This is a genomic window from Agrobacterium sp. CGMCC 11546 (assembly GCF_013365515.1).
Classification (GTDB): Bacteria; Pseudomonadota; Alphaproteobacteria; order Rhizobiales; family Rhizobiaceae; genus Agrobacterium; species Agrobacterium fabrum.
The window spans coordinates 2834851-2892521 of record NZ_CP047387.1 but is presented as its reverse complement, the minus strand read 5'-3'; the positions used below and the strand labels follow the sequence as shown (position 1 = coordinate 2892521).

Sequence of the window (57671 nt, the reverse complement as noted above, 5' to 3'; positions counted from 1 at the left end):
CTCACCATTTCCGGCCTCGCTTTATTCATTGAAGAAACGCGCGGCGCGCCATTTACCGTTCATAGCTGGCACCCGCTTGGCCAGCAGCCAAAGAAAGATGCGAACCCATGACCGAGCACGCCCTGTCCAATGCCCGTATCGTCCTGGAAGACGATATTATTCTGGGATCCGTTCTGATCCGTGACGGCAAGATTGCCGATATCAGCGAAGGCGCTTCCAAAACCGGAGAAGACCTCGAAGGCGATTTCCTGATCCCCGGTCTGGTGGAACTGCATACCGACCATCTTGAACAGCACTACTCACCACGCCCCGGCGTGATCTGGGACAAGATCGCCGCCATTCAGGCCCATGATGCACAGGTTGCATCGTCCGGCATCACCACCGTGTTCGATTGCCTGCGGCTTGGCTCGGACGAGGATGGTGGTTTCAAAAAGGGCGAAATGCGGGAGATGGCTGATGCCATCGAAGCGGCGGCGGATCAGAACCGCCTGCGTGCGGACCACCTGCTGCATCTGCGCTGTGAGGTCGCTTCCGCCGATGTGCTGGAACATTTCGAGGACTTCGAAACCGATCCGCGCGTTCGGCTGATTTCGCTGATGGATCACTCTCCGGGCCAGCGCCAGTTCCAGTCGATGGACCAGTATATCTTCTATTATCAGAAGAAGCGCGGATTGAGCGACGAGGCTTTTGCCGAGTTTGTGCGCCGCCGGCAGGCTGCATCGGCCGAATATTCCGCCAAGCACCGCGATTATCTGGCGGCCAGCTGCGCCAAGCGCGGCATCACGGTCGCAAGCCATGACGACGCGACTGAAGCGCATGTGGGCGAAGCCATCGGTCACGGCGTTAAACTGGCGGAATTTCCCACCAGCGTCGAGGCTGCGAAAGCTTCGCACAGCGCCGGCATGAGCGTCCTGATGGGTGCGCCGAACATCGTTCGCGGCAAGTCCCATTCCGGCAATATCGCCGCCCGCGATCTGGCCGAGATCGGCGTGCTGGATGTTCTTTCTTCCGATTACGTGCCGTTCAGCCTGCTCTTCGCGCCGTTCCTGCTCGCCGATCAGGTGGAAGCTATCAGCCTGCCGGAAGCACTGCGCATGGTCACCGCCACGCCGGCACGCACGGTCGGCCTTGTCGACCGGGGCCGTATCGCGACCGGGTTGCGGGCGGATCTGGTGCGGGTTCATCGCGAGGACGGCGTGCCGGTCGCCCGTTCTGTCTGGCGCCAGGGCAAGCGCGTGGCATGACCACCGATGGAGACGATAGCCGGCGCACATTGTCGCCCGGCACGATGATCGTGATTGTCGGTCCGAGCGGGGCCGGCAAGGACACGCTGATGGACTATGCGGCGGCACAGCTGTCCGGCCGCCCGGGTTTCCATTTCACGCGCCGCGTCATTACCCGCAGCTGCGATGCGGGCGGTGAAAACCATGATGCCGTTTCGATGCACGAGTTCAACCAGCTGGAAGACGCAGGTGCCTTCGCGGTCTCCTGGCAGGCGCACGGTCTGAAATACGGCATTCCGGCCGCCGTCTATCGCCATCTCGAATCGGGAGACGTTGTCATCGCCAATGGTTCGCGCTCGGCGCTTCCCCATTTCGGTACCGCCTTTTCCCGTCTGAAGGTCGTGAACATCGTTGCGCGGCCGGATGTGCTGGCGAGGCGGCTGGAACAGCGCGGACGGGAAAGCCGGGACGATATCCTGCGCCGGCTGGAACGCAGCTCGCTGGCCGTTGCCGGGGACTTCGATGTCACGACGGTCGATAATAGCGGTGCAATCGAAGATGCCGGCAAGACAATCATGCAGGTGCTGCAGCAAAGCGCCGGTTCCAGCCACCCTTAAAATGCCGCAGCCGGGCTGCTCGACAAACACGTTTTCAAGGCTTACCATCAGGCGACAATTTCCAAACATGGTACGCCAAGGCGAGGGATGCCCGAAAAAAGGGTCAGTGACGAGATATCTGTGGTCGCCGGTCTGGCCGCTGGCGTCAGTAATTATGCCCGCTCACGGGGCATCGATATCGTTCCCATCTGCAAGGCCCTGGATATCGATCCCGCCACATTTAGCAGCCTGACGGAACGCATCAGCCTCGACAGATTTTCCCGTCTGCTCGAAACCTGCGCCTTGATTTCCGGCGATGACGCTTTCGGCCTGCAATGCGCCGCCACGTTTCCAGCCGGTGCATCCGGCGCGTTCGGTTATGGGCTGATCAGTGCTCCGACGGTTCGGTCGTTCCTGCGTTTTCTTCAGGACCATGTTTATTACGCCACCAATAATAGCAATTTTACCATGGTGACGGAGGCCGCGCAGGTGACCCTCTCATGGTCCTTCGCGCCTGGGATCGCCAAACGCGATCAATATGTAGATTTGTCACTTGCCGTTCTGGTGCAGCGGTTGCGCGATATTCTCGGAGAACGCGTAAACCAGATCGAAATCGGTCTGGAGCGACAGAAACCCAATAATATTCAGCTATTTAAAGAGAGACTGACCAGACGGGTCAGTTTTTCCCAGGCCATCCACACGATGCGACTTCCGGCATCGCTTCTGGATGTGGCCAATCCGAATGCGGATGAGCGCTTGTTCGAATTGATGAACTTGCAATGCCGGATGTTGCGGCCTGAAACATCGGTGGACCCGACCCATTTCATCGATCAGGTGAAACGCTACATGCAGATGCGGCTGTCGGACGCAGAACTTTCACTCGGAGAGATCGCGCCCTATTTCAACCTGTCGGAACGAAGTTTCCAAAGGCGGCTCGCCGAGCTTGGCACCAATCTCAACGAGATAAAGGACGCCATTCGCAAAACCGCCGGTTTCAAACTCCTTGTCGAAAGCGATCTTCCAGTATCCGACATCAGTTACAGGCTGGGTTATTCCACACCCGGCGCCTTTTCGCGCTCCGTTTCGCGCTGGTTCGGGGCAACACCGACGGATATTCGCAGGAAACACGCGCATCATTCCGCCGGCTGACAGATGTCACCGGCATCAATATTTCGAAAATACGCATAAAACTTGAGAAATATGTCGGCGTTTTTTGGAAGATGTGCCAAAACGTAACAATAGAAATGCAAAACTTGGCGCCCGATGTTATTTTATTGGCGCGGCACATCGCTTATGAGAGCGCCGCATATCCCGGGGATATGACGAAAACATTCCAGAGCTTTGAAACTGCATTCTGCGCAAGACCCGTGATTGTGATCTCGGCAATTGGCGTGGCAGTTCCTCCAATGCCCCGGAATAACGTCCCCATCGGGATCGGCTGGCTGCGAAAGCGGCTTTTTACTGCATAATTCCTGATGCGAGATGAAACCTATCGGCGAAATTCACGTTTCTGTTCGCGTGTAGGCAGAGCGGTTAACGCGCCAGTGTCGGAGGCGAGATCAACAGATGGTCGCGCACCCGGGACAGGTCCATCTCTTTTGAGGCTGAAAGAAAATGTCTTCAAAAACGCCGCATGAACATCATCAGACGCGCGATATCGTCCTTTCGGATCGTGAGCGACGTTATCTGGGGCTCGTTGCACGGGGTAAACATCCGTCCCACGTCGCCCTGATAACCGGTGCGGACGAAACGGAAGTGAAGGATACTCTGGAACGGGTGCGAAACAGGCTGGGTGCTGCCAATCTGCTGAACGCCGTCAGCATTGCCCTGCTGCGCGGCCTGATCGAACAGGACGCATGATCAACCCTCTGCTTTATCCAGGCTTACGCGAAACGTCCCCTCTCGTAAGCTGAAAACCGAATGAGCGGCTTTCTGCGTCAAATCCTTCCATGTCAATGGCGGGATGGCGGACCAAAAGCGGGCTGGACATGATGTCCGGCCCAATCGACGCAAATGCGAAGCAGCCACATCCGGTTTGCCCGGCGGATCATATTCGATCCGCCGGGTTTTCTTATCGGTTCAAAGCGATTGGATTTCGGCGAGAATATCGCTTTCGATCACAATGCCGCTTTCGAGCGCCTGCTTGCGGATGCCCTGGCTGCGGCGACCGGGCAGCCGCACATTTTCCTGCTTTTCGATCTCACCCGCGATGAGGGCCAGCCGCTCGGTAAAGGCCGCGCCGCCAGAGGATACCGGGTCGATGGCGATGATCGTATGGCCGAGGGAGGGCGGCGCACCCTTATCATCCAGAAGGGACGATGCCTGGAATGCGAAATTTCCACCAGTCACCGCAGCTGCCATGATCTCCACCATCAGCGCCAGAGCAGCGCCCTTGGCTTCACCCGCGGGGACCATGGTTCCGGCAATGGCCTCCTCTGGATCGGTCGTCGGCCGGCCGTTTCTATCGAGCGCCCAGTCGCCGGGAATGGTTTCACCCTTCTGTCGTGCCGCCATGATCTTGCCGCGCGCGACCTTTGACAGGGCCAGATCGATGACGAGCGGATCGGCGCCGCCGATGGGCGCCGCAAAGGCGATGGGGTTGGTGCCATAAAGCGGCGTGTGGCCGCCCCAGGGAGCCATGGAGGCTGGTGCATTGGCGAACATCAGCGCGACAAGGCCCATTTCCGCAAAACGCTCGACCGTCAGAGCCATGACACCTGCATGATGGGAGCGATGGATCGCTGCCAGCGCAATGCCCTGCTGTCGGGCCATTTCAGGCAATTCCTCAAGAGCGCAGTCGATCGCCGGATAGGCATAACCATGATTGGCGTCGATCGAGAGCACGCCCGGCTTCACGCGCCTCACCACGGGACGCGCCTGACCGTCCACCTTTCCAACCCGCGCCTGACGGACATAAACGGGAATACGGCGAAAACCATGGCCGCCCTGGCCAGCCGCCTCGGAGGCGACCAGCGCCTTTGCCACAGAACGGGCATTTTGCGGCAGAACGCCATTGCGCTCAAAGATAGAGGATACGAGATCCTCCGCCTCTGTGATTGAGAATTTCATGATTTTCGTGATTCCTGTTGGCTCGCATGCGATGGGATGTATGAGCACCACTTTGCGGTATAGGGTCGCTGCAAATCAACATGGAAAATGAACCGGCCACCCGTCCTCTTCAGAGTCGGGATGGTCTCATGCAATTCCAACCCTACTCGAAAAGAACAGGTAAGGTAAAACTCGGGTTTACGCCCGGTGGCGGCGGCGAGACGGATGTTTTTTGTATGACGGCCAGCAACTTCTGATCCATCGCGGAGTTACCAGTCGACGAAAGGATACTCACGCCGCCCACGGATCCACCGCTATCTATCTTAAATGACACCGTAATTGCCATTCCGGATTTTCCAGCCGCACGGGCCAGTCGCCGTTTTATGGCCGAACGTACTTTTGCGTCCCAATCGGCCTTGGACACGGACGACGACGAGAAGAAGCCGGCATTGCTGCGCGACGCCGCTGTCCGGTTCGACTGCTGGGCCTCTGCCTTTGCTGTTTCGCGGAATTCCGATGCCTGCTGCGGTTTGGGCCTCTGGCGCTCGACCTTCTTTTTCTCTTCCGGCTCTTTCTTTTCCACCTTCTTTTCGACGGGTGGTGGCGCCGGCCGCATGACGGGCAAGGGAACCTCGACATTTTCGAGTTCCGCCATCATCTGTTCCTGCACGGGATCGATCGGCTCTACCGGCTCGGGAATTTCCTGCGGTTCGACGATTTCCTCGACCGGCGGTTCGGGTGGCTGCACGGGCTCGGGCGGCGGCGTTTCCGCAACCGGTTCCGGCGGGGGTGGCTCTTCCGGAGCAGCTTCCTCCACAGGTTCGCTGCTGTCGCTCTTCACCTCCTGGGTGTCTTCGACATCCTGCGCCTGCGTCGTTTCCTCGGTTTTGACGGCTTCCGGTATCGCCGCCATTTCAATCATGATCGCGGCAGGCGGCTGCCCGCCGGCATCCTGTTCCTCGGGCTCCTGCATCAGATAGTAGGCAAAACCGGCATGAACGCTCAGCATGAGCAGCGCCGCGGCAGACCACAGCGTCACTTCCCCAAGACGGGAATTGCGGGCCTGCGGGTAGCCATTTTCAGTCATGGCGCCGTTCCCTGCCCTGCCGGCGCGGCGGGCCGGCCAGAGGGTTGGGCCACAGGCTGTGCGGAACCAGCAGGCTGAGACGCCGCAGCCGCGTTTTCCAAACCGACAAGGGCGATCTTCAGATAACCGGCATCCCGCAGGAGGTTCATGATTTCCATGAAGTGGCCGTAATCAACGGCCTTGTCCGCCCGCAGGAAGATGCGCGTGTCCTTCTTGCCACCCGTCTGGCGGTCGATCGCTGCCGCAAGAGCCTCGCGGGCAACCGCATCATTGCCGAGATTGAGCGAAAGATCGTCCTTGACCGTCAGATAAAGCGGCTCTTCCGGGCGCTCCGCCGGCTTCGCCGTAGATGCGGGCAGATCGACATTCACGTCGACGGTCGCCAGCGGTGCGGCCACCATGAAGATGATGAGCAGAACCAGCATCACGTCGATAAAGGGCGTGACGTTGATTTCGTGGTTCTCGGAGAGATCGTCTCCGCTATTTTCGCGAATACCGCCAGCCATGACCGATCACCGTCCAACCAGCGACACGGCCGGCTTGCTGGTGCTGCCCGGCGGAATGCGGCGGAAATCGAGGTCGCGGCTGACGAGGCGCTCCACGCCGGCTGCGGCATCCGCCAGCAGATGACGGTATCCGGTAATCGAGCGGGCGAAGACGTTGTAGATCACCACGGCCGGAATGGCCGCGACAAGGCCGATCGCGGTGGCGAGAAGCGCTTCCGCAATACCGGGTGCCACGACGGCGAGATTGGTGGTCTGCGATTCCGAAATGCTGATGAAGGAATTCATGATGCCCCAGACCGTGCCAAAGAGGCCGACGAAGGGCGCGGTGGAACCGATGGTCGCCAGAGCACCCGTTCCGCGTGACATACGGCGACCCGCATGGGTCTCGATCCGCGACAGCGCCGAGGAAACGCGTTCCTTGATGCCGCCACCATCGGTGTGTTCGACCACCGCATCGGAAAGCTGCATTTCGTGGGTTGCCATGCGCAGCATCAGGGCGGCAGGCCCACCCTTGTTTTCGACAGCATCAGTGGCCTCGGCAAGTGTTTTTGCCCGGCGAATGACCTTCAGCGTCGAGCCGGCACGCACCCGTGCACCTGCGAGCTCTATCGACTTCGCCACCCAGACCGTCCAGGTGACGAGCGAGGCGAAGGCGAGGCCGATCATGACGCCCTTGACGACCCAGTCCGCCGCCATGAACATGCCCCAAGGCGACAGGTTGTGCGGGATGTCCGTGCGACGTTCGGCACTGGCCGGCTCGGCGTTAACGGTTTCCACCGGAGTAGAGGTCTCACTCGGCGCGGGCGTCTGGTTCGTATGGGCGGGTTGCTCGAACTGCGCAGGCTGGGGCGATGAGGGCTGCGCGGTTGGGGAAGGCTCGGCGGTTGGTGCGCTCGGCGTTGCGGGAGCTACCGGCGCCTGTGAAGGCTGAACCGTTTCCGTCGGTGGCGCGGATTGAATCTGGGTTTCAGGGGCCTGCTGAGCAAACACCGCACCGGCACTCAGGCCCGTCAGCAAGGTGACAGCCATGGCAAGGGAGGCATGCCGTCTTGTGTTTGCCTTGGTGAAGGACGCGGAAGAAGTGAAGGTCTCAGCTGACATAATTTTTATCCCGGATTTCCGTCGATGAACTCATCCGCAGATTGACCGGTCCTGAAAACCGGGGCCATCAACGGACGCCGTCGTGTAAGCTTGACGTTCCGATAATAAACCTGAGTTCTTTTGACAACTATTATATTGTCAAAAGACGACCCGTAAACTCTTCTTTGCAAAAAATTGATCGTCCCAAGCAGTTTCAGCTGTTTTGGGAAGGTGAAAACTGCGCAACCAGCGCATGCCGGTCTCCGGGATAGGTAACCCGGACGCGGGTGATGTATTCCGCCCCATGCCAGGTGCGGCGATCGATGACCAGACAGGCCGCACCGGAGGCTATACCCAGTGCCGCGGCGTTTTTGCGATCTGCGGAAACAGCGCTGATGCGATGTTCGGCGGCGCTCCAGGGTACCATCTTCAGCAGCCAGGTTCCCGGCCCAACCTGCGAAAAATCAGTACCCTCCGCCTCGGGAACGGCGGCGATATTAACAATGCGTTCCTCAAGGCAAAAGGGAACGCCACCGGCAAAATGCGTGCAGGTGAGTTCCAGAACCGGGGCATCGGCGGCAAGCGCCATGGCCGCGCCATCTTCCTTGCCTGCAGGGCGCAGCCGTCGTTTATCAAGACGGTAGCCGTAAACGAGACCGATCGCCTGCACCTCCCGCTCGATATCGTGGATTTCCAACACGGCGGATTGCGCATGGGGCTGGCGAACGAAGGTGCCGAGACGCCGGCGTCTTTCAATCAGGCCACGCTGCACCAGTTCACCAAGCGCCTTGTTCACCGTCATACGCGAACAGCCATATTGCCGGGTCATCTCGTGTTCGAAGGGAATACGATATCCCGGCGGCCATTCGCCAGACATGATGTGGCGCTCGACATCGTTACGGATGCGCTGGTGCAGCGATTTTTCCTCAAGATCGGCGCCTGTGCTCCTCATCCCGATACGTCTCTCTTCCCCTTTGCCGGATCAGCTATCCATGGGCAGCGGCGGCGATCGCCTCGCTGCGTATTTCCTCCGTGAGTTTCGCCCGCAGCTCGGAAAACTCCGGACTGGCCTTGATGGTGTAGTGCCGCGGATGCGGCAGGTCGACCGGTGTGATCGACTTGATGCGGCCCGGCCTTGCGGACATGGTCACGACACGCGAGGCCATGAAGACTGCTTCCTCGATATCATGGGTGACGAAAATGACCGTCTTCTGCTCGCGTTCCCATATACCGAGGAGCAATTCCTGCATCAGGCCGCGCGTCTGGTTGTCGAGGGCGCCGAAAGGCTCGTCCAGCAACAGGATTTTTGGACCATTCGCCAAGGCACGGGCAATCGCCGTTCTCTGCTGCATGCCGCCGGACAGTTGCTTCGGCCAATGGTTTTCGAAACCGCGCAGGCCGACCTTGTCGATATAGCTGTCGACGATCTCCCATTTTTCCTTCTCGCCAACGCCGCGCTCGCGCAGGCCGAAGGCTACGTTTTCACGGATCGTCAGCCAGGGAAACAAGGTGTAGGACTGGAACACCATGCCGCGATCCGCACCCGGACCGGTCACCGCCTTGCCGGACAGCAGCACCTCGCCAGTCGTCGGGCGATCGAGGCCGGCGATGATGCGCAGCAAGGTCGATTTTCCGCATCCCGATGGCCCGAGGATGGTGACGAAATCATTGCGTGGGATTTCCAGATTGGTCGGCTGCAGAGCCAGCGTCGGCTGACCGCCCTGCACGCCCGGAAAAGTGCGGCTGACGCCCTTGATAACGAGTTCGCTCATCAGGCAAGCCTCCATGCGAAAAGCTTCCGGTTCAGCGATTTGAACGCGAAGTCAGAAATAAGTCCGATGACGCCGATGACGATAATGCCGAAGATGATCTGCCCGGTCGCCATCAGCGCCTGGCTGTTGATGATCATATAACCGATGCCAGAGGAAGCGCCGATCAGTTCAGCTACGATGACATAGGTCCAGGCCCAGCCAAGGACGAGGCGGAGGATTTCGGCAATGTCAGGCGCATTTGCGGGAATGAGGACACGGCGCACCACACCACGGTCCTTCGCGCCCAGCGTATAGGCGGCCTCCACCAGATCACGCCTTGTGCCGGCAACCGCTACGGCCACCATCAGGATGATCTGGAAGACGGCACCGATGAAGATCACCAGCAGCTTCTGCATTTCGCCGATGCCGGCCCAGAGAATTAGCAGCGGCACGAAAGCGGAAGCCGGAAGATAGCGCGCAAAGGACACGAAGGGCTCAAGCAGCGCCTCGATCGGCTTATAAGCCCCCATGGCGATACCAACAGGCACGGCAATCAGCGACGCCAGCACGAAACCGCCCACCACGCGCCAGATGGTCATGCCGATATCGCCGGCAAAACCCTGATCGGTCAGCAGATAGATGCCGTCCTTGAGCATGGTGATCGGATCGGCCAGAAAGGTCGGCGACACGAAACCGCCGAGCGTGGCAAAGCCCCAGGCCGAGAAAAACAGCACGAAGAACAGGATGCCGAGGATGATCCTCGTGCTGTTCTTGATGGGTTGAAGAGGTTGCATTCTACCGCCTGTCCGGAAAACCGGCGCGGCACTTTCGCCGCGCCATCAGAGCACCGCATGCCTTTCAGGGCACACAATCGGCGCTCTCAAATTATCACTGGTTGCGCATTCCCCGCAGGGCTGTCGCCGCCTTTTCTCTCACTTGATGAAAGACGTATCCGCGAGTGTCGAAAGATCGGGTTTCGACTTTATCACGCCAATTTCAAGCAGCAGATCCGCCGACTTTTCGGAGAACGTCTTGAATTCACCCTCGAAGAATTTCTGGTTGGCGGCCTTGTCCTGCCATTCGAGGAATTTTGCCGAAGCGGCGAAAGCCTCGCCCGCCTGTTTCACATCCGCGCCCATCGTCGCATAGGATTTTTCCGGGTCGGTCCTGATGAGTTCCAGTGCCTGGAAATAACTGTCCGCCAGCGCCTTGGCCGCCTGCGGATTGGCCTTCAGGAAGTCCGGTGTGCAACCGAAAGTATCCATGACCGCAGGATAATCCAGCGTCGTGGCGAGAATCTTGCCCTTGTCCGGTGCGGCACGCACGGTGGACAGATAAGGCTCATAGGTCATGGCCGCATCATTCTGGCCGGCGACGAAAGCCTGCGCGGCCGGTCCCGGCTCAAGGTTGACGACCTTCACATCCTTCAGCGTCAGGCCGTTTTCCTTGAGAATCCAGGCAAGGAAGAAATAAGGCGAGGTGCCCGGCGCGGAAGCGGCGACGGTCTTGCCCTTGAGGTCCGCGACCTTCGAGACATCGCTGCGCACCGCGATGCCATCGGCACCGTGCGATTTGTCCATCTGGAAAATCTGGGTGGATTTCACGCCATTGGCGTTCCAGGCGATCCATGTTTCCACCGTGGTGGCCGCGCACTGGATGTCACCGGAAGCGAGAGCGAGATGGCGGCTGGCCTGCGGTATCTTCTTGATATCGACCTTCAGGCCGTTCTTTTCGAAAATGCCGGCCTGCTTGGCAAGCGTCAGCGGTGCAAAGCCGGTCCAGCCGGACATGCCGATGGTCACGGCCGTTTCGGCATAGGCGGAAGCGGACGAAACGAGCGTCGCGATTGCGGCGATAACCCATGTTCTTTTCATGATCGGAACCCCTTTTTGATTTATTTTTGTGCGATATTTTTTTCGCTTTATTTGAGGCATGCTAGGCAGGGATTTTACATTTGTCTAGACAAAATAGAGGTACTGAAACACTTCCAGAAAGATTGCAAAGGGACCGCCCGGCATTCTAGACATAGGATAACACAGCCAGGCGCATCGGCCCGCTGTTTTCCATATCGAGTCTTTCCATGACCAGACAGAGACGCCGCAACATCATCAGGGCAAGGCGCACCGGCACCGGTATTGCGCTCGTCGCCGCCATTTCATTCATCGCCGGAATGACGGATGCGGTGGGCCTTCATCTGTCCGGCGATTTTGTTTCCTTCATGACCGGCAACACCACCCGTGCAGCCATCTCACTGGAAGCGGGCGTTTATTCCCATGCCGCGAAACTGCTTTTCGCGATCGTCGCTTTTGTGGCGGGCAATGCCGGGGGCATCGTGGTTGCGCATAAATTCGACCGGAGCATCCTTGCCGTTCTTGTGGGCGTGGGGTTGCTGGTGGCGATTGCCGCCTTGCTGCGCGGCGACGCTTTCGCTCTGACGCAGTTTTATCTTGTGGTTTTCGCCATGGGCATGGTCAACGCGGCCGTCGAGCATATTGAGGGCCTGCCAATCGGCCTCACTTATGTTACCGGCGCTCTTTCCCGTTTCGGCCGTGGCATCGGCCGCTTTCTTCTGGGGGAGCGAAGTCTCGATTGGGGCATTCAGATCGTGCCCTGGCTCGGCATGATCAGCGGGGCAATCTGCGGGGCCGTATTGGGCGCCACGCTGCAGTCCGGTGCCCTGTGGGTGGTTGCGGCAACCGTTTTTGCGGTCGCCATCGCTACCTTGGTCATTCCGCGTTCGCTGCGCCACCGCTATAATCAAAGGGTCCGGATCAGGCGCATCGCGCCTTGACGGACCGCACCGTCACTTTCGCGAAATCGTTACGAATTTCGTGCCGCGGACCCGCACCGTCATCAGGCAGGGTTCCTTATCGGTGCGCTCGCAATAACGCGGATGCATCTTCAGCACAAAAACCATGTTGCCGAACCGCTTGATGAAATCATAGCTGTAGATCCGGGCGGTGGCGATCATGAGATAACCGCCCTCTTTCACTTGGACGTAGAAATTATAGGGGCATCCTTCGTCGTCGCAGCTGCGGCCCTTTTCACCGTCGCAATCCAGAACGCCGTGATTGACGACGGCATCCATCAGGCCGTCATTGTTGATGTCCAGCCGCGTGACGAAATCATCGCCGAAGGCCGCCACCTTGCACTCATTGCGGAAATGATCCTTCTCGTAAATCTCCGGGTCGTTCACCAGCTGCTGCTGCGCCGAGAGCGCTACCGGAAACATCAAGAGGACCAGCGCCTGAAGAGCGGCAACGAGAGCGATTCGCACGGCATTTTCCTTTGCATCCGTTTCGGTTATGGATGTTGCGATCATCCGGGCGGTCAGCCTAGAGTTTAGTGCTTGCGCGACACTGACGTGTTTGCGGGCCGTCTTTCTGGGGGAACCTTTTCATGACGCTGCTGGGTTTTCTCGATTATGCCGGTGTCGCCGTCTTTGCCGCAACCGGCGCCTTGGCCGCCTCGCGCAAGCAGCTCGACCTGATCGGCTTCCTGTTCTTCGCGGCTGCGACCGGCATTGGCGGCGGCACGGTTCGCGATCTCGTGCTGGGCAGAACGCCGGTGTTCTGGGTAATAAACCCCACCTATATTCTCGTCTGTGTCTCGGTCGCGGTTCTGCTGTTTTTCACCGCGCATCTTTTCGAATCCCGTTATCGGGTATTGATCTGGCTCGATGCGCTCGGCCTTTCCGCCTATTGCGTGATGGGAGCAGCCAAAGGTCTCGCTGCAAGCGGCTCGGCAACCGTCGCCATCGTCACAGGTGTTCTGACGGCGACGTTCGGTGGTGTTTTGCGCGATATTATGGCCGGAGAGCCATCGGTTCTGCTGCGCCCGGAAATCTACATCACCTGCGCGCTTTTGGGCTCTTCCATCTTCATTGTCGTCTATTTCTTCGGCGCACCGCTCTATGCCGCATCAGCGGCGGGTTTCCTGACGGCCTTCTGCGTCCGATCCGGCGCGCTGATCTTCGGATGGACCTTCCCGCCCTATAAGGGCAAGCCCGGCAGACGGCCGGAAGACGTCATGAAGTGACATATAGAAATGATCGCTGAAAACAGAAATGGCGCCCATGGGCGCCATTTTCACATTCTATACCAGACAAAAACGTCAACCGCGCTTGCGACGAAGGCGGATGACCACGTCCACATGGGCGATTTCCATGCCCTCTGGCGCTTCAGGCAGATTGTCGATCTGGAGATTGTTGATGGGAATATCGAGAACCTCGTTCTCACCTTCCACGAAGAAGTGATGGTGATCCGAGACGTTCGTGTCGAAGTAGGTGCGGGCACCTTCCACGGCAAGAACGCGGATCAGGCCGGCTTCAGTGAACTGATGCAGCGTGTTGTAGACCGTGGCGAGAGAAACGGGCACGCCGGCGGTGACCGCCTCGTCATGCAGTTCCTCGACCGTCAGGTGGCGATCGCCCTTTGCGAAAAGAAGATCACCCAAAGCAACGCGCTGGCGCGTGGGCCGCAGCCCCGAGCGCCGCAGCCTCGTGCCGATATCCAATGTGGCGTCAAATGCCATGCAATCCCGTTCCAAACAGAGATATGAAACCCGTCAATTGCAATAGCATATATCTTTTGCAGGGAATGCTTTCAATAGTTTCAGCGTCGCCGAGTGTCGCAAATGGCTGTAAACCGGCTATTCCTGCAAATTTCCTCTGGTTCCAGCCGGATGGTTCCTGTATGCGGACGGCATATTGAGGTAATGACTTCTGCAAAGAAGGTTCTGAAGACAAAGAATGGGGCCGGAACAGCCTCTGCCCTTGCAGCGCTTCATTTTGAACCTAACTTGCTCTAGTGAAATCGTTCAACACCAGTGATTGGGGAAGTGAAAGCGGTATGGCAACCAGGCAATCAAGTTACAACTACGAGGAGATCCTGTCCTGCGGTCGCGGCGAATTGTTCGGCCCGGGAAATGCCCAGCTCCCATTGCCCCCCATGCTCATGGTTCACCGGATCACCGAAATTTCCGAAACCGGCGGCGCCTTCGACAAGGGTTTCATCCGCGCCGAATACGATGTCAGTCCCGATGACTGGTATTTCCCCTGCCACTTCCAGGGCAACCCGATCATGCCGGGTTGCCTCGGACTTGACGGCATGTGGCAGCTGACCGGTTTCTTCCTCGGCTGGCTGGGCGAAGAAGGCCGCGGCATGGCGCTTTCCACCGGCGAAGTGAAGTTCAAGGGCATGGTACGCCCTAACACCAAGCTGCTTCAGTATGGTATTGATTTCAAGCGCGTGATGCGTGGCCGGCTGGTGCTTGGCACTGCCGATGGCTGGCTGAAGGCGGATGGCGAAACCATATATCAGGCTTCGGACCTTCGGGTCGGCCTGTCCAAGGAAAAGGCTGCCTGAGGCAGACGGAATAGTTCAGACAAACGCCGGGCAGCTTCGGTCGTCCGGCCGAAATCTTAAGAAAAGGTCCCTTTCATGAGACGAGTTGTTGTCACCGGCCTCGGTATTGTTTCCTCCATCGGCGGTGATGCCGCTGAGGTCACCGCGTCGCTGCGCCAAGCCAAGTCCGGCATTTCATTTTCGCCGGATTTTGCCGAGCACGGTTTCAAATGCCACGTCTGGGGCAAGCCCTCGCTCGACCCGACTGATCTGGTCGACCGCCGCGCTATGCGCTTCCTGTCGCAGGGTGGCGCGTGGAACCATGTGGCCATGAAGCAGGCGATCGCCGATTCCGGTCTCGAAGAGAGCGATATCAGCGGCAATGAGCGCACCGGCATCATCATGGGTTCGGGCGGCCCTTCCACCCGCACCATCGTTGAAGCCGCCGATATTACGCTGAAGAACAACAGCCCGAAGCGCATCGGCCCCTTCGCCGTGCCAAAGGCCATGTCGTCGACCGCATCGGCCACGCTCGCGACTTGGTTCAAGATCCACGGCGTCAACTATTCGATCTCGTCGGCCTGCTCCACCTCGGCGCATTGCATCGGCAACGCCGCTGAGATGATCCAGTGGGGCAAACAGGACGTGATGTTTGCGGGCGGCCATGAGGATCTCGACTGGTCGATGTCCAACCTCTTCGACGCCATGGGCGCAATGTCGTCCAAATACAACGAAACACCCGGCGTCGCCTCGCGCGCCTATGATGTCAACCGCGATGGTTTCGTGATCGCCGGCGGTGCAGGCGTGCTGGTTCTCGAAGAACTGGAACATGCCAAGGCGCGCGGCGCCAAGATTTACGCCGAGATCGTCGGTTATGGCGCAACCTCTGATGGTTACGACATGGTGGCTCCTTCAGGCGAAGGCGCGATCCGCTGCATGCGTCAGGCGCTTGCCACCGTCAAGGGTGACATTGACTACATCAACACCCACGGCACCTCCACGCCGGTTGGCGACAGCAAGGAAATCGGCGCGATCCGCGAAGTCTTCGGCGATAAGATCCCGCATATCCAGTCGACCAAGTCGCTCACCGGCCATTCGCTTGGTGCTGCTGGCGTGCAGGAATCGATCTACGGCCTGTTGATGATGCAGGAACGTTTCATCGGCGAGAGCGCGCATATTTCCGAACTCGATCCGGAATTTGCGGGCGTTCCGATTGTTCGCAGCCGCATCGACGACGCCAAGATCGACACCATCCTTTCCAATTCCTTCGGCTTCGGCGGCACCAACGCCACGCTCGTCTTCCAGCGTCATAACGGATAATTGCCCATGAACGGCATCATGCAAGGTAAGCGCGGCCTCATCATGGGCGTCGCTAACAATCACTCGATCGCCTGGGGTATTTCCAAGGCACTTGCGGCACAGGGCGCGGAACTGGCCTTCACCTATCAGGGTGAAGCGCTTGGCAAGCGCGTGAAACCGCTTGCCGCGGAACTGGGCTCGGACTTCATCGTACCTTGCGATGTCGAGGATATCGCTTCGGTGGACGCGCTGTTTGCGACGATCCGCGAAAAATGGGGCGTGCTGGATTTCGTCGTGCACGCCATCGGCTTTTCCGACAAGAACGAGCTGAAGGGTCTCTACGCCAACACGACGCGCGAGAATTTCAGCCGCACCATGGTTATTTCCTGTTTCTCCTTCACGGAAATCGCCAAGCGCGCCGCTGAACTGATGACCAATGGCGGCTCCATGCTGACGCTGACCTATAATGGTTCGCAGCGCGTCATTCCAAACTACAACGTCATGGGCGTCGCCAAGGCGGCTCTCGAGGCATCCGTGCGTTATCTCGCCGCCGATTACGGCCCGCGCGATATCCGCGTCAACGCCATCTCGGCCGGCCCGGTCCGCACGCTGGCGGGTGCCGGCATTTCGGATGCGCGCGCAATTTACGCGTGGAACCAGAAAAACGCACCGTTGCGGCGAACGGCTGACATCGACGACATCGGCGGCTCCGCACTTTACCTGCTGTCCAGCCTGTCGCGCGGCGTGACCGGCGAATGTCATTACGTGGATTGCGGTTACAATATCACCTCGACGCCCACGCTTGAGGTTCTGTCCAAGGCAGACGCGGAATAAGCCGTCTTCTGATATTCGACAAAGCCCGGCCATGTGCCGGGCTTTTTTATGCGCCGTATCAATTTTGGAAATCACTAAAGTATAGTTTATCGAAGTAACTGAATTTAAACATGGGGTGGTTATGGTCCGCAACAAATTCAACGGTTGCGCTTGCCGCATATTCTTAGAGATCGACACCACCTCATGCGACTGGCCAGACTGAAGCCATTGCTGGAAAAATTCGGGTTCTCCCGCGACGGGACAGCAGCCATCGAATTCGCGATCCTGGCCATTCCTTATTTCCTCGTCGTTTTTGCGATCATCGAGACCTTCATCGCCCTCATGGCGGAACAGGTCGTCGCCAACGCCACCGAGACCATGTCGCGGCGTCTGCGCACCGGGCAGATCAGCAGCTCGATTACGAAAGAGGATTTTCGCAGGAGTTTCTGCAACGAAGTTTCTGTGATGATCGCCTGCTCGGAAGACGAGATCAAAAAAGAAGAGAAACTGTATGTCGACCTTCGCTCTTTTACCGCCTTCAAGGATATTCCGACCACGATACCCCTGAAAGCCTATGGCGACTATTACGATCTCGATACGGCCCAGTTCGGTTTCAAGCCAGGCGGACCGGAAACCATCAACATGTTGCGCGTCTATTATCGCTGGCGTGTGGTCGCCGATATCATCCGACCCTATCTCACCAAAATACGCCCCGCCGACGGATCGATGCCCTCCCATTTCCTCATCGTCGCGACGAGTGCGTTCATGAGCGAGAAATACATCACAGGCGGGGGGGCATGATGGAAAGGCTTGTCTTGGTTGCGGCAAGCGGCAGGCGGCGTCTGATCGCGCTCGTTTCACGCTTTGCCGGAGATAGCCGGGGCGTGGGCGCGGTGGAATTCGCCATCGTCTTCCCGATATTGCTCGCGCTTTATCTGACCTCTTTCGAGTTGACGATCGGCTACAATACCTACAAGCGGGCAAGCAGTGCGGCCGCCACCATCAACGACCTGATATCAAAAACAGGTTCCGTCGACAAAACCTACCTCACAGGCATGCAGGATGTCGCAGCCGCGGTTTTTGCGCCCTACAGTACCAAGGGCCTGAAACTGAAGATCAGCGGCATCAAGATCGACGCGCAAAAACAGGCAAAAATCACCTGGTCCTGGGATGAGAAGAATCTGAGACCCTATGCGGTGGGATCAGTGGTCACCGTTCCGACGCGCCTGCTGGTGCAAGACAGCTTCCTCATTCATGTGGAACTTTCCGTCCCACATGAATTGCTGATGTTCATGCCTGATGTCGCCTCATCCGGCACAAAGTCGATCACGATCGGCAGGGATTATTTCTTCAAGCAGCGTGACGCCGAGACCGCCTGCACCAATTGCTGAGGCAATCGGTGCTCCGGCGGCCCCTTTTACGGTTGGGTCTAATAGACGTCGCGCAGATAGCGTTTTTCACGCTTCAGCCGGTTGACATAGTCGCTTGCGGCCTCGGCGGAGATGCCGGCCTCATCGCTTATGATGCTGTGCAGGGCGTCATCGACATCCTTGGCCATACGGGTCGCATCGCCGCAGACGTAGAAATAGCCGCCCTCCTCCAACCATTGATAAAGCGCCTTGCCGTTCTGCCGCATGCGGGTCTGGACATAGATTTTCTCCGCCTGATCCCGTGAAAAAGCAAGGTCGAGGCGTGTCAGCACGCCATCGCGGCTCATGTCGCCAAGTTCGTTTTCGTAGATGAAATCCGACTGCCTGTGCTGGTCGCCAAAAAACAGCCAGTTCTTGCCCCTGGCGCCGCGCGCCTGCCGTTCCTGCAAAAACGCCCGGAACGGCGCAATACCCGTGCCCGGTCCCACCATGATAACAGGCGCGTTATCGTCCTGCGGGGCGCGGAATGCCTTGTTGGGCGAGACGAAAATACCGGCACTATGCCCGGCGTCTACCCGATCTGCGAGATAGGTGGAGCATATGCCGCCACGCTCCCGGCCTTCGGCGCGATACCGCACGCTGGCGATCGTCAGATGCAAGCTGTTTTTCGCAACCAGAGGGCTGGAGGAAATGGAATAGGCGCGGTGCTGCAAGGGTTTCAGGAAGGTGACGAATTCGGCTAGCTCGAAGAGTGGCTTTCCGCCTAGATTGAGCAGGTCGAGAATATCCTTGCTCCAGAGAAAGGCGGCAAGCTGCTCCTTGTCGCCATTCGCAAGGATATGGGAAAGTTCCTCATGCCCCGCGCGTTTGCCGATTTCAGCCACCAGTTCGCGTGACGGCGTTGAAATCTCGTACATGTTGAGAAGCGCATCGCCAACCGGCCGGTCCAGCCCGGCGACTTGGCTGTCTGCGCCCGCTCCGAAATGGGCGAGCAGCGCGCCGGCCAGTTTCGGATCGTTAAGCGGAACAACACCAAGCGCGTCACCCGCCTCATAGTCGAGCCCGCTTTCGCGAAGATCGAATTCGTAGTGACGGATTTCCTTGGACGAGCCGGGACCGGACAGGCGGCGATTAACGCTTACCTTCGCTGAATAGGGGTTCTTGCGGTTCCAGCCCGATTTTGCCCGCGTTGGCTGCGCGGCGATGTCGGGCATGGTGACAGCGGCTTCCTTGCCACCATCGACGGCCAGCGCAAGCGGCAGGGCCTCACCGATCCACGCAGCGGCTGCATCTTCAAAATCGATATCGCAGTCGATACGAGTCTTCATGCGCCTGCCGCCGAGCTGTTCAAAGCGCGTGTCGATGAGCTTGCCGGCCTGGCAGAAACCATCATAACCGGTATCACCCAAGGCAAGTACGGCGAAATTCATCTCGTCCAGCCGCGGCGCGCTGTCAGCAGCAAGCGCCTCCCAGAATAGCTGGGCATTGTCAGGCATCTCGCCTTCGCCATAGGTCGAAGTGACGACGATGACCCGCTTCATGGAGCCGAGGCTGTCCATGGAGACGTCATCCAGAGCCGTCACCACCGGTTGCATGCCCTGGGCGCGTGCAGCGGCGGCGATATCCATGGCAAGCGCTTCGGCATTGCCCGTCTGGGTGCCGACAAGGATGTTCAACACGCTGGCCGCCGATTTGGGGGCAGCGGCGGCAACGGAGGTCTCCAGACCGATGGCGGTGCGGGAGTGGAGCCCGGCCAGAAAGCCGGCGAGCCAGGCGCGCTGATCGCCGTTGAAGGGCGCATCCTGTGGAATGTAAGGTATCTTCATCATGCTGCCCTGCTATGACTGGATGCGGTGGCAAGGTCCGGAATGGCGCGCGCGGCGAAAAGCTCCTCGAAGCCAGGCAGGCGGCCGATCTTCTCGATGTTTTTCCGGTTCTGCTGAATGATCCAGCCATAGGTGCCGGGGCTGTCCACCGACCAGATATTCCGGCGCGCCAGCGCCTGCTTGTAATCATCGAGCCGCTTGGCGGCGATCATCACCGCAAGCTGCTCGTCGCTATGGTCGGACAACGCCTCGCGTGCATATTTCATGAGACGCTGCATCAGCGCGTGATCTTCCGTGAGGATGAGATTGCGCACGGCTTTTTCGATGGCGGGATCAGAAGGGCCCGATGCCATCGGCAACCGTTGCAGGGCGATGGCCTGCGCCATGCTCAACACGGTATAATTGTTGATGAGCGCGTACATGTCCTCCGTGTCCGTCTCACCATAACCCGGCACCGTTCCGTTGAGCACGGCTTTGCGGTCACGATAGGCAAGCTTGAACTTGCGTAGCTGATAGCCGGCAAGCGCAGAGGCCAGTTCCTCCAGCAGCTCCTTGCGGGGCTTGGCTTTCAGAATTTCATCACTGTCCTGATAAAGCAGCAGGGCGCGCGGCATGCCATAGACGAAATTGTGCTGCTCGCTTTCCCAGTTCTCCAGAAGCCACGCGGCCTTGGCCGAGCCGGTCTCCGCGACATGCAAGGTCAGAAGCTGATGGACGGCCTGATTGTGGATTGCGGCCTGTTCGTCCTCACCGGTGATCGAGCCGAGCAGGATCGAATCATGGCTGACCTTCTTCGGCAGATCGCCATAGGGATCGTATTGATAAACGAAGCCGCCGCTCATGCCGTTGCCAAAACCCTTACCGAAACTGCCAAGGTTGAGAACGGCGCCGTTTGTCATATATTCGCAGGCGAAATCGCCAACGCCTTCGACCACGGCGGTCGCGCCGGAGTTACGCACGGCGAACCGGTCGCCCGCCTGCCCTTCCACGAAGATACGGCCGCCGGTGGCGCCGAACAGCGCAAAATTGCCGACCAGCACATTGCCGCCAGCCTCTTCCGATCCGCCGCCGGGGGAGCGCACTACAATGGTGCCGCCGCAGGCGCTTTTGCCGACGCCGTCATTGCAGGTGCCGGTATGGACCATGATCATACCGTCATTGCAGAACGCGCCGAAGGACTGCCCCGCTGAACCTGATGTGTCGATGCGCACCGAACCCGCCTCCAGAAAACGGCGGCCGCGGCTATCCACCTTCACGGCCGGCAGCGCGCCCGCCTCTTCGTCAGAAAGTTCATGGTTCAGAATGCGCTCGATATCGATGGCGAGCTGGCCGCCAACGCTCTTGTTGCAATTGTTGAGGAAACGGTTGCCGCCAAGCTCGATGTTTTCCCGCTTGCCGTCGATCAGGGCCGAGCGAACAAGTTCGATGAAGGCGTCGTCCAGCGCAAAGTCCTTTTCCATATAGACCGGGCTGTCGATCTTCACCTCTTCGACCACGGCAAGCATTGCCCGGAGGTCAAGCTGGCCGACGCTCGCCGGATGATCGAGGAGGTGAAGAAGATCGGAGCGGCCCCTGGCTTCCCGCAAGGAGCGCAGGCCTAGACCTGCCAGAATCTCGCGCGTCTCATGGGCGATGTTCATGAGATATTGCGCCAGCGCCCTCGGGTCGCCGTTAAAGGCTTCCTGATTGGTGGTCAGGCCGGCCGGGCATTTGATGTTGCAGTTCTTCGCCATGACGCATTTCAGCATCATCAGCGCCGTTGTGCCGAATTCAAAGCTGTCGCCGCCTAGAAGGGCCGACTTCACCACGTCGCTCGCAGTCTGGTGGGCGCCGGAGCAGCGCAACAGCACTTTGGCGCGCAGGCCGGTGGCGCAGAGCGCCTGATGCACCTCGGCGATGCCGATTTCCGCCGCGCGGCCGGTATATTTCAAGCTGGTGACGGCTGCCGCGCCCGTGCCGCCGGTATTGCCTGCGACGTTGATGACATCTGCGCCCGCCTTGGCGACGCCGACCGCAATCGTGCCGATGCCTTCCGAAGAGACGAGCTTGACGATGACCCGCACGCGCGCTGCCTTGGCATCGTGGATGAGCTGGGCCAGATCTTCGATCGAATAGGTATCGTGATGCGGCGGCGGCGAAACGAGTTCGACGCCGGGCGTGCCACCGCGTGCGGCGGCGATTTCCACCGTCACCTTCGGCGATGGCAACTGTCCGCCTTCTCCGGGCTTTGCGCCCTGGCCGATCTTGATCTCGATTTCCTCCAGCATTGGATCGGCAAGATAACCGGCCCAGACACCGAAGCGGCCGGAGGCGAACTGCTTGATGCGCGAGGCGCGGATGGTGCCGTAACGGGAGATATGCTCGCCCCCCTCACCCGAATTGGACATGCCGCCAACCATGTTGGTGCCATGCGCCACCGCCTCATGGGCAGCGGCGACAAGCGCGCCGTGGCTCATGGCGCCCGATGCCAGCGTCTTGGTGATCTCGCTCGCCTTCTGCACCGTCTCAAGCGGAATGCTGTCCGGTGCGGTGCGGATAAGCGACATATAGGCGAAGGCCTCACCCTTTGCCTGAACCATGAGCGCGCCGCCTTCCAGCCAATGGCCGGCGATATCGTCATCAAAACGGTCGAGCAGCGACTGGCCGAGTGCGGCGAGGCGGGCAAGTTCATGACCGTGCGGGCCGATCAACTGTAGCCGGAACGAGCCGTCTGCCGCCTCTTCACAGCGCAAGCCGCGCACCATGAAGCTGTTATTTCCATGCCTGCAAAAACGGCCCATTTCCCGGCGGAACTCTTCGGCCGAACCGGCGAAGGTCACGTCGGCCGGTAGTTCCAGAACATCACGCAGGGCGGCAGGGCGGCGCGCTCTTTCTTCCGCCATCATGCGGGAAAAGGCGCGGTAACCGGGCGTTACCTCGAATGCGTCGATTGCGTCAGGGGTCAGCCTGTCGAAACTGTTGTGATAATAGGCAGCATCGTTGAGACCGAAGGCATCCTCCAGCCGGTTTAGCGGCAGTAGGCGCAATGCCTCCTCGTTCTCGGTCCCCTTGTCGAAACCGATCTTTTCCTCCGTCATATCAACGAAGCCGCGAACCGCCGTCGTGCCATAGGAGTGGCCGGCACCTTCGGCACGTTCTTTGAAGAGACCGAGCAGCGGAATGTCGTTTTCGCCTTTCACCGACAGCGCCTTGCGGTGCCAGTCGGCGACTGCCTGTGCGATGACGGCGAAGGTGACGCCACCGACCGGGGTCTTCACATTCGGGAAATAACGCTTCAGCACCGGATCGCTGGTATCGAGGAAATTCGGCTCGAAGAATTCGCCGCCGATATAACTTTCCGCGGTACACAGCCCGACCTTGCCCATGGTCTTCATCAGCGACTTTTCTGCCGCCTTGGCGAAGCGCTTGAAGGCCTTGTCGGCATCGGCGCCAAACTTCTCTTCAGCACGGAACTGCACGCCGAGCGGATAGACGGCTGAAGCTCCAAAGCCGAGGCCGGCTGCAATGTGATGCGAGGAGGAAAACTGCCCGCTTTCGACGATCAGGGAGATACGCAGCCGCAGGCCTTCCTCGATCAGCCGCTGATTGATGGCGGAAACGACCATGATCATCGGCAAGGCCGCGCGGCCGGCCGAAACGTGCCGGTCGGTGACAACGGCGATGCCGCCTTCCTCCGCCGCGAAAGCCACGACCTCGCCGCAAAGACCGTCGATGGCCTGTCGGAGAGCCGCTTCATTGGCATCCTCCGCATCGAAGACCGGCGTATAAAGCATTTCGAAACGACGAACGGGCGTCTCGGGCTGTTCGCGAATACGCAGCATGTCGAGGTGGGTCAGGATCGGGGAGCGCACGACGATCTGGCGGGCCTTCTTCGCGCCGCTGTTCGGCTTTGCGCCGAGAGCCACCCGCAGCGTCATCCCATCAGCCTCGCGAATGCTGTCGAGCGGCGGATTGGTGACCTGCGCGAAACGCTGCGAGAAATATTTGGCCACCCCGCCTTCCTGATCGGAAAGCGCATTGATGGCATTGCCATAACCCATGGCCGAGATTTTTTCCGCACCAGAGGCCAGCATCGGGTCCATCAGGAATTTGAAGCTTTCCTGATTGTGCGAATAGGCGACATAACGCTGGTGCCGTTCCAGATCGCCATTGTAGCGAAGCGGTGATCCTTGCTTGTCAGCGGGCACCTCCGGCAGATCACCAAGCATCACGCGCGCATCAGACAGCAGCGACGAGTAGTCCCGTCGCGAGGCCAGAAGCTCCAGCGCCTCGACGGTGGAAAAGGCGCGACGTTCGGCGTGGTCGTAATACAGCATGCCGCCCGCCTCGATGCGACCGCGACGGATGACGCTTTCCGCCGGAAAGGCGATCTGCCCCGCCTCCGACATGACACAGAGATACTCCTCCGTCTCGACCGTGCGCAGCGGACGCAGGCCAAGACGATCGAGACGGGCGCCGATGATGTTACCGTCACCAAAGATCAGCGCGGCCGGACCGTCATTCTTTTCCTCATATAGCGAGAAATATTCCAGCATCGCCTTCACGCCCGGTGACAGGGTGTCGTCGTTTTCCCAGGCCGGCGGCATCATCGAGACCACGGCGGTGACGAGGTCGAGGCCATCCTCCATCACCCGCGCCTGCAATGTCTGGTCCAGACGGCAGCTGTCCGACTGGCCTTTGGGCCTGACGATGCTGGCATTCTTCGCCAGCGCCACAGCCGCTTCCGAAAGACGGTTTTTCTTGTCGGTGTTGAGTTCGCCATTATGCGCCATCAGGCGGAAGGGCTGCGCCATGGAAGGGTGCGGATCGGTATTGGTGGAAAACCGCGTGTGGAAATACATCGTATGCACTTTATGACGCGGATCGGTGAGGTCGCAGAAGTAGGGCATGACCTCCTGAGAGTTCAGACGCCCCTTAAGGACCTGCGTGCGCGCGCTGAGCGACAGCGGGTAAAAACCGGCAAGATCCGGCACGGTATAGGCAAGCGCTTCGATGGCGAGCAGAGCCTTGTGGATACGCCAGTCGAATTCGGCAAGGGTTGCGCATTCCACCGAAGCTGAAAAGACCCATTGGCGGATCGGTAACTGGTAAGGGATTGCGGCGGGACGGATGGCCGCATCATTGACGGGCACATCACGGACCAGCAGGACCGAGAAGCCCTGCTCCTTCAGAGCGTTGCCGATGATGCCGACGGCCTCACCCTGGAAAGCCGGGTTCTGCGGCAGGAAAAAATTGCCGACGCCGAACCGCCCGGCCGGCAGGGCAGCGTCGCCTGTCAGCTCTCGGAAAAAGGAGAGCGAGAGGTCCAGCGACACGCCCGCACCATCACCCACGCCTTCGGCCGACATGCCACCGCGATGCGGCACGGCACAGAGCGCCTCGTGACCGCGCTTGAGCACATCATGTGTCTGCACGCCGTCCTTGCGGGTGATGAAACCGACACCACAGCTGCTTTTTTCAAAAGCCGCATCGTAAAGGCCGAATTTTTGCTCCGTCACACTCAAGGCACTCTCCCCTCGTTGCGCATTTCGCGCGGCATCGCCCTCTTTCCCGAAACCCGGCGCGTCAGCCGGCACTCTGCGGGCGGAGCCGCAGGCGACCTGGCTGCTCCTGTTTTTTTTGGCTATCGGCGTTTAATGGCGCGAACGGTCGTTTTGCGGCCGTCAAACGGCGTGGCGGCAATGGCCGCTTTCTCGCAAATAATGATCGTCGTCGTTCGCATCGCGTTCCCTGGTGACCGGCATTCCGGCAATGAGACACACTGAATTATGTCAGTATTGCTTACATAATATTTCATGATGTGTCGAGTCAAGATTAAAATCGCGGTCACGCAATAAAAAAACAAAAACGCCGCGAAATCCGACAGGATTCCGCGGCGCGAAGGCTGCAGGGATTGTTAAATTGCCGGGATCACTCCGAAGGCATTTCCAGCGTCCGGCTGAACCAAAGGGCAACCAGCGTACAGACAGCTCCCGACATCAGGTAAATTCCGACCGCGAACAATCCGAATTTGGACGAAAATCCGAGTGCCACGAGCGGTGCGAAACCGGCACCGATCAGCCAGGAAATATCCGAGGTGAGCGACGCGCCGGTGTAGCGGTATTCACGGCTGAAACGGGAGGCGAGCGCACCGCCCGCCTGGCCGAAGGAGAGACCCAGCAACGAAAAGCCGATCAGGACGAAGAGATAACGACCGATATCGCCCGAACTCAGGAGAACGGGTGCTACGAGGCTGAAGAGACCGATGAGAGCTGCGGCGATGGCCAGAAGCTTCCGCCGGCCGATCCTGTCGGCCAGAATGCCGGATACCACGATCATGCCGCCGCAAATGATGGCGCTGACGAATTGCACGAACAGGAAGTCGGAAACACGCTGGCTGGTATTGAGGGAAACCCAGCTCAGCGGGAAGACCGTAACGAGGTGAAACAGCGCAAAACTTGCCAGCGGCACAAAGGCGCCCGTGAGAACCACCGGAAACTGCGAACGCAACATCCTGAACATCGGGCGCGGTTCCAGCTCATGCTGTTCCAGCATGGCCTGGAATTCCGGCGTCACGATCATGCGCAGGCGGGCAAAGAGTGCCAGAACATTGAGCGCCAGCGCCACGAAGAACGGGAAACGCCAGCCCCAAGCGAGGAACTCGGCATTGGAAAGCTGCGTGACGAAAACGATGAAGAAAGCGCTGGCGAGACCGAAGCCCATTGCCGCACCGATCTGCGGCATCATGGCGTACCAACCGCGCTGCTTTTGCGGTGCATTCATGGCAAGCAGCGAGACAAGACCATCCCAGGCACCGCCAAGGCCGAGGCCCTGACCGATACGGAACGCGGCCAGAAGACAGGGCGCAAGCATGCCCGCTTCGTCATAAGAAGGAAGGAAGCTGATCGCCATGGTGGAACCACAGAGCGTGAAGAGCGCCGCCATAAGCTTGACCGCCCGACCGAACTTGCGATCGATCTGGAGGAAGATCAGCGAGCCGATCGGTCTTGCGATAAAGGCAAGCGAGAATACCGCAAAGGAATAAAGCGTGGCCGTCAGAGGGTCGACGAAGGAAAAGAAGACGTGCGGAAAAACAAGCGCAGAGGCGATGGCATAGATGAAAAAGTCAAAGAATTCAGTCATTCTCGCAAGAATGACCGCAATCGTGATGCGATCCGGATCGACGCTCGTGGGACCAGCCCCGTTTGCCTCCGGTGCCTGCCCAAAGGATGGAGCAGCATTGGTATAACTCATAATATCCCTCCTGCGTCATGGACGAACCATTCCCTGTAACGCTCGGGCTCCTCTTCCGTTGCGTTACGATGCGGCGGATTGTCACACGCACCCTACGTAACGTCAATTGAAGTTTGACAATAAAGGGTTGCCGAGCGCGCCGACCGTGCGATAATGCAGCCGCTCGCCTCTAAACGCAGTACTGCCTGGCATATGGTGCATCGCGAAGGATTCGCTGCACCGCGACAATATACCTCATTTCAAAAATGACCTTCGGCAATTATTCGCGGCGTAATCCAAACTGTACGAGTTCAAAGAACGTGCGCATGATCAAAAAACTCCCATCCGCCCTTCTGGCAATCCCGGCCCTGCTGTTGCTCAGCGGCTGCAATCTGGTCGTCATGAACCCTTCGGGCGACGTGGCTATCCAGCAGCGCGATCTTATCATCACGTCCACAGTCCTGATGCTGCTGATCATCGTCCCGGTCATCGTCCTGACGCTGTTTTTCGCCTGGAAGTACCGCGAGTCGGCCAAGGCCGAAGATTACGATCCCGAGTGGCATCACTCTACACGCCTTGAAATGGTGATCTGGTCGGCCCCCGTCGCCATCATCCTGATGCTCGGCACGGTGACGTGGATTTCCACCCACCGTCTCGACCCCTATCGCCCGCTGGAACGGATCGACGAGAACCGTCAGGTAACCGCCGATATCAAGCCGATCACGGTCGAAGTGGTGGCCATGGACTGGAAGTGGCTGTTCTTCTATCCTGAACTCGGCATCGGCAGCGTCAACGAATTTGCCGCGCCGGTCGATGTTCCGATCAATTTCAAGATCACCGGCACGACCGCGATGAACTCCTTCTTCGTTCCCGCACTTGCCGGCCAGATCTACGCCATGGGCGGCATGCAGACCAAGCTGCACGCGGTCATCAATAAGGAAGGTGTCTACGACGGCATCTCGGCCAACTTCTCCGGCCCCGGCTTCTCGCATATGCGCTTCAAGTTCCATGGCCTCAGCCAGCAGGGCTTCGACCAGTGGGTGGCCAAGGTGAAAGAAGGCGGCAAGGGCTTCGGCCGGCAGGAATATCTGGAATTCGCCAAGCCTTCCGAGCGTGAGCCGGTGCAATATTTCGCTTCGGTCGATCCGGAGCTGTACAGCGCCATCCTCAACCGCTGCGTGGAACCCAACAAGCTCTGCATGCGCGACATGATGCATATCGACGCCAATGGCGGCGGCGGCAAGGAAGGTATCGACATCGCCAAGGCGCTGAACTCCGTCGTCTGCACACCGCTTGCGCCTTACGGTGTCGCCAGCGGACCCCAATCCACTCCGGCTGCGATCAAAGGTCAGACTTTTGAACCCGCTGCGCTGCCGGAAACGAAACAAGTCGCTGGCTGACGGATACGTCCCGGCATTCTGCGGCGCGGCCAATGGCTGCGCCGATCTTACGTCTTAGAATCGCAAGAGGCTGAAAATGATCGTCAATTCCGATCAAACGTCGTTCCTGTTCGGGAAGCTGACATGGGAATCCATCCCGCTTCACGAGCCCATTCTTGTCGCCACCTTCGCGGCTGTGGCCCTGGGCGGCATCGTCGTCGTCGGCGCCCTCACCTATTTCCGCCTGTGGGGCTACCTCTGGAATGAATGGTTCACGAGCATCGATCACAAGAAGATCGGTATCATGTACATCATTCTGGCGCTGGTCATGCTGCTGCGCGGCTTTGCGGATGCCATCATGATGCGTGTCCAGCAGGCGATCGCGTCCGGCGGATCGGAGGGTTACCTTCCGCCGCATCACTACGACCAGATCTTCACGGCCCATGGCGTCATCATGATCTTCTTCATGGCCATGCCGATGATCACCGGCCTCATGAACTTCGTCGTGCCGCTGCAGATCGGCGCCCGCGACGTTTCGTTCCCCTTCCTCAACAACTTCTCCTTCTGGATGACCACGGCTGGCGCCATCATCACCATGATCTCGCTGTTCGTGGGTGAATATGCGCAGACCGGCTGGCTCGCCTATCCGCCGCTGTCCGGCATCGATGGCAGCCCGGGGGTCGGGGTCGATTATTACATCTGGGGTCTGCAGATCGCCGGTGTGGGAACGACGCTATCGGGCATCAACCTGATCGTGACCATCATCAAGATGCGCGCCCCTGGCATGACCATGATGCGCATGCCGATCTTCGTCTGGACGTCGCTGTGTTCTAACATCCTGATCGTCGCATCCTTCCCGATCCTGACTGCGACGCTCGCGCTTCTGACCCTTGACCGCTACGCTGGTACGAATTTCTTCACCAACGATCTCGGCGGCAATCCGATGATGTATGTCAACCTCATCTGGATCTGGGGCCACCCCGAGGTTTACATTCTGGTGCTGCCGGCTTTCGGTATCTTCTCCGAAATCGTTGCCACCTTCTCGGGCAAGCGTCTGTTCGGTTACGCGTCGATGGTTTACGCCACCGCCGTCATCACCATCCTCTCCTACCTCGTCTGGCTGCACCACTTCTTCACCATGGGTTCGGGCGCCAACGTCAATGCCTTCTTCGGCATCACCACGATGATCATCTCGATCCCCACGGGTGCGAAGATTTTCAACTGGCTCTTCACCATGTATAAGGGCCGCATCAAGTTCGACGTGCCGATGCTGTGGACGATCGGCTTCATGATCACCTTCGTCATCGGTGGCATGACCGGCGTTCTTCTCGCCGTTCCGCCGGCGGACTTCGTGCTGCACAACTCGCTGTTCCTGATCGCGCATTTCCACAACACGATCATCGGCGGCGTGGTCTTCGGCGTTCTGGCCGGTATCGTCTACTGGTTCCCGAAGGCCTTCGGTTACCGTCTCGATCCGTTCTGGGGCAAGCTGTCCTTCTGGTTCTGGTTCGTCGGCTTCTATTTCGCCTTCATGCCGCTCTATATTCTCGGCCTGATGGGCATCACCCGCCGTATCAGCCAGTTCGAGGATAATTCACTGCAGATCTGGTTCGTGATTGCCGCCTTCGGCGCCTTCCTGATCGCGCTCGGCATCGCCTCCTTCATCATCCAGCTCATCGTCAGCTTCCTGAAGCGCGACCAGCTGCGTGACGTCACCGGCGATCCCTACAACGCCCGTACGCTGGAATGGTCGACATCGTCGCCACCGCCGCAGTACAACTTCGCCTTCACGCCGGTCATTCACGACGTGGATGCCTGGCATGACATGAAGAAGCGCGGCTACAGCCGTCCGCTGGAAGGCTTCATTCCGATCCATATGCCGAAGAATACCGGTGCAGGCGTCATCATCAGCGCCATCAGCGTAGTGCTCGGCTTCGCCCTGGTGTGGCACATCTGGTGGCTCGCTGCGCTGTCCTTCATCGGCGTCATCGCGGTCTCCATCGCCCACACCTTCAACTACAATCGCGATTATTACATTCCCGCGTCCGACGTTTCGACCGTCGAGGCGGAGCGTACGAAGCTGCTCGCGAAACAGGCGTAACGGAACATGGCTCATACACCTGCACAAAGCGTCGACGGCGCTGAACCACCGGTCTTTTACCTGAAGGAAGACCACCACCCGGAAAACGGCACTTCGATCGGCTTCTGGCTCTATCTGATGAGCGACTGCCTGATCTTTGCCGTGCTCTTCGCCACCTATGCCGTTCTCGGCCGCAGCTATGCGGCCGGTCCTTCAGGCGCGGATCTTTTCGATCTCAAGCTCGTGGCTATCAACACCGGCTTCCTGCTTCTCTCCTCCATCACCTATGGCTTCGCCATGCTGGAAATGGAAAAGCTGAAGGTGAAGTCGACGCTGATCTGGCTCGGCATCACCGGCCTCTTCGGCCTCGCCTTCCTTGCCGTGGAACTTTACGAGTTTCACCACCTGATCGAAGAAGGTGCCGGCCCGCAACGTTCGGCCTTCCTTTCGGCTTTCTTCGCTCTGGTCGGCACCCACGGTCTGCACGTCACCTTCGGCACCATCTGGCTCGTTACGCTGATGGTTCAGGTGGCAAAACACGGCCTGATCGCCGCAAACAAGCGCCGCCTGATGTGCCTTTCAATGTTCTGGCACTTCCTTGACGTCATCTGGATCGGCGTCTTCTCCTTCGTTTACCTCATGGGAGTTCTTTGATGAGTTCCGAAGCACACGCACATCACGACGCGCATGGCGACGACCATCACCATGATGGCGCAAGCCACGGCACGTTCAAAAGCTATATGATCGGCTTCGTCCTGTCGGTCATTCTGACGGCGATCCCCTTTTGGCTGGTCATGGGTGGCGTTCTTGAAAACAAGACCCTGCTCGTCATCGCCATCATGGGCCTCGGCGTCATCCAGATCTTCGTGCACATGATCTACTTCCTGCACATGGACACCAGGTCCGAAGGCGGCTGGACCTTCATGGCGCTGATCTTCACCGTTGTGGTGCTGCTGATCACGCTCTCCGGCTCGCTTTGGGTCATGTACAACATGAACAAGAACATGATGCCGCTGCATATCGAGGATGTGAAGAACCTGCCCTGAGCAGCGATAAATCAGCGGTCTGCCGGAAGCCCGGCAGGCCGCTTTCCGCGCCAACACATAACCCCATGAATCCTGGCTCGATTTATGGGGTTATTTGCTGGAGGAAGCGCATACGGGTGGAACGAGGCCCGCCGAAGCAGAAGACCTCTCTGCCGGTTGCGCTTCGCAAGGACCGTGACATGAGCGAAATCGCACCCCAAAACCGGCGCATCCGCCCTGCGGCAATCGTCGTCCTGTTTTTGACCATTGCCCTGACGGGCTGCCTGCTGGCGCTTGGAACATGGCAGGTTCAGCGCCTTTTCTGGAAACTAGACCTGATCGAGCGCGTCGACGCCCGCGCCCATGCCGAGCCAGTCGATGCCCCTGCCGCCAGCGAATGGCCGGCCCTCGGCAATCCCTCGGATTACGAATATCGTCGCGTGAAACTGACCGGCACACTCCTTAACGACAGGGAAGTTCAGGTCTACACGGTCACCGATCTCGGGCCCGGCTACTGGGTCATGACCCCGCTTCGGCGCGACGATGGTTCAAGCATCATCGTCAATCGCGGTTTCGTGCCCTCCGACCGGCGCGATCCGTCCTCGCGCGCGGGAGGCGAACCGACCGGAAACGTCGAGATCGTCGGGCTGATGCGCGCGCCGGAAACCGGCGGGCTTTTCCTTCGAACCAACGACCCGGCAAATGGCCGCTGGTATTCCCGCAATATCCCTCAGATCACGCAGGCTTCCGGGCTTTCAGACGTCGCGCCCTTTTATGTCGATGCGGATGCGACACCCAATCCGGGTGGCCTGCCGGTTGGCGGCAAGACCATGCTCACTTTCCCCAACAACCACCTCTCCTACGCTGTGACATGGTATATTCTGGCGGCGATGGTGGTGGCTGCCGGCTGGTATGTGCTACGCAACCTCAACGCACCGAAATCGAAACGGGATGCTGATTGAACCGCTGGTTTTACCGGATGGTTCATAAAAGCGCTTCCTTCTTCACGTTTTGCTGATCTATAACGACAGTTCGGCCTGACATTGCCCCGTCGGCGCAATTTTGTTTCGGTGAGTTATGGCAAGAGCATTTCTTCTCGTTCTGGATTCCTTCGGTGTCGGCGGCGCGCCTGACGCAGAGCGTTATGGCGATCTTGGTGCAAATACGCTCGGTCATATCGCGGAATTCTGCGCGGCAGGTGCGGCGGATAGAGCCGGGCTTCGGGCCGGGCCGCTGAAGCTGCCGAACATGTGTTCGCTCGGCCTCCTGGAGATTGCAAGGCAGGCAAGCGGCGACATTCCCGCCGGCATGGAACCGCCGGAGCGGATTTTCGGGCTGCACGGCTCGGCCAGCGAAATCTCCAAGGGCAAGGACACGCCTTCGGGCCATTGGGAGATCGCCGGCACACCCGTGACGTTCGACTGGGGTTATTTCCCGACGGAGGGCGACGCCTTTTCCCCGGAGCTGGTTGAGGCGATCTGCAGGCAAGCCGATATTCCCGGCATCCTCGGCAATTGCCATGCTTCCGGTACCGAGATCATCGCTGCGCTCGGTGAAGAACATATCCGGAGCGGCAAGCCGATCTGCTACACCTCTTCCGATTCCGTGTTCCAGATTGCCGCGCATGAAACCCACTTTGGTCTGGATCGGCTTATCGCGCTCTGCGAGACGGTGCGCAAACTGCTCGATCCCCTGAATATCGGTCGTGTGATCGCCCGCCCCTTCATCGGCGAGACGGTCGCCACCTTCGAACGCACCGGCAACCGCCGGGACTTCTCCGTCCCGCCGCCGGAGCCGACCCTGCTCGACCGGCTGGTGGAGGCGGGCCGCAAGGTGCATGCCATCGGCAAGATCGGCGACATCTATGCTCATCAGGGTGTGACGCGCGTCATCAAGGCAAATGGCAACGCCGCCTTGATGGATGCGACGCTGCATGCCATTGACGAGGCTGAAAACGGCGATCTCGTCTTCACCAATTTCGTCGATTTCGACATGCTTTACGGCCACCGCCGAGACGTTGCCGGTTATGCGGCGGCGCTTGAGGCCTTCGATGCGCGTATTCCGGAAATCCACCGCAAGATGGCACCTGGCGATATAGCGCTTCTCACCGCCGACCATGGTTGCGATCCCACCTGGCGGGGCACGGACCATACGCGCGAAAGGGTGCCGATCATGGCATTCGGGCCAGGCATCCGTTCCCGCGATGTCGGTATTCGTTCAAGCTACGCCGATATTGGCGAAAGTATCGCCCACCATCTTGGCATAGAGGCCGGTTCACACGGCAGGAGCTTCATTTGACATCGCATTTGCTGAAAGCGGAAATTCACTGCCACCTCGAAGGTGCAGCACCGCCTGACCTCGTTGTGAAACAGGCGGAGAAATACGGCATCGACACCAGCGGCTTTCTGCGCGACGGCCAATATATCTGGTCGGATTTTGCGGAATTCATCCAATGCTACGATGCGGTGGCGCAGGTATTCAAGTCCGATGAGGACTATGCGGTCCTGACGGAAACCTATCTGACGGAACTGGCCGAGGCCAATACGATCTACAGCGAATTGATCATCTCGCCCGATCATGGCGACCGCATCGGGCTTGGCGCGGACGCCTATCTCGCCGGTATTGCCGAGGGTATCCGTATCGCCAAAGAAAAGACCGGCATCGAAACCCGCATCATCGTCACGGGCGAGCGGCATTTCGGCCCCGAGCGAGTGATCGCGGCGGCCGAATATGCGGCGCGCGCCCAGCATCCGCTGGTCACTGGCTTCAACATGGCGGGCGAAGAACGCATGGGCCGGGTTGCCGACTACGCCCGCGCTTTCGATATCGCTCGCGATGCGGGTCTTGGGCTGACGATCCATGCCGGTGAAGTCTGCGGGCCGGAAAGCGTTGCCGACGCGCTCGATCTCGTCAAACCGTCGCGTATCGGCCACGGCGTGCGCGCTATCGAAGATGCCGCTCTCATCTCCCGGCTGGTCGAGACAGGAACGGTTCTCGAAGTCTGCCCCGGCTCGAATATCGCGCTCAGCGTCTATCCCGATTTCGCCAGCCACCCGCTGAAAGCTCTGAGCGATGCCGGGGTGCGCGTCTGCATCAGTTCCGACGACCCGCCGTTCTTCTTCACCTCGCTTGCGCGGGAATATGCGCTGGCTGCAGACGCTTTCGGTTTCAGCGATACCGAGATCAACCGCATGACCCGCACCGCACTGGAATGCGCCTTTGTGGACGAGGCAACGCGCGAGCGGCTGCTTGCTAGATTGGGTGAGGCCTGAGACGGTTGTTGGCAGGGTAAAACCGCGAAGAAGGCTTGCGAAAAACGTGCTTTCGGTGAATTACAGGGCATAAGATAAAAAGGAAGGCCAGTTTCATGGACGGCGTCACAGTCATCGAACATCCGCTGGTGCGGCACAAACTCACCATCATGCGCAAGAAGGAAACTTCCACGGCCGGCTTCCGCCGTCTGCTCAGGGAAATTTCGACGCTGCTCTGCTATGAAGTGACGCGTGACCTTGAAATGACGATGGAAACCATCGATACACCGCTCGAGACCATTCAGGCACCGGTTCTGGAAGGCAAGAAGCTGGTTTTCGCTTCCATCCTGCGCGCCGGCAATGGTCTTCTGGAAGGCATGCTGGAGCTGGTTCCGTCCGCACGCGTGGCGCATGTCGGCGTCTATCGTGACCACGATACGCTTGAGGCCGTCGAATATTATTTCAAGGCTCCCGAAAGCCTCGATGCCCGCCTGGTCATCGTTGTCGATCCGATGCTGGCGACCGGCAATTCCTCCATCGCCGCCGTTGAAAAGCTCAAAGAGCGCGGTGCGAAGAATATCCGTTTCCTGTGTCTGCTGGCGGCACCAGAGGGCATCAAGAATTTCCGTGAAGCGCATCCCGATGTGCCGATTTACACGGCCGCAATCGACCGGTACCTGAACGAAAAAGGCTATATCGTTCCCGGCCTCGGCGATGCCGGCGACCGCATGTACGGCACCAAATAACGCCGTTCATCCTTGCTTAACCGTTTGAGCCATTCGCCGCGCGATAAGCGGCGAATGGCTTTTTCTTTTAAGATTTCAGCATGTTTTGCGCCTATGCTGCAGAGGGTTAACCCTTGCCCATGAGGAGCAATCACTTGCTGGCGCGTGCGATTTTTCTGCTTGTCGGTCTTTCAGTCAGCGCCACGCAGATTCCAGCGCTGATGGAAAAATTTCAGCCGCGCCTGGAAACCAGCGCGGCAAAATCCGGCGCCACCGCCGACGTTTCCAGACCTCAGTCGGTTTCACTGGGCAGCGTCAGTCTGAAAGCGGATACGCGTGGTCACTTCAATGCCACCTTCCGCATCAATGGCAAGTCCTTCGACGGGCTTGTCGATACAGGTGCCTCCATGGTGGCGATCAACGAGACGATTGCACGCCGGCTCGGTTACGGCGTCAACAGCCTCGATTTCAAATATGCAATCTCGACCGCCAATGGGCAGACCCTGGCGGCCCATGTGAAACTCGACCGGGTGGAGATTGGCGCCATCCGCGTTCAGAATGTCGATGCCATGGTGCTGAAGGACAATGCGCTGAGCAACATGCTGGTCGGCATGAGCTTTTTGAAGCAACTATCGTCCTTTAAGGTAACGGGCGGCGAAATGCGGCTGGTCAGGTGATCCGCTCGAGGACAGATGCCGCGATTTCCGGAGCGTTATCCGCAATCCCAAAACAGTCCTCTATTCTCTTGACCGCACGTTCCGCGTCTTCGCTGGAGGCTGCGTGAACGACGGCGATCGGCTCGCCCTTCTCCACCCTTACGCCAAGCGGCAGAATATCCGAAATACCGACTGCCGGATTGATGGTGTCCGAGGGTTTTGTTCTGCCGCCGCCGAGTTCGACGACAACCATGCCGAGATCGCGCGTTGCACAGGATGCGAGCCAGCCGCTTCGTGCAGCGGGAACCGGGAGGATGATCGGTGCACAGGCCAAGTAACGGGATGGATTCTCGATAAAATCCGACGGGCCGCCCAGTGCCGAAACCATCCGCGCGAACACCTCCATGGCGCGGCCGGAGGAGAGAGCCGCCGACGCCAACGCCGCGCCTTCCTCCAATGTCGCGGCTTTATGAGCCTGCATCAGCATTTCCGCCGCGAAGGAAAGAACCACTTTTTCCAGACGGGTGCCAGCCTTTCGACCAGCCAGAAACTCCAGGCAATTGACGATTTCGACGGCATTGCCTGCCGCATCGCCGAGTGACTGGTTCATGTCGGTGACCAGCGCCGTCGTCGGCAGGCCGGCGCCATTCGCCACATCGACCAGCGCGCGGGCAAGAATGCGGGCATCCTCCAGGCTTTGCATGAAGGCGCCGTTGCCGACCTTCACGTCGAGAACCAGCGTCTCAAGCCCGGCTGCGAGCTTCTTCGAAAGAATGGACGCGGTAATCAGCGGTATGGAATCGACAGTCGCCGTCACGTCCCTGATAGCGTAGAGGCGTTTGTCGGCGGGGGCGAGATCGCCCGTCTGGCCGATGATAGCGCAGCCCACCGACTGCACCGTCCGGCGAAACAGCGCCTCATCCGGCATGACATCATAACCGGGGATTGCTTCCAGCTTGTCGAGCGTGCCACCGGTATGGCCAAGGCCCCTGCCGGAAATCATCGGCACGGCAAGACCGCAGGCGGCAACGATGGGAGCCAGCATCAGGGAGACATTGTCACCGACACCGCCGGTAGAATGCTTGTCCGCCACCGGCCTGCCAATATCGCGCCAGGAGAGGACATCGCCGCTGTCGCGCATGGCAAGAGTCAGCGCCACCATTTCGTCGCGGTTCATGCCACGGAAAAACACCGCCATGGCAAAAGCGGCCGCCTGCCCTTCCGAAATGCCGTCTTTCGACAGCGCTTCGATGAATGCGGCAATCTCCTGTGGCGCGAGCGACAGGCCATCGCGTTTGCGGCGGATGATTTCCTGCGGGATCAAGCTCAATACCCGCTGGCGGCCTTGGCCGGTTCGCCGCCGGCCAGCACGTTCAGCACATCATCGAGAACGCCCGAGGCACCGAAACGGAAGGTGGATGGCATGGCCCAGTTGGGCGCCATGATGGTTTCCGCCAGCCGCAGGTAAAGTGTCGCGTCCTCCACCGTGCCGATGCCGCCGGCGGGCTTGAAGCCCACCTTCTTTTTACTGTCGCGGATCGCCTGCAGCATGATATCGGCCGCTTCCAGCGTGGCATTGACGGCGACCTTGCCGGTCGAGGTCTTGATGAAATCCGCCCCTTCGGCAATGGCGATTTCCGAGGCACGGCGGATCAGGGCCTTGTCCTTCAGCTCACCGGTCTCGAGAATGACCTTGAGCAACACAGGTGCCGCGCAAGCCTTACGCACGGCCGCGATCATTTCGGCCACCGCCGATTCATCGCCTGCCATGAATTTACGATAGGGAATGACCAGATCGATTTCGTCGGCGCCATCGCCGATTGCAGCTTCCGTTTCCGCAACCACGGTCGCGACATCGAGATCGCCGGAGGGAAAATTCACGACTGTTGCGATGCGGATCGTGTGGTCCTTTCCGAACGCCGCTCGGGCCTGCGCGACGAAACGCGGCCAGATGCAAATGGCAGCGGTGTTGCCAAACTCCGTATGCGCCCGCTGGCAGAGGGTTGCGATCTGCTGCGGCGTGCAGTCTTCCTTGAGATTGGTCAGGTCCAGCAAGGACAAAGTGAGGGCAGCCGCTTCGCGCGGACGCTGGAGTTCCATGGTCACGCTCCTCCTGCGATCATTTCCTTTAGGATGGCGGCAAGTCTTTTGCCGCCCACGGGAGCCATATCCTTGGTTTCTTCATGGCTCAGTTCCGCACCGGTCATGCCGGCACCGTAGTTGGTAATAACCGATGCAGCAGCAACGCGCATCCCGAAAAAGCGCGCAAGGATGACTTCCGGCACCGTTGACATGCCGACGGCATCGGCACCCAACACCCGCGCCATGCGGATTTCTGCCGGCGTTTCGAAGCTCGGTCCCGAAAACCACATATAGACGCCGCCGAACAGCGGAACCGTCGCGCGGATGGCGGCATTGCGCATGGCGAGCATAAGATCTGGATCATAAGCCGTGGTCATACCAACGAAGCGGCGGTCGCTTTCTTCACCGATCAGCGGGTTCATGCCGGAATAATTGATGTGGTCAGTGATCTGCATGACCGAGCCGGGCGGCATATCCTGCCTGACCGAACCCGCTGAATTGGTAAGAATGAGCGATTGCACGCCGAGACCGGCAAGCGCTTCGATGACCGCACGCATGGCGGCCGGATCGCCCTTTTCGTAATAATGCACCCGGCCAGACAGCATCATGACAGGCTCACCACCCAGATAACCAGCCACCAGCTCGCCCGCATGGCCGGAAACGCCGCTTGCGGGGAAGCCGGGAAGATCGGCATAGGGCACGCGGATCGGATCGCTCACCTCTTCCACCAGCGAACCCAGCCCGGAGCCAAGGACGATGGCGACGCGCGGCATCAGGCCGTTCAGGCGCTCCACCAGAATATCGATCAAACCATCCGTCATCAGGGCAGCTCTGTGTTGAAGCTGAAGGGCAAAAGCTCTTCCATCGTCATCACCTTCTGAACGCCTGCCTCGTCGCAGAGATAGATCTTCGTGTCCGGCGTGGCGAATTCCGCGATCTTCTGCCGGCAGCCGCCGCAGGGAGAGCAGAGCGGCAGCTTTTCAGCGATCACGGCCACTTCGCTGATCTTTTTCGCTCCGCCCATGATCATGGCGCTGATGGCTGATGGCTCCGCGCACCAGCCCTGCGGGAAGGAGATATTCTCGATATTGGCACCCTTGTAGATTTTTCCATCTTCGGCGCGGATCGCTGCGCCGACCGGAAATTTCGAATAGGGCGCATAAGCGAAGGCCATGGCCTCCACCGCCGCCTCGAACAGGGCATGGGATTTTGGGTCGGAGGACATGGGTTTAACGCTCCTTCGCATAGGCAACGCCACCGGCCTTGGGGGGCTTGGCAACGCCGATGAAACCGGCAAGCAGGATGCAGGTCAGGATATAGGGCATGGCCTGGAAAATCTGCACCGGCACCTCGCCGATGCCAGGCACGGATTTGCCCTGCATGAAATTGGCGAAAGCATCCAGAAAACCGAACAGCAGGCAGGCAAACATGACTGGCACCGGCTTCCATTTCGCGAAGATCAGGGCGGCAAGCGCAATATAACCCTTGCCGGCCGACATGTTGGCGATGAAGGCAGCCGATTGTGCAACGGCGAGATAGGCACCTGAGAAACCGCAGAGGAAACCGGCGACGATGACAGCGCGGTAACGCATCCATGTCACCGAAATGCCGGCCGTATCGACAGCACCCGGATTTTCACCGACGGCGCGCAGGCGCAGGCCAAAACGGGTGCGGTAAAGCACCCACCAGGAGAGCGGCACCGCGAGGAATGCGAGATAGGTCAGGATATTGTTGCCGGAAATGACATTGGCATAAAGCGGGCCGATGAAGGGCACCTCGCGCATCGCATCCGCACCGGGCAGGATGATCGGCGCAAAACGCCCTTCCCCCGGTAATTGCGGCGTGCGCCCGCCCTGTCCGAACCAGGCCTGCCCCAGAACCACCGTCAGTCCGGCGGCGATGAAGTTGAGCGCCACGCCTGACACGATCTGGTTGCCGCGATTGGTGATGACGGCAAAGCCATGGATCAGAGAAAACAGTATGGAGACGCCAATGCCGGCCAGAAGGCCAGCCCACGGGTTTGCGGTAAGATAGGCGACGCAGGCGGAAGCAAAGGCCGCCGCCAGCATCTTGCCTTCAAGCCCGATATCGAACACGCCGGCGCGTTCGGAAAACAGCCCGGCAAGTGCGGTGAAGAGCAGCGGAATGGTGAGGCGGACGGTCGAGCCGAGAATGCTGACCAGCATATCGAAAAAATCCATATCAGCTCACCCTTTTGCCAGACGCTGGTAGATGTGGACGATCGTGGGCCGGTACATATATTCCAGCGCGCCGGCGAACAGGATCACCAGACCCTGGATGACCACGATCATCTCGCGGGTAATGTTGGGCATCTCGAAGGAAAGGTCTGCGCCGCCCTGATAGAGAATGCCGAACAGCAATGCCGAGAAGATGATGCCGAGCGGATGACTTCGCCCCATCAACGACACAGCGATGCCGACAAAGCCCGCACCGCCGACAAATTCCACCTGCAGGCGGGCGGACGCGCCCATGACCGGGTTCAGCGCCATCATGCCCGCCAGACCGCCGGAAATGAGCATGGCGATGATGACGGTGCGTGAATAGGGAATGCCGGCATAGATGGCTGCCGACGGGCTGACGCCCAGCGTGCGCATTTCATAACCGAGCTTGGTGCGCCAGATCAGCACCCAGACGAGAAAACACATTACCAGAGCGATGAGGAAGGACACGTTGAACGGTGCCGGTCCGAGCTTGAGGCCGAACCACGCCATCAGCCAGTCCAGCTTCGGCAGTTGGCCACCGGGCAAGAAGGTGCGCGTTTCCGGCGCCATCTTGCCCGGCACGATCAGCACATTCACCAAAAGATAAACCATCAAGGCCGCAGCGATGAAGTTGAACATGATGGTGGTGATGACGACATGGCTACCGCGTTTGGCTTGAAGCCAGGCCGGAATAAAGGCCCAGGCGGCACCAAAAACCGCAGCACCGATGACGGCGAAGGGCATCGTCACATACCAGGGCACGTAACGGTCAAGCGCCAGCGCCACCAGCGCCGCACCCAGACCACCAACATAGGCCTGACCTTCGGAGCCGATGTTGAACAGACCGGCATGGAAGGCAACGGCAACGGAGAGGCCGGTGAAGATGAAGCTCGTCGTGTAAAACAGCGTGAAGCCAATGGCGTCACCTCGGCCGAGCGCGCCTTCGATCAGCAGGCGAAGCGCCGCCAGCGGGTTTTCCCCAATCGACCAGACGACGAGGCCGGAAATCAGGAAGGCGGTGACGACATTCAGCAGCGGCAACAGGCCGTAACTGATCCAGTTTGGCAGGGGGGTGGAAGCGGTGCTCATTCATGCCTCATGCGGCGATACCGGCCATCATCAGGCCCAGCGTCTGTTCTTCGGCTTCCGCCGTTTTTTCTCCAACGACACGGCCCGCGAACATGACCATGATCCGGTCCGAAAGGGAACGAATTTCATCGAGTTCGACCGAAACCAGCAAGATCGCCTTTCCGGCATCGCGCATCTCGATGATGCGGCGATGGATGAATTCGATCGCGCCGATATCGACACCGCGGGTGGGCTGGCCGATGATCAGCATCTTCGGGTCGCGTTCGATTTCGCGGGCGACGACGATCTTCTGCTGGTTGCCGCCGGAAAAATTGGCTGTCTTCAGCTGCGGGTTCGGCGGGCGGATATCGTATTTCTCGATCTTCTCGACCGCATCCTTACGAATGGCCTCGGGGTTCAGGAAGGGTCCTTTGCCGTAACGCTCGTCATGGTGATAACCGAGGATGGAGTTTTCATATTCCTCGAATTTCAGCACCAGCCCCATATGGTGGCGGTCTTCCGGGATATGGGCGAGGCCAAGCTTGCGCAGGATGGCCGGATCCGGGCGGTCCACCTTCTGTCTGTCCACCCAGATTTCGCCGGAATAGGGCTTGCGGATGCCGGCGATAGCTTCCAGCAGCTCTGACTGACCATTGCCGGCAACACCGGCAATGCCGACGATTTCACCGGCGCGGACATCGAGCGAGACATCATCCACCATGGTGACGCCACGGCTGTCCTTGACGGTGAGATTGCGAATGGACAGCAACACATCGCCCGGCGTCGTCTCGCCCTTTTCTACCCGCAGCAGCACGCGGCGGCCGACCATCAGTTCGGCCAGTTCCTCGACACTCGTTTCGGATGTCTTGCGGGTCGCCACCATTTCGCCGCGGCGCATGACGGAGACGGAATCCGTGATCGCCATGATTTCACGCAGCTTGTGGGTGATGAGAATGATGGTCTTGCCCTGCTCGCGCAGAACGCCAAGGATCTTGAACAGGTGATCCGCCTCAGCCGGGGTCAGGACACCGGTCGGCTCATCAAGGATCAGGATTTCGGCGCCACGATACATGGCTTTGAGGATTTCGACGCGCTGCTGCAGACCAACAGGCAGTTCCTCGATCACCGCATCGGGATCGACTTCCAGCCCGTAGTCGTCCTCAAGACGCTTCAGTTCCCTGCGCGCTCCTGCCCGGCCCCTGGCCAGCAATGCGCCGCCTTCTGCACCCAGCATGACATTTTCCAGCACGGTGAAATTTTCCACCAGCATGAAATGCTGATGCACCATGCCGATGCCGGCACTAATCGCGGCCTGACTGTCACGGATCGTAACAGGCTTGCCATTCACGCGGATTTCACCGGCATCCGCCTGGTAAAAACCGTAGAGGATCGACATCAGGGTCGATTTTCCGGCACCGTTTTCCCCGATGATGCCGTGGATAGTACCCTTGGCAACGCTCAGATTGATATTTTTATTGGCGTGAACGGCACCGAATTTCTTGTCGATGCCCATAAGCTCGATTGCAGGGTCCATACTCAAACCTAACCTCTCCGAAGGCTGGATATGAAAAGGGCGCAAGATGAAAATTCATCATGCGCCCCAGACACATATCATATCATTTCGGGCAGGAATTGTCCGCCATATAGTCATGAACCTTGACGGTGCCGGCGATGATGTCGGCCTTGGCCTTGTCCACGGCGGCGGTCATTTCCGGCGTGATAAGGGCCTTGTTGTTGTCATCAAGCGCGTAAGCCACGCCGTCTTCCTTGACGCCCAGCGCAACGATGCCGGGGGTGAACTTGTCGTCCTTGGCGTCCTTGTAGGCGTTGTAGACGGCCAGATCGACGCGCTTGACCATCGAGGTCAGAACGGAACCCGGATGCAGATGGTTCTGGTTGGAATCGACGCCGATCGAGAACTTCTTGTTGTCGGCAGCGGTCTGCAACACGCCGATACCGGTCGCGCCGGCTGCCGCGTAAATCACGTCCGCGCCCTGGTCGATCTGGTTCTTGGTGAGTTCACCGCCCCGCACCGGATCGTTCCACGCAGCACCGGTGGTGCCGGTCATGTTCTGGAAGACTTCGATCTTGTCATTGGCCGCCTTGGCGCCCTGCGCATAACCACAGGCGAACTTGCGGATCAGCGGAATATCCATACCGCCGATGAAGCCGACCTTGCCGGTCTTGGAAGCCATGCCTGCCAGAAGACCAACGAGGTAGGAACCTTCATGCTCCTTGTAGACGACGGAGCGGACATTCGGCAGCTCGACGACGGAATCAACGATCACGAACTTGGTATCGGGGAATTCGGCTGCGACCTTTTCCATGGCCGAGGTCCAGGCGAAGGACACGGCAACGACCGGGTTGAAACCCTTGCTGGCAAAGTTGCGGATGGCCTGTTCGCCCTGCGTGTCGCTGGTCGGTTCGAAGTCACGGAAATCGATGCCCGTTTCCGCCTTGAACTTTTCAGCGCCGGCCGCAGCGGCCTCGTTGAACGACTTGTCGAACTTGCCGCCCGTGCCATAAACCAGCGCCGGCTTGATATCCGCGGCGAGCGCGGAAGCCGACATTGCGGCAAGCGCAAAAAGCGTCAGAAGGGATTTTTTCATTGTGCAGCCCTGTTGTTGCAATTGATATTTTAAGGGTCCTCCCGCAATCCCGTTAACCGGGAATGTCTGCGGAACCGCCAGCCGTTATCCCGGCTGTGCTTGCCTGATATCCTTGCATGGCTCAATGAAAAATTCATCCGGTTTTTTTGACCCGGTGGAAAAACTTTGATCTGGCGCTTTTTTAGCCTTTCCACCGGGCTAGCTGCAAAAAATCTAGCCTATATTACAGCTTACGCCGGTTCCCCGCAGCCCGCAGTAGCCGCCCGGGTTCTTGGCAAGATATTGCTGATGATAGTCCTCGGCATAATAAAATGTTTCAAGCGGGCCGATTTCGGTGGTGATGGCGTGGCCGTGGCCGGCCTCATCCAGAGCCTGCTGGAAAGCATCCCGCGCCTTCTGCGCCTGCTGCAACTGGCCTTCCGTCGTCGCATAAATGGCGGAACGATAGGTCGTACCGACATCGTTGCCCTGTCGCATGCCTTGAGTCGGATCGTGCTCCTCGAAGAATATCTTGAGCAGGCCCGACAGTGAGATCACGGCCGGATCGTAGACCACCTTCACCACTTCGGCGTGGCCCGTCTGGCCGGTCGTTGTTTCGTGGTAGGTCGGGTTGCGGGTAAAGCCGCCGGCATATCCAACCGCCGTCACCCATACGCCCGGCGTTTTCCAGAACAGCCGCTCTGCGCCCCAGAAGCAGCCCATGCCGAGATAGATGATTTCCAAACCATCGGGATAAGGCCCCTTCAAAGGCCGGCCATTCACGAAATGGGTTTCCGGCACTGCAAGTGCCTCTTCACGGCCGGGCAGAGCCGTTTCCTCGGTCGGCATCGTCGTCTTTTTTGAAAGCGTATCGAACAGGAACATTCGGTCCTCCGTGCGGCCGGTTCCGCCGCGTCTCAAGGGTTCACATCTGCGAGGCGCTGGCTTTTCACCTTGTCAGACTGACGAGCGTCTCATCACTTTGCGCTTCCTGTAACCGGCCATCCAGCAGAGCAAGGATAACGCCAGGAAAAGGGCAAATGCAGGAACTCCCGACAGGGCATTTTCAAAAAAGCGCCACGCTTCAGGGTGAATATAGTGAGCCAAGGCCGCTTCCACCATGGTGCGCGAGGCAGGAAGAAGATAGTTCCAGACCGACAGGATGCCGGTGATGTTGACCGAGGATGTGGAAACCGAGCGGATCGAGTCGAGCACACCAAGAAAAATTGCCGCAATAAGGAGAAGAAAGCTCAAAAACCGCAAAAAAGCTTTCATCAGGTACACCTCGGCTACGGCCCATCGTTTCGACAGCCACGTTTTAGAACATATATTGCATCGATAAAGCCGGGAAAACCGGTTTGCAACCGCGTTGAAAGGCAGGAAATTGCCGACATTTCAAAAAACTGTCAGATTCGTGTTGATCCCTGCGAATTCATCGGTATATATCGCGCCGTTCCAGTGATTTGCATTTCTTCAAACATGCAGATTTGAAAAAAGGACAGGTGGCCGAGTGGTTTAAGGCGCACGCCTGGAACGCGTGTGTGCGTGAAAGCGTACCGTGGGTTCGAATCCCACCCTGTCCGCCATTTCTCCTTGCCATTGCCGAGTCTGACCATTGCAAGTCCCTGCCAAGTGTTGCGGCAAGGGTCCTCACTTAACGCCGCCTCAAGCCACGTTTTCCCGTTTCTATAGGCCTTGATGGCTATGCTTCTGCACAGACAACGGTTTCCTGCGCTTTTTGCTGCGCTTACCCCTCTCTTGCGCCTTGCAGCAGGAAAAATCGCTCCTTATATACGCCGCATAACAGCAGCGAAGGCTGCAAATCCAAGTCAAGGTGCTGTCACAGGAATGCCTCACGGGGTTCAGACAGCTCGCTTCAAGGAGAGAAGAGCATGGCAAAAGTAATCGGTATCGACCTTGGCACGACCAACTCCTGCGTCGCAGTGATGGATGGCAAGGACACGAAAGTAATTGAAAACGCAGAAGGCGCGCGGACCACGCCGTCGATGGTGGCATTTTCCGACGATGGCGAACGCCTTGTCGGCCAGCCGGCCAAGCGCCAGGCAGTCACCAACCCGACCAACACCCTGTTTGCGGTCAAGCGCCTTATCGGCCGCCGTTATGAAGACCCGACCGTTGAGAAGGACAAGGCACTCGTCCCCTTCGAAATCGTCAAGGGTGACAATGGCGACGCTTGGGTGAAGGCTCAGGACAAGAATTATTCCCCTTCGCAGATTTCCGCGATGATCCTTCAAAAGATGAAGGAAACGGCTGAATCCTATCTCGGCGAAAAGGTCGAGAAGGCCGTCATCACCGTTCCGGCCTACTTTAACGACGCCCAGCGTCAGGCCACCAAGGATGCCGGCCGCATCGCCGGTCTCGATGTTCTGCGTATCATCAACGAGCCGACGGCAGCAGCCCTCGCTTACGGCCTCGACAAGAAGGAAGGCAAGACCATTGCCGTTTACGACCTTGGCGGCGGCACGTTCGATATTTCCGTTCTGGAAATCGGCGACGGCGTCTTTGAAGTGAAGTCGACCAACGGTGATACCTTCCTCGGTGGTGAAGACTTCGACATGCGTCTGGTCGAATATCTGGCCGGCGAGTTCAAGAAGGATCAGGGCATCGACCTGAAGAACGACAAGCTCGCTCTGCAGCGCCTCAAGGAAGCTGCTGAAAAGGCCAAGATCGAACTCTCGTCCTCGCAGCAGACCGAAATCAACCTGCCGTTCATCACGGCTGACGCTTCCGGTCCGAAGCACCTGACGCTGAAGCTCACCCGCGCCAAGTTCGAGAGCCTGGTTGACGATCTGGTGCAACGCACTGTCGCCCCTTGCAAGGCAGCGCTGAAGGATGCCGGCGTTACCGCGGCCGAGATCGATGAAGTTGTTCTCGTCGGCGGCATGAGCCGCATGCCTAAGGTTCAGGAAGTCGTCAAGCAGCTGTTCGGCAAGGAGCCGCACAAGGGCGTGAACCCGGATGAAGTGGTTGCCATGGGTGCCGCTATTCAGGCCGGCGTTCTGCAGGGCGACGTCAAGGACGTTCTGCTGCTCGACGTGACCCCGCTGTCGCTCGGCATCGAAACGCTGGGTGGCGTCTTCACGCGTCTGATCGATCGCAACACGACGATCCCGACGAAGAAGAGCCAGACCTTCTCGACTGCCGAAGACAACCAGTCGGCCGTGACCATCCGCGTTTCGCAGGGTGAGCGCGAAATGGCACAGGACAACAAGCTGCTCGGCCAGTTCGACCTCGTCGGTCTGCCGCCGTCGCCACGCGGCGTTCCGCAGATCGAAGTGACCTTCGATATCGACGCCAACGGTATCGTGCAGGTGTCCGCCAAGGACAAGGGCACCGGCAAGGAGCAGCAGATCCGCATCCAGGCCTCCGGTGGTCTCTCCGACGCCGACATCGAAAAGATGGTGAAGGACGCCGAAGCCAATGCCGAGGCCGACAAGAAGCGTCGCGCCGGTGTCGAAGCCAAGAACCAGGCCGAAAGCCTCATTCACTCCACCGAAAAGTCGGTGAAGGAATATGGCGACAAGGTTTCCGAGACCGACCGCAAGGCGATCGAAGACGCCATTGCCAGCCTGAAGACCGCTGTCGAAGCCGCCGAGCCTGACGCAGACGACATTCAGGCCAAGACCCAGACACTCATGGAAGTCTCCATGAAGCTTGGTCAGGCCATCTACGAAGCACAGCAGGCCGAGGCCGGTGATGCTTCCGCAGAAGGCAAGGATGACGTCGTCGATGCCGACTATGAAGAAATCAAGGACGACAAGAAGTCCGCATAATCGCGTGGCTTCCCTACTCCTCACACCATATGCAAGACATCCGGCTGCCGACGTGCAGCCGGAAATCCATTTGCGGGGCTTGTTATCTTAATGGCGAAAGCAGACTTTTACGAAACACTTGGCGTCAGCAAGACCGCGGACGAAAAAGAGCTGAAAAGCGCCTTCCGCAAACTCGCGATGAAGTTCCATCCGGACAAAAACCCTGATGATGCCGATTCCGAACGGAAATTCAAAGAAATCAACGAAGCATACGAAACGCTGAAGGACCCGCAGAAGCGCGCGGCCTATGACCGTTTCGGCCACGCCGCCTTTGAAAATGGCGGCATGGGTGGCGGTGGCATGGGCGGCGGCGGTTTCGCCAATGGCGGTTTCTCCGATATTTTCGAAGATATCTTCGGCGAGATGATGGGCGGCGGCCGTGCGCGCCGGTCCTCCGGCGGACGCGAACGCGGCGCCGACCTTCGCTACAATATGGAAATCACGCTGGAAGAAGCCTTTGCCGGCAAGACGGCGCAGATCAGGGTTCCGACCTCGATTACCTGCGACGTCTGTTCCGGCTCCGGCGCCAAGCCCGGCACGCAGCCAAAGACCTGCGCCACCTGCCAGGGCTCCGGCCGCGTGCGCGCGGCACAGGGTTTCTTCTCGGTGGAACGCACCTGCCCGACCTGCCACGGCCGCGGGCAGACGATCTCCGACCCCTGCGGCAAGTGCCATGGTCAGGGCCGTGTGACGGAAGAGCGTTCGCTGTCCGTCAACATTCCCTCGGGCATCGAGGATGGCACGCGCATTCGCCTGCAGGGCGAAGGCGAAGCCGGTATGCGTGGCGGGCCGGCGGGCGATCTCTATATCTTCCTGTCCGTGCGTCCGCATGAGTTCTTCCAGCGCGACGGCGCCGATCTTTATTGCACCGTGCCGATCTCGATGACCACGGCAGCGCTTGGCGGCACTTTCGATGTCACGACACTTGATGGCACGAAATCGCGCGTCACGGTTCCGGAAGGCACCCAGCCGGGTAAGCAGTTCCGTCTGAAGGGCAAGGGCATGCCGGTGCTGCGTTCAGCGCAGACGGGTGATCTCTACATCCAGATTCAGATCGAGACACCACAGAAGCTCAGCAAGCGCCAGCGTGAGCTGTTGCAGGAGTTCGAGCAGCTATCCTCCAAGGAGAACAATCCGGAATCGACGGGCTTCTTTGCCCGGATGAAGGAATTCTTCGACGGCTGATCGCCGCCGGTCTTAAACATCAGAAACGCCGCCATCCTTCGGGATTGGCGGCGTTTTTTGTTTCGGATTCAGCCGGAAAAGCCGCCCTCTTCCAGATATTGCCGTTCCTCCGGCGTCGTTTCCCGCAGCAATATCCCGTTGCGATGCGGAAAGCGGCCGAAACGCTCGACAATATCGCGATGTTCTTCGGCGTGGTGGAGATAAAGCCCGCCAAGCGGCTGGTTCAGGTCACAGGCGCGTTGCTGGGCCGCGATATCCTCCGCATGCGAGAACGGTAGATAGAAGAAAACGCGTAAATCCTCGCTCACCGCCTGATCATGACCACGGCGGATGGCCTCGTCGGCAAAGAACCGCGCCAGCGGGTCCGTGGCATACATATGTGCTGTGCCGCGAAAACAGTTGCGCGGGAATTGATCCAGCAGAAGCATCAAAGCAAGGCTGCTTTCTGCGCCTTCCAGCCAGCCATCCAGTTCACGCCTTGCGGCAGCAAAATGGACATCACGGAAGCGATCGTGAAAGTGATTGTCGAAGGCGGCATCCTTGTCGAACCATTTGTCCGGTCCGGCCTTCTTCCAGAAATCGACGATATCGGCGGCAAGTGCTGCTGTGTCGTTTTTCATCTGCTCTTCCCTGTCAATAATGCGGCGGCCTGGTGATGGCAGGCGCGTCCAGAGATTGCTCCTCAAGGCTCAGGAACCTTTCCGTCAACCGGTCGAGTTTGGCGCGGGTCTGCTCCACCACCTTCCACTGTTCCGTCAACTGGTCGGACAGTTCCTCAATGGTCTTTGCCTGATGCGCGATCGTTTCCTCGAGCGCAATGATCCGTTTTTCGGTTTCCGACGTCATATCGACCTCTCTTTCCCGCCCTTCCTTGAGCTTAAAGGCGCGTGAGTCAACCATATGTCGCTTTCGTGAAGCAAATCGTCACGGCCAAAGCAGAGACAAAAAAGCCGGCGATGTCTCCATCGCCGGCGTCTCACATTTTGATGCTGCTCAGTCTTCTTCGACGAAAACCTCTTCGCGTTTCTTCTTCACGCTCGGCAGGAAGACAATGATCAGAACGGCCAGAGCGATGAAAAGCAGGGTGGCGCTGATCGGGCGCGTGACGAAGGTCGTCGGATCACCACGCGACAGGATCATGGCGCGACGCAAGTTTTCCTCCAGCAGCGGCCCGAGCACGAAACCGAGAAGCAGCGGGGCGGGTTCGCAACGCAGTTTCACCAGTACGTAACCGATGAAACCGAAGAAAGCGACGGCATAGAGGTCGAAGACGTTGGAGTTGACGCTGTAGACCCCAATGGCGCAGAAGGCCATGATGATGGGGAACAGCACGTAATAAGGCACCGTCAAGAGCTTCACCCACAGCCCGATCAACGGCAAGTTCAGGATGACGAGCATCAGGTTGCCGATCCACATGGAGGCGATGATGCCCCAAAACAACGCCGGCTGCTCCGTCGCGACGTTCGGACCCGGCACGATGCCCTGGATGATCATCGCGCCGATCATCAGCGCCATCACCGGATTGGCGGGGATTCCGAGGGTGAGCAGCGGAATGAAGGATGTCTGGGCACCGGCATTGTTGGCCGATTCCGGACCGGCAACACCGGCCACCGCGCCATGCCCGAATTCTTCCGGGTTCTTGGAGACGCGTTTTTCGACGGTATAGGATGCAAAGGCAGCGAGAATCGCTCCGCCTCCGGGCAGGATACCCAGTGCAGAACCGATGGCGGTGCCGCGCAGCACCGGACCGATCATGGCCTTGAAGTCCTCCTTCGACGGCATCAGGCTGCTGACTTTGGCGATCAGCACAGAGCGGGTCCGCTCGTTTTCGAGGTTGCGCAGGATTTCGGCGATACCGAACACCCCCACGGCGACAGCCACGAAATTCAGGCCGTCGGCATATTCACGAATGCCGAGGGTGAAGCGCGGCGTGCCACTGTAAATATCGGTGCCGACAAGACCGAGCAGCAGACCAAGGACGACCATGGCCAGCGCCTTGACGATGGAGCCATGGGCAAGCGCGATGGACGACACGAGGCCGACAACCATCAACGAGAAATATTCCGCCGCGCCGAATTCCAGCGCAATCGCCGTCAAGGGCGGTGCGAAGATCGCGACGAGGAAGGTGGAAACCGTACCGGCAAAGAACGAGCCGATGGCGGCAATGGCCAGTGCGGCACCGGCCTTGCCCTTGCGTGCCATCTGATAACCATCGATGGCGGTGACGGCTGAGGACGATTCGCCGGGCATATTGATCAGGATGGCGGTGGTGGAACCGCCATATTGCGCGCCATAATAAATGCCGGCGAGCATGATCAGCGACGAGACGGGTTCGAGCTGGAACGTGATCGGCAGCAGCATGGCGATGGTCGCCGTCGCGCCGATACCGGGCAGCACGCCGATCAGGGTGCCAAGCAGCACGCCGATCAGGCAGAAGAACAGGTTTGCCAGCGATGAGGCGGTGACGAAACCGAGAGCAAGATTATTGAGCAGATCCATCGCAGCACCTCAAAATTTAAGCCAGGGGCCGAAGCGCTGGAACGGCAGGCCGAGACCATAATTGAAAACAGCGACGGAAAAGACCGTGATGGCTGCGGAAAGAATGACCGCCATGAGCGGGCTCATCTTGTGCGAGGCGAAGGAGGCGATGAGCGCGCTGAAAAACAGTGCCGGCACAAAGCCAAGACCCCGGACAGTGAAACCGAAAAAGATCGGCGCGGGCAAAATGAAAAATATGCCGCGCCAGGCGATTGCTCCAATCCCCTCACCGGCCGGGCGGGCCGACCGCAGGAATATGATACCGCCGAGCAGGATCAGGATGATTGCCAGAACGAGCGGGAAATAGCCGGGACCCATACGAAAGGCGGTTCCGATTTCCAGCCCATAGGACTGCAAAGCGAAAAAGACGCCGAGCCCCATGAAAATTGCCCCGCAGATTGCCTCGGCAGGGTCATTAAATAAAGACTTCATGAAAGATGCCCCTCCATCACGGCCGGCGCCACACCGGTCCGCCTGTTGAAACGACCGCAGTCGACCGGCGGCGAGATACCGCCGGTCGTTCCGCGTTCATCAATCGGCATATTGGCCGGCGGACTCGATGACCGGCTTCCAGCGAGCGATTTCGCTCTCAAGCTTGGCCTTCAGCGCCGCCGGCGTCGCATCGCTTTCCGACGAGGGCGTGGTGCCGAGTTCGGCAAAACGGGCCGCGACATTCTTATCCTTCAGCGCGACTTGCAGCGACTTGGAGAGCTTCTCGTTGATTTCGGCAGGCGTACCCTTCGGCGTGTAGATACCGTGCCAGATACCCACCTCAAGCTTCGGCAGGCCCGCTTCGACAACCGTCGGCACATCCGGCAGCACGTCCAGCCGCTTGGCCGTCGTTACGGCATAGGCTTTCACGGTCCCGCCCTGGATCTGCTTGGTGGTGTTGGTGGTCTGGTCACACATGATATCGACCTGGCCGCCGAGCAGATCGGTCATGGCAGGGCCGGTGCCCTTGTAAGGGACTGTAACCAGTGGCGTCTCGATGGCGCTCATGAACAACATACCGCACAGATGCGAGGCGGCACCGATGCCGGCATTGGCGACGGTGACCTTGTCCTTGTTCGCCTTGGCGTATTCGATCAGACCCTTGAGGTCCTTGGTCTCGAGGTTCTTGCGCGACAGGATGGTCATCGGTACTTCGGTGACAAGGCCGACATATTCGAAGGCGTTTGTCGTATCGTAGGCGAGCTTGCGATAAAGCGTGGCGCTGGTCGCCATACCGATGTGGTGCAGAAGCACCGTATAGCCGTCCGGATCAGCTGCGGCCACACGGCCAGCACCCAGCGTACCGCCTGCACCGCCGACATTTTCGACGATGATCTGCTGGCCGAGATCCTTCGACATGGATTCTGCGACAAGGCGCGCGACCGTATCCGTCGGACCACCGGCGGCAAAGGGCACGACCATGGTGATGTTACGCTCGGGATAGTTCTGAGCGGATGCGGACAGCGCAAAAAGGGAAACGGCAGCGGCGGCAGCAAGGCCGGTGACTGTGTTCAGTATTTTCATCGATTCCTCCCGGATGAAAATGATCGCCACTTCAGCCGCGCATGCTCCTCCATGTCGGCCGGGGTGACGGTATTTGCGATCCGAGATCACCGTTCAGCAACGGCGCTCTCTTCACGCCATCCACTTTTATCGCTATCAATGGATGGCAATGGGTGGATTTCAACCCAAAGGGCCTCATCCATGGGTGGAAATCCACCCATCAGACCTCGGTCATATGCCGATGCAGCCCGTATTTCTGCATTTTTTCATATAGCGTTTTGCGTGAAATACCGAGGCTTTCATAGACGGATTTCAAATTTCCGCCATGCACCGCAATGGCATGCGCGATCAGGCTTTTTTCATAAGCGGCAACCCGCGGCGCCAGCGTCGAGGTGCCGTCATCATCGAGCGCCAGCGACACCTCGGACACATCGCTTTCCAAACCGAGCACGAAACGATCCGCGGCATTGCGCAATTCCCGCACGTTGCCCGGCCATTCCCGCAGCGAAACGGCGGAAAGCAGATGCTGCGGCACGTCCATATCCTCCCGCCCGTAACGGGCGGCGGCTTCCCGCACCAGATGCAGGAAGAGCAGCGGTATGTCCGCACTCCGCTGCGAAAGCGAAGGCACAAGAAGTGTCGCCACGTTCAGGCGATAAAGAAGGTCAGCACGGAACCGGCCGGCCGCAACTTCCTGCTCCAGATCGACCTTGCTGGTGGCGATGAAGCGGACATCGAGTTCGACCGTCTCATTGGAGCCGAGACGGGTAATCACCCGCTCCTGCAAGACGCGCAGGAAGCGCCCCTGCAACTCGAAAGGCATGGAGCCAATCTCATCCAGCAGGATGGTGCCGCCCCGGGCATGTTCGAACTTGCCATAACGGGAGCGCAGTGCGCCCGGAAAAGCACCGGCCTCATGGCCGAACAATTCGCTCTCGATCAGCGTCTGCGGAAGGGCAGCACAATTGATCGCGACAAAGGGTCGGTTGGCTCTGGCGCTGATATCGTGCAGCGCCCGCGCCACCACCTCCTTGCCGGCCCCAGTATCACCCACGATCAGCGTATCGGCGTCTGTCGCGCCGATGGCGCGGATGCGATAGCGCAGATCGACCATGACCTGGGTTCTGCCGGGCAGGCGTGTTTCGAGATCGTCATGTTTGCCGGCCACCGCCTTCAGGCGGCGGTTTTCCAGCACCAGCGCCCGCCGATCATTTGCCCTCTTGATGATGCCGGCGAGATATTGCGGGGTGAAGGGTTTCTCGATGAAGTCATAAGCACCGTTGCGCATGGCGTTGACGGCAAGCTGCACATCGCCATGGCCGGTCATCAGGATGACGGGTATTTCGGGGTCAAGCTCCCGCACCTTCTGCAGCAGCGTCATGCCATCCATGCCGGGCATGCGGATATCGCTGACCACGACACCGTCGAAGCTGTAGCCGATCAGTTCGAGCGCATGTTCCGCGCTTGCCAGCATGGTGACGGCAAAACCGGAAAGCTCCAGTGCCTGGGCGGTGGAAAAGCGCAGCTCCTCCTCGTCGTCGATCAACAGAACCCGCGACATGGTCATTCCGCAGCCGCCTCCGTGCGCCACGCCGCCGCTGGCAATTCTATCTCAAACTCCGCGCCGCTCTCTTCGTGGTTCTTCACCCGCAGCTGACCGCCGAAATCCTTGATAATGTTATAGGAGATGGAAAGGCCGAGACCGAGGCCACGACCGACACCCTTGGTAGTGAAAAACGGATCGAAGATGCGTTCCGAAATCGCCGCCGGTACGCCGGGGCCATGGTCGCGGATGAAAATCGATACCGCCTGCCCGTGCTGCACGGTCTGTAGCGAAATGCGGCGATCTTCGCGCCCTTCCACGGCATCGGCAGCATTGGAGATGATGTTGACGAGGACCTGCTGCAGGCGCACCGGACCAGCTTTCACGGCAAGCGGCACCGGACCAAGATCAATATCCAGGATTGCATCGGCGGCTTTCAGCCGCGGGCCGACAATTTCGAGGGTATCGCGAATTACGGTTTCCAGACCCACCGCTGCCGTTTTCTCGTTGGGCTTGCGGGCAAAGTTCCTGAGATGTTTGCTGATCGACGCCATACGATCGATCAGGCCGGAAATGCGCCTGAGATTTTCCGTCACCTCTTCCAGACGCCCGCGCTCCACCAGAAGCGAGGCATTTTCGGCATAGTTCTTGGCGGCTGCCAGCGGCTGGTTAAATTCGTGAGACAGCGCCGCCGACATCTGCCCAAGCGCCGCCAGCTTGCCCGCCTGCACCAGATCATTCTGCATCTTGCGCAGCTGCTTTTCGGTCTGGCGTCGCTCGGCGATCTCGTGTTTGATTTCCTGATTGACCCGTGCCAGATCGGCCGTGCGCTCCTCCACCCGGCGCTCCAGCTCCGCCTGCGCTTCCGCCTGGTGGGTCAGGCGCTCGCGCAGACGCCGCCGTCTCTGCAGCATGGCGGCAATCAGCGCCGCAGCAAGGCATAGGCAGAGGATGATGGCAATCATCGCGGTCTTGACCTGCGTGCGGAGCGAACCCGTATCCATCAGCACGCTGACGGTCCAGCCGGCATCCTGCATCGGCTGCGACAGGACCATATATTCCCTGTCACCATCATTCTGGGCGATCGTCATCAGCTGGTGCGAGCCGAAATTGCCGTTTTTAAGCGGCAGTTCCGTGAGGGTCGCATTAGCATAACGACGGGAGGCTTCGGTGCGCGCCAGCCTCTCCGGCGTCAGTGGCATCAGGCCGGAATAAAGCCATTGCGGCGTGCCGGTCATGAAGATAATGCCTTCCGGGTCCGAAACCAGAATGCGGTTTTCGCCATCCCCGAAGGATGCCTCTATGCCTTCAATATCCACCTTGAAGACAATGACGCCCTTGATTTCTTCATTAAAGAGAATCGGCGCGGAGAAATAATAACCGCGCTTGTGGGAGGTGGTGCCGAGAGCAAAAAAGCGGGACTTGAGGCCCTTGGCGGCATCCTGAAAATAGGGCCGGTAACTGAAATTCTCACCGACGAAACTCGTTGGCCCATCGTAATTGCTGGCCGCGATCGTCTCCCCATCCAGCGTGATGATATAGATATCGGAGGATTCCAGCAGGGTGTTGATGGATTTGAGGTAGACATTGGCGCGCTGGCGCAGGGCTTCATCCTTTGGATGCGCGACCAGTTCCTCGATGTCGTCATGATCGGCGATTAGCGCGGGAAGTGGCTCATAGCGGCTAAGGAGCCCGCCAAGTGCCGAGACGGCTAGCCGGAGCGTCGTGTGGCCCTGATCGGACATTTCGCCGAAATAGCTTTCCGCGATGATGCCGCCACCTCTCGTCACGGCGCCATAACCGAGACCTAGGCCGAGAAACATCAACAAAATCCAGCGATATTTCACCGAAACTCCCCTCCTGCCGCAGGCCTCAAACCCGCTCTCCATGAAAGAGTGTAGGAGGAGTGGCGGAATTTTCCAAGTGAGCGGAAAAGGCAGCCGGACAGTCCTGAAAACAAAAAACCGGCCACGAGGACCGGTTTTTTGCAAAGATGATGTCGGAAAAGCTTATGCGCTTTCCTTCGGCGTCAGAACCTGACGGCCGCGATACATACCGGTCTTCAGATCGATATGGTGCGGACGGCGCAGTTCGCCGGAGTTCTTGTCTTCAACATAGGTTGCAGACTTGAGACCGTCAGCCGAGCGGCGCATGCCACGCTTGGACGGGCTTGTTTTTCTTTTTGGTACAGCCATTTTTGTTACTCCACTTAAGCGGCGAAACAACGGAACCGGCCAGAACCAAAGGCCGAATGTCGGATGTCTCGATATCGGAAATTTGGCGCGCTTATACATGCCCAAACGGGCTTTGACCAGCCCTGATACGCATCTTTTTCCGATTCAGCAGAATCGATATGCAGAACCGCAGCGGGTGGCTGCAAATCCCACCTCATCTCTTATCGAAAACGACAAGTTCCTTGAAGTGGTTCATATCCTTGAATTCACAGAAAGCTGGCGGGCGCATCTGTATAACGGGCGCTGCGACGCGCAGTTTTTCCAGTTCCTCATCGAGCATCGCCTGCCAGCGCGGCAGACACTCGGGTTCAAACCAACTGACAATGTAGGACAAGGTGATATGGAACTCATAGGTGTCATGATCGGGATGACGGTAGCCGAAAAAATCGGCGAATGTATCGCGCCAAAGAGCCACGATGCTATCGTCCTCAGCAGTCGCTCCCTTCATGACCAGTCCGACCGGGCGCAGGCCCGTAACCCGCATGTTGAATGCCGGCAGTGTCGGAAAAGTAGAAAGACGATCACGATAATAGTCCGTCACCGCGTCGATCGGCGTATCGAGCGGCAAGGTCTGTGGCCAGTAGGGCAGAGCCCGGCGCGACTCGATAACGC

Annotated in this window: 55 protein-coding genes and 1 tRNA gene (2 of these 56 only partly in view); 24 read left to right on the top strand and 32 right to left on the bottom strand. The window is 59.0% G+C overall.

What is annotated here, in order from left to right:
• The 5 genes from GSF67_RS14165 to GSF67_RS14145 all read left to right on the top strand — a co-directional run.
• Nucleotides 1–111, top strand: partial view of a DUF1045 domain-containing protein gene (locus tag GSF67_RS14165; protein ID WP_176072028.1) — the final stretch only. It extends 588 nt beyond the left edge of the window; 111 of the gene's 699 nt are visible here — the last part of the coding sequence; its start codon lies off the left edge, out of view; it ends in the stop codon at nt 109–111.
• Entirely contained in the window at nt 108–1244 is a 1137-nt protein-coding gene (locus GSF67_RS14160) for an alpha-D-ribose 1-methylphosphonate 5-triphosphate diphosphatase (protein ID WP_006309991.1), read from the top strand. The genes GSF67_RS14165 and GSF67_RS14160 overlap by 4 nt, the downstream gene beginning before the upstream one ends.
• Nucleotides 1241–1840, top strand: a complete 600-nt coding sequence (phnN, locus tag GSF67_RS14155; RefSeq protein ID WP_006309990.1) for a phosphonate metabolism protein/1,5-bisphosphokinase (PRPP-forming) PhnN — start codon at nt 1241–1243, stop codon at nt 1838–1840. Before GSF67_RS14160 ends, phnN begins: the two co-directional genes overlap by 4 nt.
• An 87-nt stretch (nt 1841–1927) precedes the next feature.
• The gene (locus GSF67_RS14150; protein ID WP_006309989.1) at nt 1928–2968 is read left to right on the top strand and encodes an AraC family transcriptional regulator; all 1041 of its coding nucleotides are present in this window, start codon (nt 1928–1930) and stop codon (nt 2966–2968) included.
• Nucleotides 2969–3433: 465 nt separating this feature from the next.
• Complete coding sequence (locus GSF67_RS14145; RefSeq protein WP_006309988.1) at nt 3434–3679, top strand: LuxR C-terminal-related transcriptional regulator; 246 nt, start codon at nt 3434–3436, stop codon at nt 3677–3679.
• Between the two features lie 219 nt (nt 3680–3898).
• Here the strand turns inward: GSF67_RS14145 and GSF67_RS14140 are convergent, their stop codons facing one another.
• The 8 genes from GSF67_RS14140 to GSF67_RS14105 all read right to left on the bottom strand — a co-directional run bounded on the left by GSF67_RS14140 (nt 3899) and on the right by GSF67_RS14105 (nt 11165).
• Nucleotides 3899–4888 carry an Ldh family oxidoreductase gene (locus tag GSF67_RS14140; RefSeq protein ID WP_006309987.1) on the bottom strand — a complete coding sequence of 330 codons (990 nt, stop codon included), beginning with the start codon at nt 4886–4888 and terminating at the stop codon, nt 3899–3901.
• A gap of 142 nt (nt 4889–5030) precedes the next feature.
• The gene (locus GSF67_RS14135; RefSeq protein WP_006309986.1) at nt 5031–5954 is read right to left on the bottom strand and encodes an energy transducer TonB; all 924 of its coding nucleotides are present in this window, start codon (nt 5952–5954) and stop codon (nt 5031–5033) included.
• A complete protein-coding gene (gene exbD / locus GSF67_RS14130) occupies nt 5951–6460 on the bottom strand; it encodes a TonB system transport protein ExbD (RefSeq protein ID WP_006309985.1) in 510 nt (169 codons plus the stop codon). Before exbD ends, GSF67_RS14135 begins: the two co-directional genes overlap by 4 nt.
• Before the next feature lie 6 nt (nt 6461–6466).
• Nucleotides 6467–7561, bottom strand: coding sequence for a tonB-system energizer ExbB (gene exbB / locus GSF67_RS14125; RefSeq protein WP_006309984.1), 1095 nt, complete (start codon nt 7559–7561; stop codon nt 6467–6469).
• Nucleotides 7562–7754: 193 nt separating this feature from the next.
• On the bottom strand, nt 7755–8492 hold the full coding sequence (hutC, locus tag GSF67_RS14120) for a histidine utilization repressor (protein WP_006309983.1): 738 nt from the start codon (nt 8490–8492) through the stop codon (nt 7755–7757).
• A 34-nt stretch (nt 8493–8526) separates the two neighbouring features.
• Nucleotides 8527–9312: an ABC transporter ATP-binding protein gene (locus GSF67_RS14115; RefSeq protein ID WP_035214531.1), complete on the bottom strand. Its 786-nt coding sequence runs from the start codon at nt 9310–9312 to the stop codon at nt 8527–8529.
• Nucleotides 9312–10085 carry an ABC transporter permease gene (locus GSF67_RS14110; RefSeq protein ID WP_006309981.1) on the bottom strand — a complete coding sequence of 258 codons (774 nt, stop codon included), beginning with the start codon at nt 10083–10085 and terminating at the stop codon, nt 9312–9314. Before GSF67_RS14110 ends, GSF67_RS14115 begins: the two co-directional genes overlap by 1 nt.
• Nucleotides 10086–10223: 138 nt before the next feature.
• Entirely contained in the window at nt 10224–11165 is a 942-nt protein-coding gene (locus tag GSF67_RS14105; RefSeq protein ID WP_035214530.1) for an ABC transporter substrate-binding protein, read from the bottom strand.
• Nucleotides 11166–11371: 206 nt separating this feature from the next.
• Here GSF67_RS14105 and GSF67_RS14100 point away from each other — a divergent pair, with 206 nt between their 5' ends.
• Complete coding sequence (locus GSF67_RS14100; protein WP_006309978.1) at nt 11372–12082, top strand: YoaK family protein; 711 nt, start codon at nt 11372–11374, stop codon at nt 12080–12082.
• A gap of 12 nt (nt 12083–12094) precedes the next feature.
• Here the strand turns inward: GSF67_RS14100 and GSF67_RS14095 are convergent, their stop codons facing one another.
• Entirely contained in the window at nt 12095–12613 is a 519-nt protein-coding gene (locus GSF67_RS14095; RefSeq protein WP_006309977.1) for a hypothetical protein, read from the bottom strand.
• Nucleotides 12614–12690: 77 nt separating this feature from the next.
• On the opposite strand from GSF67_RS14095, the gene GSF67_RS14090 reads away from it, so the two are divergent.
• Nucleotides 12691–13329 carry a trimeric intracellular cation channel family protein gene (locus GSF67_RS14090; protein ID WP_006309976.1) on the top strand — a complete coding sequence of 213 codons (639 nt, stop codon included), beginning with the start codon at nt 12691–12693 and terminating at the stop codon, nt 13327–13329.
• Between the two features lie 75 nt (nt 13330–13404).
• Here the strand turns inward: GSF67_RS14090 and irrA are convergent, their stop codons facing one another.
• The gene (gene irrA, locus GSF67_RS14085; protein WP_006309975.1) at nt 13405–13824 is read right to left on the bottom strand and encodes an iron response transcriptional regulator IrrA; all 420 of its coding nucleotides are present in this window, start codon (nt 13822–13824) and stop codon (nt 13405–13407) included.
• Between the two features lie 317 nt (nt 13825–14141).
• Here irrA and fabA point away from each other — a divergent pair, with 317 nt between their 5' ends.
• The 5 genes from fabA to GSF67_RS14060 all read left to right on the top strand — a co-directional run bounded on the left by fabA (nt 14142) and on the right by GSF67_RS14060 (nt 18139).
• Entirely contained in the window at nt 14142–14657 is a 516-nt protein-coding gene (fabA, locus tag GSF67_RS14080; RefSeq protein ID WP_006309974.1) for a 3-hydroxyacyl-[acyl-carrier-protein] dehydratase FabA, read from the top strand.
• 75 nt (nt 14658–14732) lie between these two features.
• Nucleotides 14733–15956, top strand: coding sequence for a beta-ketoacyl-ACP synthase I (gene fabB / locus GSF67_RS14075; protein WP_006309973.1), 1224 nt, complete (start codon nt 14733–14735; stop codon nt 15954–15956).
• A gap of 6 nt (nt 15957–15962) precedes the next feature.
• Nucleotides 15963–16769: an enoyl-ACP reductase FabI gene (fabI, locus tag GSF67_RS14070; RefSeq protein ID WP_006309972.1), complete on the top strand. Its 807-nt coding sequence runs from the start codon at nt 15963–15965 to the stop codon at nt 16767–16769.
• A gap of 183 nt (nt 16770–16952) precedes the next feature.
• Nucleotides 16953–17549: a TadE/TadG family type IV pilus assembly protein gene (locus GSF67_RS14065; RefSeq protein WP_006309971.1), complete on the top strand. Its 597-nt coding sequence runs from the start codon at nt 16953–16955 to the stop codon at nt 17547–17549.
• The gene (locus GSF67_RS14060) at nt 17546–18139 is read left to right on the top strand and encodes a TadE/TadG family type IV pilus assembly protein (RefSeq protein WP_006309970.1); all 594 of its coding nucleotides are present in this window, start codon (nt 17546–17548) and stop codon (nt 18137–18139) included. The genes GSF67_RS14065 and GSF67_RS14060 overlap by 4 nt, the downstream gene beginning before the upstream one ends.
• A gap of 38 nt (nt 18140–18177) precedes the next feature.
• Here GSF67_RS14060 and GSF67_RS14055 read toward each other — a convergent pair whose 3' ends face one another.
• From GSF67_RS14055 to GSF67_RS14045, 3 genes are all read right to left on the bottom strand, one after another.
• Complete coding sequence (locus tag GSF67_RS14055; protein ID WP_006309969.1) at nt 18178–19947, bottom strand: sulfite reductase subunit alpha; 1770 nt, start codon at nt 19945–19947, stop codon at nt 18178–18180.
• On the bottom strand, nt 19944–25448 hold the full coding sequence (locus tag GSF67_RS14050; protein WP_035214527.1) for a glutamate synthase-related protein: 5505 nt from the start codon (nt 25446–25448) through the stop codon (nt 19944–19946). Before GSF67_RS14050 ends, GSF67_RS14055 begins: the two co-directional genes overlap by 4 nt.
• A gap of 406 nt (nt 25449–25854) precedes the next feature.
• Entirely contained in the window at nt 25855–27177 is a 1323-nt protein-coding gene (locus tag GSF67_RS14045; protein ID WP_006309966.1) for an MFS transporter, read from the bottom strand.
• Nucleotides 27178–27482: 305 nt separating this feature from the next.
• On the opposite strand from GSF67_RS14045, the gene cyoA reads away from it, so the two are divergent.
• The 9 genes from cyoA (at nt 27483) to GSF67_RS14000 (ending at nt 36293) form a co-directional block, all read left to right on the top strand.
• On the top strand, nt 27483–28556 hold the full coding sequence (gene cyoA / locus GSF67_RS14040) for a ubiquinol oxidase subunit II (RefSeq protein ID WP_006309965.1): 1074 nt from the start codon (nt 27483–27485) through the stop codon (nt 28554–28556).
• 76 nt (nt 28557–28632) lie between these two features.
• Entirely contained in the window at nt 28633–30636 is a 2004-nt protein-coding gene (gene cyoB / locus GSF67_RS14035) for a cytochrome o ubiquinol oxidase subunit I (protein WP_006309964.1), read from the top strand.
• 6 nt (nt 30637–30642) lie between these two features.
• On the top strand, nt 30643–31269 hold the full coding sequence (cyoC, locus tag GSF67_RS14030; protein WP_006309963.1) for a cytochrome o ubiquinol oxidase subunit III: 627 nt from the start codon (nt 30643–30645) through the stop codon (nt 31267–31269).
• Nucleotides 31269–31661, top strand: coding sequence for a cytochrome o ubiquinol oxidase subunit IV (gene cyoD / locus GSF67_RS14025; RefSeq protein WP_006309962.1), 393 nt, complete (start codon nt 31269–31271; stop codon nt 31659–31661). The genes cyoC and cyoD overlap by 1 nt, the downstream gene beginning before the upstream one ends.
• Before the next feature lie 179 nt (nt 31662–31840).
• Nucleotides 31841–32602 carry an SURF1 family protein gene (locus tag GSF67_RS14020; RefSeq protein WP_035214558.1) on the top strand — a complete coding sequence of 254 codons (762 nt, stop codon included), beginning with the start codon at nt 31841–31843 and terminating at the stop codon, nt 32600–32602.
• 115 nt (nt 32603–32717) lie between these two features.
• A complete protein-coding gene (locus GSF67_RS14015; RefSeq protein ID WP_006309960.1) occupies nt 32718–33938 on the top strand; it encodes a phosphopentomutase in 1221 nt (406 codons plus the stop codon).
• Entirely contained in the window at nt 33935–34912 is a 978-nt protein-coding gene (locus GSF67_RS14010) for an adenosine deaminase (RefSeq protein WP_006309959.1), read from the top strand. Before GSF67_RS14015 ends, GSF67_RS14010 begins: the two co-directional genes overlap by 4 nt.
• Nucleotides 34913–35007: 95 nt before the next feature.
• Entirely contained in the window at nt 35008–35637 is a 630-nt protein-coding gene (upp, locus tag GSF67_RS14005; protein ID WP_006309958.1) for a uracil phosphoribosyltransferase, read from the top strand.
• A gap of 134 nt (nt 35638–35771) precedes the next feature.
• Nucleotides 35772–36293, top strand: coding sequence for a TIGR02281 family clan AA aspartic protease (locus GSF67_RS14000; RefSeq protein ID WP_006309957.1), 522 nt, complete (start codon nt 35772–35774; stop codon nt 36291–36293).
• Here the strand turns inward: GSF67_RS14000 and deoA are convergent.
• The 10 genes from deoA to GSF67_RS13950 form a co-directional block, all read right to left on the bottom strand.
• Entirely contained in the window at nt 36286–37602 is a 1317-nt protein-coding gene (gene deoA / locus GSF67_RS13995; RefSeq protein ID WP_083815603.1) for a thymidine phosphorylase, read from the bottom strand. The genes GSF67_RS14000 and deoA overlap by 8 nt on opposite strands.
• On the bottom strand, nt 37599–38372 hold the full coding sequence (gene deoC, locus GSF67_RS13990; protein WP_006309955.1) for a deoxyribose-phosphate aldolase: 774 nt from the start codon (nt 38370–38372) through the stop codon (nt 37599–37601). The genes deoA and deoC overlap by 4 nt, the downstream gene beginning before the upstream one ends.
• A 2-nt stretch (nt 38373–38374) precedes the next feature.
• Nucleotides 38375–39175: a purine-nucleoside phosphorylase gene (locus GSF67_RS13985; protein WP_006309954.1), complete on the bottom strand. Its 801-nt coding sequence runs from the start codon at nt 39173–39175 to the stop codon at nt 38375–38377.
• Nucleotides 39175–39579, bottom strand: a complete 405-nt coding sequence (locus GSF67_RS13980) for a cytidine deaminase (RefSeq protein WP_006309953.1) — start codon at nt 39577–39579, stop codon at nt 39175–39177. Before GSF67_RS13980 ends, GSF67_RS13985 begins: the two co-directional genes overlap by 1 nt.
• 4 nt (nt 39580–39583) lie before the next feature.
• Nucleotides 39584–40555: an ABC transporter permease gene (locus GSF67_RS13975; protein ID WP_006309952.1), complete on the bottom strand. Its 972-nt coding sequence runs from the start codon at nt 40553–40555 to the stop codon at nt 39584–39586.
• Nucleotides 40556–40561: 6 nt separating this feature from the next.
• Nucleotides 40562–41665 carry an ABC transporter permease gene (locus GSF67_RS13970; protein WP_006309951.1) on the bottom strand — a complete coding sequence of 368 codons (1104 nt, stop codon included), beginning with the start codon at nt 41663–41665 and terminating at the stop codon, nt 40562–40564.
• Nucleotides 41666–41672: 7 nt separating this feature from the next.
• Entirely contained in the window at nt 41673–43178 is a 1506-nt protein-coding gene (locus tag GSF67_RS13965) for an ABC transporter ATP-binding protein (RefSeq protein ID WP_006309950.1), read from the bottom strand.
• An 82-nt stretch (nt 43179–43260) separates the two neighbouring features.
• On the bottom strand, nt 43261–44253 hold the full coding sequence (locus tag GSF67_RS13960; RefSeq protein ID WP_006309949.1) for a BMP family protein: 993 nt from the start codon (nt 44251–44253) through the stop codon (nt 43261–43263).
• 213 nt (nt 44254–44466) lie between these two features.
• Entirely contained in the window at nt 44467–45117 is a 651-nt protein-coding gene (gene msrA / locus GSF67_RS13955) for a peptide-methionine (S)-S-oxide reductase MsrA (protein WP_006309948.1), read from the bottom strand.
• A gap of 72 nt (nt 45118–45189) precedes the next feature.
• The gene (locus tag GSF67_RS13950; protein WP_006309947.1) at nt 45190–45507 is read right to left on the bottom strand and encodes a hypothetical protein; all 318 of its coding nucleotides are present in this window, start codon (nt 45505–45507) and stop codon (nt 45190–45192) included.
• 221 nt (nt 45508–45728) lie between these two features.
• Here GSF67_RS13950 and GSF67_RS13945 point away from each other — a divergent pair.
• The 3 genes from GSF67_RS13945 (at nt 45729) to dnaJ (ending at nt 49250) form a co-directional block, all read left to right on the top strand.
• Nucleotides 45729–45818: transfer RNA gene (locus GSF67_RS13945), tRNA-Ser, on the top strand.
• A 306-nt stretch (nt 45819–46124) separates the two neighbouring features.
• Complete coding sequence (dnaK, locus tag GSF67_RS13940) at nt 46125–48026, top strand: molecular chaperone DnaK (RefSeq protein WP_006309946.1); 1902 nt, start codon at nt 46125–46127, stop codon at nt 48024–48026.
• A gap of 90 nt (nt 48027–48116) precedes the next feature.
• On the top strand, nt 48117–49250 hold the full coding sequence (gene dnaJ, locus GSF67_RS13935) for a molecular chaperone DnaJ (protein WP_006309945.1): 1134 nt from the start codon (nt 48117–48119) through the stop codon (nt 49248–49250).
• 68 nt (nt 49251–49318) lie between these two features.
• Here dnaJ and GSF67_RS13930 read toward each other — a convergent pair whose 3' ends face one another.
• The 9 genes from GSF67_RS13930 to GSF67_RS13890 form a co-directional block, all read right to left on the bottom strand.
• A complete protein-coding gene (locus tag GSF67_RS13930) occupies nt 49319–49870 on the bottom strand; it encodes a DUF924 family protein (protein ID WP_006309944.1) in 552 nt (183 codons plus the stop codon).
• Between the two features lie 13 nt (nt 49871–49883).
• Nucleotides 49884–50096 carry a SlyX family protein gene (locus GSF67_RS13925; protein WP_013635242.1) on the bottom strand — a complete coding sequence of 71 codons (213 nt, stop codon included), beginning with the start codon at nt 50094–50096 and terminating at the stop codon, nt 49884–49886.
• Between the two features lie 147 nt (nt 50097–50243).
• Nucleotides 50244–51749, bottom strand: coding sequence for a tripartite tricarboxylate transporter permease (locus GSF67_RS13920; protein WP_006309942.1), 1506 nt, complete (start codon nt 51747–51749; stop codon nt 50244–50246).
• Between the two features lie 9 nt (nt 51750–51758).
• Nucleotides 51759–52220, bottom strand: a complete 462-nt coding sequence (locus tag GSF67_RS13915; protein ID WP_006309941.1) for a tripartite tricarboxylate transporter TctB family protein — start codon at nt 52218–52220, stop codon at nt 51759–51761.
• Nucleotides 52221–52319: 99 nt separating this feature from the next.
• A complete protein-coding gene (locus tag GSF67_RS13910) occupies nt 52320–53303 on the bottom strand; it encodes a tripartite tricarboxylate transporter substrate-binding protein (protein ID WP_035214557.1) in 984 nt (327 codons plus the stop codon).
• Nucleotides 53304–53502: 199 nt separating this feature from the next.
• Nucleotides 53503–54849, bottom strand: coding sequence for a sigma-54 dependent transcriptional regulator (locus GSF67_RS13905; protein ID WP_006309938.1), 1347 nt, complete (start codon nt 54847–54849; stop codon nt 53503–53505).
• Entirely contained in the window at nt 54846–56648 is a 1803-nt protein-coding gene (locus tag GSF67_RS13900; RefSeq protein ID WP_035214525.1) for a sensor histidine kinase, read from the bottom strand. The genes GSF67_RS13905 and GSF67_RS13900 overlap by 4 nt, the downstream gene beginning before the upstream one ends.
• A 186-nt stretch (nt 56649–56834) precedes the next feature.
• On the bottom strand, nt 56835–57020 hold the full coding sequence (gene rpmF / locus GSF67_RS13895; protein WP_003507205.1) for a 50S ribosomal protein L32: 186 nt from the start codon (nt 57018–57020) through the stop codon (nt 56835–56837).
• A gap of 193 nt (nt 57021–57213) precedes the next feature.
• Nucleotides 57214–57671, bottom strand: partial view of a DUF1868 domain-containing protein gene (locus tag GSF67_RS13890; protein WP_006309936.1) — the 3' portion only. It continues 262 nt past the right edge of the window; 458 of the gene's 720 nt are visible here — the last part of the coding sequence; its start codon lies beyond the right edge, outside the window — the gene reads right to left on this strand; its stop codon occupies nt 57214–57216.

Coding starts and splice junctions, on each gene's coding strand:
- deoC (WP_006309955.1), bottom strand. CDS start 38,372: ATGGAACTCCAGCGTCCGCGCGAAGCGGCTGCCCTCACTTTGTCCTTG.
- GSF67_RS13980 (WP_006309953.1), bottom strand. CDS start 39,579: ATGTCCTCCGACCCAAAATCCCATGCCCTGTTCGAGGCGGCGGTGGAG.
- rpmF (WP_003507205.1), bottom strand. CDS start 57,020: ATGGCTGTACCAAAAAGAAAAACAAGCCCGTCCAAGCGTGGCATGCGC.
- GSF67_RS13915 (WP_006309941.1), bottom strand. CDS start 52,220: ATGAAGTCTTTATTTAATGACCCTGCCGAGGCAATCTGCGGGGCAATT.
- GSF67_RS14095 (WP_006309977.1), bottom strand. CDS start 12,613: ATGATCGCAACATCCATAACCGAAACGGATGCAAAGGAAAATGCCGTG.
- GSF67_RS14060 (WP_006309970.1), top strand. CDS start 17,546: ATGATGGAAAGGCTTGTCTTGGTTGCGGCAAGCGGCAGGCGGCGTCTG.
- GSF67_RS13920 (WP_006309942.1), bottom strand. CDS start 51,749: ATGGATCTGCTCAATAATCTTGCTCTCGGTTTCGTCACCGCCTCATCG.
- exbB (WP_006309984.1), bottom strand. CDS start 7,561: ATGTCAGCTGAGACCTTCACTTCTTCCGCGTCCTTCACCAAGGCAAAC.
- irrA (WP_006309975.1), bottom strand. CDS start 13,824: ATGGCATTTGACGCCACATTGGATATCGGCACGAGGCTGCGGCGCTCG.
- GSF67_RS14145 (WP_006309988.1), top strand. CDS start 3,434: ATGTCTTCAAAAACGCCGCATGAACATCATCAGACGCGCGATATCGTC.
- GSF67_RS13930 (WP_006309944.1), bottom strand. CDS start 49,870: ATGAAAAACGACACAGCAGCACTTGCCGCCGATATCGTCGATTTCTGG.
- GSF67_RS14150 (WP_006309989.1), top strand. CDS start 1,928: ATGCCCGAAAAAAGGGTCAGTGACGAGATATCTGTGGTCGCCGGTCTG.
- GSF67_RS13965 (WP_006309950.1), bottom strand. CDS start 43,178: ATGGACCCTGCAATCGAGCTTATGGGCATCGACAAGAAATTCGGTGCC.
- phnN (WP_006309990.1), top strand. CDS start 1,241: ATGACCACCGATGGAGACGATAGCCGGCGCACATTGTCGCCCGGCACG.
- GSF67_RS14135 (WP_006309986.1), bottom strand. CDS start 5,954: ATGACTGAAAATGGCTACCCGCAGGCCCGCAATTCCCGTCTTGGGGAA.
- GSF67_RS14015 (WP_006309960.1), top strand. CDS start 32,718: ATGGCAAGAGCATTTCTTCTCGTTCTGGATTCCTTCGGTGTCGGCGGC.
- cyoD (WP_006309962.1), top strand. CDS start 31,269: ATGAGTTCCGAAGCACACGCACATCACGACGCGCATGGCGACGACCAT.
- cyoA (WP_006309965.1), top strand. CDS start 27,483: ATGATCAAAAAACTCCCATCCGCCCTTCTGGCAATCCCGGCCCTGCTG.
- GSF67_RS13900 (WP_035214525.1), bottom strand. CDS start 56,648: ATGTTTCTCGGCCTAGGTCTCGGTTATGGCGCCGTGACGAGAGGTGGC.
- GSF67_RS13985 (WP_006309954.1), bottom strand. CDS start 39,175: ATGACGGATGGTTTGATCGATATTCTGGTGGAGCGCCTGAACGGCCTG.
- GSF67_RS14100 (WP_006309978.1), top strand. CDS start 11,372: ATGACCAGACAGAGACGCCGCAACATCATCAGGGCAAGGCGCACCGGC.
- GSF67_RS14090 (WP_006309976.1), top strand. CDS start 12,691: ATGACGCTGCTGGGTTTTCTCGATTATGCCGGTGTCGCCGTCTTTGCC.
- fabB (WP_006309973.1), top strand. CDS start 14,733: ATGAGACGAGTTGTTGTCACCGGCCTCGGTATTGTTTCCTCCATCGGC.
- fabA (WP_006309974.1), top strand. CDS start 14,142: ATGGCAACCAGGCAATCAAGTTACAACTACGAGGAGATCCTGTCCTGC.
- GSF67_RS13970 (WP_006309951.1), bottom strand. CDS start 41,665: ATGAGCACCGCTTCCACCCCCCTGCCAAACTGGATCAGTTACGGCCTG.
- GSF67_RS14045 (WP_006309966.1), bottom strand. CDS start 27,177: ATGAGTTATACCAATGCTGCTCCATCCTTTGGGCAGGCACCGGAGGCA.
- GSF67_RS14115 (WP_035214531.1), bottom strand. CDS start 9,312: ATGAGCGAACTCGTTATCAAGGGCGTCAGCCGCACTTTTCCGGGCGTG.
- msrA (WP_006309948.1), bottom strand. CDS start 45,117: ATGTTCCTGTTCGATACGCTTTCAAAAAAGACGACGATGCCGACCGAG.
- GSF67_RS13925 (WP_013635242.1), bottom strand. CDS start 50,096: ATGACGTCGGAAACCGAAAAACGGATCATTGCGCTCGAGGAAACGATC.
- upp (WP_006309958.1), top strand. CDS start 35,008: ATGGACGGCGTCACAGTCATCGAACATCCGCTGGTGCGGCACAAACTC.
- GSF67_RS13960 (WP_006309949.1), bottom strand. CDS start 44,253: ATGAAAAAATCCCTTCTGACGCTTTTTGCGCTTGCCGCAATGTCGGCT.
- GSF67_RS13975 (WP_006309952.1), bottom strand. CDS start 40,555: ATGGATTTTTTCGATATGCTGGTCAGCATTCTCGGCTCGACCGTCCGC.
- cyoC (WP_006309963.1), top strand. CDS start 30,643: ATGGCTCATACACCTGCACAAAGCGTCGACGGCGCTGAACCACCGGTC.
- hutC (WP_006309983.1), bottom strand. CDS start 8,492: ATGAGGAGCACAGGCGCCGATCTTGAGGAAAAATCGCTGCACCAGCGC.
- GSF67_RS14140 (WP_006309987.1), bottom strand. CDS start 4,888: ATGAAATTCTCAATCACAGAGGCGGAGGATCTCGTATCCTCTATCTTT.
- GSF67_RS13950 (WP_006309947.1), bottom strand. CDS start 45,507: ATGAAAGCTTTTTTGCGGTTTTTGAGCTTTCTTCTCCTTATTGCGGCA.
- fabI (WP_006309972.1), top strand. CDS start 15,963: ATGAACGGCATCATGCAAGGTAAGCGCGGCCTCATCATGGGCGTCGCT.
- cyoB (WP_006309964.1), top strand. CDS start 28,633: ATGATCGTCAATTCCGATCAAACGTCGTTCCTGTTCGGGAAGCTGACA.
- dnaJ (WP_006309945.1), top strand. CDS start 48,117: ATGGCGAAAGCAGACTTTTACGAAACACTTGGCGTCAGCAAGACCGCG.
- GSF67_RS14160 (WP_006309991.1), top strand. CDS start 108: ATGACCGAGCACGCCCTGTCCAATGCCCGTATCGTCCTGGAAGACGAT.
- GSF67_RS14055 (WP_006309969.1), bottom strand. CDS start 19,947: ATGATGAAGATACCTTACATTCCACAGGATGCGCCCTTCAACGGCGAT.
- GSF67_RS14020 (WP_035214558.1), top strand. CDS start 31,841: ATGAGCGAAATCGCACCCCAAAACCGGCGCATCCGCCCTGCGGCAATC.
- exbD (WP_006309985.1), bottom strand. CDS start 6,460: ATGGCTGGCGGTATTCGCGAAAATAGCGGAGACGATCTCTCCGAGAAC.
- GSF67_RS14105 (WP_035214530.1), bottom strand. CDS start 11,165: ATGAAAAGAACATGGGTTATCGCCGCAATCGCGACGCTCGTTTCGTCC.
- dnaK (WP_006309946.1), top strand. CDS start 46,125: ATGGCAAAAGTAATCGGTATCGACCTTGGCACGACCAACTCCTGCGTC.
- GSF67_RS14065 (WP_006309971.1), top strand. CDS start 16,953: ATGCGACTGGCCAGACTGAAGCCATTGCTGGAAAAATTCGGGTTCTCC.
- GSF67_RS13910 (WP_035214557.1), bottom strand. CDS start 53,303: ATGAAAATACTGAACACAGTCACCGGCCTTGCTGCCGCCGCTGCCGTT.
- GSF67_RS13905 (WP_006309938.1), bottom strand. CDS start 54,849: ATGACCATGTCGCGGGTTCTGTTGATCGACGACGAGGAGGAGCTGCGC.
- GSF67_RS14110 (WP_006309981.1), bottom strand. CDS start 10,085: ATGCAACCTCTTCAACCCATCAAGAACAGCACGAGGATCATCCTCGGC.